Raw genomic sequence first — 54893 nt, 5'->3', positions numbered from 1 at the left:
GACGCCACCCTGCTTGTCACCAGCATTCGCGGCGCGCCACGCCGTCGCCATGCGAGCGGCTGCCTCTGCTTTGAGTGCGCCCTTCACGCTTACGATTCCGGAGGGTTTACAAGAGTTGCGGAAAAGATTCGACGCGCTACGCTCCAGAAGGATCGCCAAACCGATAGCGTTCCTGCCAGCGTGGAGCAGGCCAAGGCCGCGCTGCTGCAACGGATCGTTAGGGTAGGGCGTCCACACGATGTGAATCACATCGCGCGGTCCATAGTACTGGCTGTCGATGACATAGCGCGGCTCGCCGGTCAGCGCGTACTCGACCACAACAGTTTGGCGTGGCGCGTAGATGATTTCAGCTGGTTGGCCGGCGGCACGCCGCGTCACGAGCGCGAAGCCATCGCCGAAGAGGACGGCATCCTGCGTTGCGCGGCGGCGGACCTCGCCGGAACTCATCCATTCGTTGCTGAAGCGATTCACCAGCGCAAAAGCGGGATGGTCCTTCGCTGCGCGCTCGCTGTCATTGGCATCATCGTGCAGTAGACGGCAAGGCACGCCTGCAGTGGATTCCGTGAGGATCGAAACACCCGCATTGACTGGGGGGCAGTCCATTGCGGTTGCCGCGGTTACGGTAACGCCGCTGGCGGACAGGCCGAAGGCGTCGCACAGCGCGGCCCAACTATCCGAGGTCGGATCGGTCAGCTCGGATTTGGTTTCGGACACCGACTCGGATTTGCGGGAGAAGGGCCAGGCCATCAGGCGACCTTCCGCTTGCGCGACACGCGCGGCAGCTTCGGCTTGCCGCCCATGAACGTCACGCCGCGAGCGAAGCCGGGCGGGCATCGCGTGACACGAATGCCGGGATGTGCGGCCTTGATGTCATCAAGATTTTTGCTCGCGTCCACTCCAAGCGCTACCAGCACCGCACGCTCGCGCATGCGAGGCGACACACCGGCCGCAAGATCCGCGTCAAACTCTTCCCAAGTCCTCGCCATTAATCGGCTGCCCTCCAACTACGAATGTTGCTTTCCTCCGCCGCCGCTGCACCCCAATTGCTTTGCGTGCGTGTCGCTTCCTCGAAGCTCACGAGATCACCGAGCCAGACGTCGCGGGCCTGGATATCGCCGCGTTCGTTGATCCACACGATCTCCGCAGTACTGCCTTCGATGCTGGCAACTTTTACGAGCCGCCCGCGCCATGCAGCGGGGCTGTTCACTCTGATGGTCATGGGGTGCTTTCAGTAGAAGATGATGCCGCAGGGAGATGCGAGCCGTTCGCCGAGCGTTTCCGCGTTGCTCGTGTCGTGCGCTGTCGCGTCCAGAGACGACGCCCACGCCTGTTCGCCAAAAACGCGCCGACGCCCTAAGCGCCGACCTTTGGTGCGGATTTCCTGTTCGGTGATCTCGCCTTCGAGAACCGCGAGCACGATTTCACTAGCAACGTCGTCGCGGTCCTCCGGATCGAGACCGGCGGCTGCGCCGTCGGCGCTGCGATATAGATCCAGAGCCAAGCAAGCTTGGCGCAACAATCCTTCCGCGTAGACGCGCGGGGGCTGTTTCTTCAGACCAGCGCGGCGCTTCGCGCGCTCGCCGACGACTTCTACAAGCCGTGCATGAAACTCAGGGTCGCGCTTGGCCTTGTCGAGCACAAGGAAAGGCGTTGGCAGACCGTCGACTAGAACGCGGGCGAAGCCAATCTTTGGAGCGGCGCGAAGCGCTTCGATCGCGCGCTCGAAGTCGGCCTCAGAGAACCGACCGCTTGCGGCCTTGCCTCGGGCATTGTCGCCGTTCTCGCGATCTGCGGTCGCTGCGACGAAACGCTGATGCAGAGCTTGGTCGGATTTGACGACCTTGAAGAATGAAACGCCAGTGCCGCCGAAGCTCTCGACGGCACCCTCGGCAGTTGCGCCATTACGGATCGCGGTCAGGATGTCGTCGAACTTCGCGCACACCAGCGCTTGACCGGTGAGGGGCTTGGCAGCGTCGAGGCGGGCGCGGAGATCGGGGCGACGGCGCAACTGCGCGTCGAAGGTCGATTTGTTGATGCCAAGCGAGCGCAAGATGACGGTCAAGGTCTCGCCGGCAGCTACGCGCGCAAGGATCGACTCAATATGATCGGTCGCGGATTGAGGCGACAAAATGATTCCGGGTGCTGGGAACGATGGCCCGCGCGCAGACGGCGAAATGCGGCGCGCGGGCGAAAACTGAAAAGGGGAGCCCTTTGAAATGCATCCCCTCTTCCAAGAGAACTCACGGGGTGCCGTGGCCGTAAATTAGGCCGCTACCTGCAAAAATGTCAGGACCGCTCTATCTGCGTAAGTTGCTGTGGCTTTGCGGTCACGCCTGATGAACTTGCCGATTTGTTCCAGGGTGTAATCGCCGGCAGCCTTGTCGAGAAGGAGGCAACAAACCGGGCCGAGTGTTTTCCGCAGCCGTTGGCAATCGATGCGCCGATTTGCCTCGTCCTCAGCGCCATGGACGTCCGAACGCTGCACCACGCCGTTACGCCGCCACATGTACACGCGAGACGGCGGCGGCGGCTCCTCATTGCGGTGAGGTTGGTCCATCCGCTCATCGTCGGGCTTCCATTCCTTGCCGGCAGCTTGCCTAGCAAGGACGCCCTTCGCCGAGGCTGCCGCCATGAGGTTGTCGCTGTTCATGGACGCGCCTTCTGCGTACTCGTCCATATTCTCGGCCGCGATGTTATCGTTTGCCACCGTCAACTGCGGCTCGCCGTTCAGCTCGTTCCAGTCATTGAGAGCGCGAATGTATTTGAACCGACCGGCCTTCATGTAACGTGTGCCCGATGGCCAGGCCTTGACGGTCTCTGGTTCACCCTTGGGTTGGTGCTGGCGCTGCTCTGCCATGATGGCGCGGTGGGCTTCGGACGTGCGGGTATTGTCGTTTGCTGCTAACAAATCAGGTCTCCAATTTATCAATGCTGGGAAATGCCGGCCTCAAGCCGGTGCTGCTGAAGCCGCTAGGCGCGGGTAGGCGGCGGGACAGGGCTCCCGCGTAAGCCGCCTTTTCGGATTCGGACCGACAGCGGGCGCGACCGGCGGCGCGCGTTTCGACCGGTATAAGAACTAGTGGCGCTGGCGACCGAATCCACCAAAAAGAAAAACGGCCAAAAGAAAATTGGCAGCGCCTAAACACAGGGGCATGACTATATGGTGGTCGGCGCGGGAAAGCAGGGTTGGATCTTTTATAAACAAATACCGATCGGCGCGAAAAGTGGGGCGTGGTGGCCAAACAAAAAACCGGCCAGTAGCCCTACGGCAATTTTGCCAGAGGCCTCAAAGGGGGAATCAAGGGCCAAGGCGGCGTGTAGTGGTGATTGAAAGAGCCGCCAACTTAGACGGCCCTACCTGAGGCGCATTCGTTCTATGGCAATTTTCGCGATCTTGCTCGGATCGCTGGTGCCGGCTGCCCGGATGTCGATCACGTCGCGAGCTACCATCCTGCAAAGTGGGTCGTCACGATCAAGCACGCCCAACAAGTGCAGCGCCCGGTCGAAGGCCATGTTCAGAAGTTTGATTTCCTCAGGCGTGCGTTCTCTGTCTTTCAGCAACAGATTGATTGGCATTGTTCCAGCCCTCAGTAGCCGCCGGCACAACCAAAACTCGGTTCCGTCTTATAGCACCGGAACCGGAACTCGGTTCATTAACTATTGGGGCTCAGATGGGCGAAGCAGGTAATACGGTTCGCCAAGCAGGGCTACACGAGCGAAGATCGTCAAGCTGGCGAGACCTTTGCGATCGGAAGGTGTCGGCATGGTCCAGGAACATGTATTCAGAACACGGATTGGCGCGGCTCGAAAAAGTGCGACATCTCTCTAGGTTTACGGCTGTTTTTGAGGGGTAGTTTTCGGAGCGATGGTCGTCGCACCCATTGAAATTGCTATCTTCTGGTAGCCCTGCCACTCCTGCCAGCTCATCCCAGACAATCAGGATCGACAGGCAGGACAGCGGCGGGCCCAATAGCTCGGACCGTGGATCATGCGGGGCCCATAAGCCCTTGATCCGCATCGCGTCCGCGAGCCGGGCTCCCGCGCATTCCGCCTCGCCACACCTTGACCTTTGGCTCCATCCGCAGTAGATACCCGGCACTCGCAGCCGGCCCGTTAAACGCGGATCTCCGGCGCGGCTTTGAAATCCCCCGAACAATCGAGCCCGGTTTTCCGGCTCATCCTTCGAGACAGAGGGCTGGGCCACAGGCGGCTGTTCGGATCCCTGAAATCTTTAATCGCGTCTGGCGACGGACGTTGGACCTCAAACGATGGCAGTCAGCCCGTTCAAGTTCTTGCAGGAAGTGCGCTCGGAGACCAACAAGGTCACCTGGCCGACCCGCCGCGAGACCACCATCACCACCATCATGGTGTTCGTGATGGTCGCCTTGGCGTCGATCTTCTTCTTCGCCGCCGACCAGATCATCCGCTACCTCATCACCTTCCTTTTGGGCATTCACTGATGGCAACAGCAGCCGCCGCAACCCAGACCTCCGACAAGCGCTGGTACATCGTCCACGCCTATTCGAACTTCGAGAAGAAGGTTGCCGAATCGATCCGCGAGCAGGCCAAGCAGCGCGGGCTCGAGGAGCTGTTCGAACTCGTGCTGGTTCCGACCGAGAAGGTCACGGAAGTGCGCCGCGGCCGCAAGATCGACGCCGAGCGCAAGTTCTTCCCCGGCTACGTGCTGGTGAAGATGAAGCTGACCGACGAGGCGTTTCATCTGATCAAGAACACGCCGAAGGTCACGGGCTTCCTCGGCGCCGAGAACAAGCCGATGCCGATCTCGGAGAACGAGGCCATGCGCATCCTGCACCAGGTGCAGGAGGGCGTGGAACGGCCGAAGGCGTCGGTGTCGTTCGAGATCGGCGAGAACGTGCGCGTGGCCGATGGCCCGTTCGCCTCGTTCTCGGGTGTGGTCGAGGAAATCGACGAGGCGCGTTCGCGCGTGAAGGTCGCGGTGTCGATCTTCGGCCGCGCCACGCCGGTCGAACTGGAATTCGGTCAGGTCGAGAAGGTCTGATCGGGTAACGCGGGAGGCCGATGAGGCTTCGCGCAAAGAGAGGCCGTGGGAGGGAGAGGGCGGTTGCCAGCCGCATCCGACCCAGACCACGAACCTGAAACCGCCGGCTTAGGGCCGGCACAACAGGAGTGATACATGGCAAAGAAAGTGACCGGATACCTGAAGCTTCAGGTCCCGGCCGGTGCGGCGAATCCTTCGCCCCCGATCGGTCCCGCGCTCGGTCAGCGCGGTCTCAACATCATGGAATTCTGCAAGGCGTTCAACGCCCAGACCCAGAAGGAAGAGAAGAACACCCCGATTCCCGTCGTGATCACGATCTACGCCGATCGCTCGTTCACGTTCGAGATGAAGACGCCCCCGATGTCCTTCTTCCTCAAGCAGGCCGCCAAGATCCAGTCCGGTTCGAAAGCTCCGGGCCGTGACAAGGCCGGCGCGGTGACCAAAGCGCAGGTGCGCGAGATCGCCGAAAAGAAGATGAAGGATCTCAATTGCGATACCATCGAATCGGCCATGAAAATGGTCGAGGGCTCTGCCCGCTCGATGGGTCTGGAAGTGGCGGGGTAATCGGTCATGGCAATCGGAAAGCGTTTGAACAAAGCCCGCGAAGGTGTTGACCGCGAAAAGCTTTACCCGCTCGCGGACGCCATCAAGATGGTCAAGGAACGCGCGAAAGCGAAGTTCGACGAGACCATCGAGGTCGCGATCAATCTCGGCGTCGATCCGCGTCACGCCGACCAGATGGTCCGCGGCGTCGTGACCCTGCCGAACGGCACCGGCCGTACGCTCCGCGTCGGCGTGTTCGCCCGCGGCGCCAAGGCTGACGAGGCCAAGGCTGCTGGTGCCGACGTTGTCGGCGCCGAAGACCTGGTCGAGAAGGTGCAGAACGGTTCGATCGATTTCGATCGTTGTATTGCGACCCCCGACATGATGCCGCTGGTCGGCCGTCTCGGTAAGGTGCTTGGCCCGCGCGGCCTGATGCCGAACCCGAAGATCGGCACCGTGACCATGGACGTCACCGGTGCGGTGAAGGGTGCCAAGGGCGGCTCGGTCGAGTTCCGCGTCGAGAAGGCCGGCATCTTGCAGGCCGGTGTCGGCAAGGCCTCGTTCTCCGAGGAGAAGCTGGTCGAGAACATCAAGGCTCTCGCCGATGCTGTCTCGAAGGCGAAGCCGGCTGGCTCCAAGGGTACCTACATCCAGCGCGTTGCGGTGTCCTCGTCGATGGGCCCGGGCGTGAAGGTCGAGCCGGGTACCATTCTCGGCTAAGGTTTGGAAATTGCATGAGGCGAGGGGCGGAATTGGGCAACCGATTCCGCCCCTCGTCGTTTGCGTGCGGCACTCACCGGAAACAAGAACTATGGCTGACAAGGTCCTGATCTACTCGCGCTTTCCCAAGACGATGATGGCGCGCTTCGCTGAGCGGTTCGAACTGCTCGACACCGGTGGCAAGCCCGCGCGCGAGGTGTTTTCGGCCGACGAAATCGGCGGCATCCGCGCGTTGCTCACCGCCGGCGGCTCGCCGCTCGGCGGCGAGGCGATGGACGCGTTCCCAAAACTTGGTGCGATCGTCTGCTACGGCACCGGCTATGACGGCGTCGACCTGAAGGCGGCGGCCGCCCGCAACATAGCGGTCGGCCATAGCCGCGGCGCTAACGCGGCATCAGTCGCCGATATCGCGATGACCCTGATGCTGGCGACGACGCGGCGGATCCTGGTTGCCGACCAATATGTCCGCAGCGGCGACTGGGCCGCGTCAAAGCAGTCGCCGATGATGCGTCCGCAGGCCGGCATGCCCGGCCGCCGCATCGGCGTCTACGGCATGGGCGAGATCGGCCGCAAGATCGCCGCGCGATGCGCCGCATTCGAGAGCGAGGTCGGCTATTTCAGCCGCAGCAAATACGATTTGCCCTATCAATATTTCCCGACGCTGGAGGCACTCGCCGACTGGTGCAGCGTGTTGATGATCGCAGTCCGGGCCGGGGCTGAGACCCACCATGCGGTCAACTCCGATATTCTCAAGCGCCTCGGCGCCGACGGCTATATCGTCAACATCTCCCGCGGATCGGTCATCGACCAGAAGGCTCTGGTCGCGGCGCTCACCGACAAGACTATCGCCGGCGCCGGCCTCGACGTCTTCGAGAAGGAACCCCACGCCCCCGACGCGCTGACGGCGCTGCCCAACGTCGTGTTCGCCCCGCATATCGGCGGCCACACCCTCGAATCGCACGTCGCCATGCAGGACTGCGTGCTGGCAAACCTGACCGCGTTCTTCGAGGGCAAGCCGCTGCCTTACGGGATCAAATCGGCCTGAATCGGCCCTTGTCGGGCCGCCTCAAGCCCGGCGGGCAACGAATTGGAACTGGTGTGAATTTTGCTCTTGGCAAGCAGGCAGAGAGCGGTTAAAGAACCGCTTCCGGACGTGCCGGCCTTGGCTGGCGCGTCCGTGCACGCATTCCGAAAACCCGACATGCAGGAGATCATTCCTTCTTGGGACGTCCGTAAGGATTTGCCCGAAAAGGAAGGAAAATCCATCGGTTGGTGGGGTGCGGGCAGAGGTCAGGCGGTTCGCCGACTGGCCTTGTCCTGTCCAAGACTGCAGGCGCCCGCGGGAAATTTCGATTTCTCAACGGCTTAATCGCATGGCCTGCATAGACGGGTGAAGACCGGATTTCACTTCGCATCCCACCTTGAGGTGGTCGCGGAAGGAGTTTGGTTCGGACCTCGACACGCCGTGGGCTCCAACGGGCTCCCGGAGGGCAGGCTTTAAATTGTCGTCTCGCCCGGCGCGTGTCCGATGGGTTTTGACCCTGAGGTTCAGGTTTTGGGTGGGACGATGGGTGCAACCCGGCGGTCCCGCTTTTCGCGATGACCGCCAACCGGAAAGAGCTTGCTGTGGAACGAGCGGCAAAAAAGGAAGCGGTCGAACAGCTCAACGGGGTCTTCAAGGCCACGAGCGTCGCGGTCGTTGCCCAATATTCCGGCCTGACCGTTGCCCAGATGCAGAAGCTGCGCATGCAGATGAAGCAGGCTGGTGCCTCGGTGAAGGTCTCGAAGAACCGTCTCGCCAAAATTGCTCTTGAAGGCACTGACGTCGTTGCCATCGGCCCCATGCTGAAGGGACCGACCGTGATCGCCACTTCGGACGATCCGGTAGCGGCGCCAAAGGTCGCCGTCGAATTCGCCAAGGCGAACGAAAAGTTCGTCATCATTGGTGGGTCGATGGGAACGACCGTCCTGAATGTCGACGGTGTGAAGGCGCTTGCCTCGCTGCCGTCGCTTGATGAACTGCGCGCCAAGATCGTCGGCCTGCTTGTGGCCCCGGCGACCAAGCTTGCTCAGCTCGCCAACGCGCCCGCGGGCAAGCTCGCGCGCGTCATCCAGGCTTATGCCTCAAAGGGCGAAGCGGCCTGACGCCCTTCGCAAAACTCAAACCCGAACCAGACTTACATTCAAGGAAACTGAACAATGGCTGACTTGCAGAAGATCGTTGACGACCTCTCGAGCCTCACCGTGCTCGAAGCTGCCGAACTCGCGAAGCTCCTCGAAGAGAAGTGGGGCGTTTCGGCTGCCGCGGCCGTCGCCGTGGCTGGCCCGGCTGGTGGTGGCGCTGCCGCTGCTCCGGCCGAAGAGAAGACCGAGTTCACGGTCGTTCTCGCCGCCGCCGGCGACAAGAAGATCGAGGTCATCAAGGAAGTCCGCGCCATCACCGGCCTGGGCCTGAAGGAAGCAAAGGACCTCGTCGAGGGCGCGCCGAAGCCTGTCAAGGAAGGCGTGAACAAGGACGAGGCCGAGAAGCTCAAGGTCCAGCTCGAGAAGGCTGGCGCAAAGGTCGAGCTCAAGTAAGCAGCGCTTACTGGCGAGGTCCCGGGTCGAGGCCTGGGACCTTGGTCCACCCCTTGAAAGGGCGGGCCGGATGCAAAAGGCGTGCGACGGATCGTCCCGACGCAGGCTGAACACGAAAATGTGTGGGGATTTAAGGGTATACCCCTCGAATCTCCACTATTGTCGCCCCATATCGGTTCGGCAGCACGAAAGCGCGGTGGGCAGGGATGTCGAATTTCCCTGTAAGCCGTTGGGAGAGCAAGCTATTTCGGGCTTTTGCAGTCCGTGAAGATGATGGTTGTGACGGGCGGGCGTGCCTATGCGCCCCGCGCGTCGTTTTGCGTTTTGAAGGTCTGAAGAACAGATTCAGGACATTCTCACCTGAAACTGAGTCTCCGGTCCCCAAAGCGGGTTCGAAAAATTCAACCCGGGGAGCGGTGGCAGCCGCGTTCCGGACGGCGCGCCCAGAGCGGGCGACGAAAATGAGAGGCCACGATGGCGCAGCAGACATTCACCGGTCGCAAACGCGTTCGCAAGTTCTTTGGACATATCAAGGAAGTCGCCGAGATGCCGAACCTCATCGAGGTTCAGAAGGCGTCTTATGACCAGTTCCTGATGGTCGATGAACCCGTCGGCGGGCGCCTCGACGAGGGCCTGCAGGCCGTGTTCCGCTCGGTGTTCCCGATCTCGGACTTCTCGGGGACCTCGATGCTGGAATTCGTTCGCTACGAGTTCGAGCAGCCCAAGTATGACGTCGACGAGTGCCGCCAGCGCGGCATGACCTTCGCGGCTCCCCTCAAGGTGACGCTGCGCCTCATCGTGTTCGATATCGACGAGGAAACCGGTGCGAAGTCGGTCAAGGACATCAAGGAGCAGGACGTCTACATGGGCGACATTCCGCTCATGACGATGAACGGCACCTTCATCGTGAACGGCACCGAGCGCGTCATCGTCTCGCAGATGCACCGTTCGCCGGGCGTGTTCTTCGACCACGACAAGGGCAAGACCCATTCGTCGGGCAAGCTGCTGTTCGCCGCCCGCGTCATCCCGTATCGCGGCTCCTGGCTCGATATCGAGTTCGACGCCAAGGACATCGTCTATGCGCGTATCGACCGCCGCCGCAAGATTCCGGTGACGTCGCTGATGTTCGCCCTCGGCCTCGACGGCGAGGCGATCCTGTCCACCTTCTACAAGAAGATCCAATACAAGCGGATCAAGGAAGGCTGGCGCGTACCGTTCGATGCCAATCGTTTCCGCGGCTACTCGACCATCAACGACCTGATCGACGCCGACACCGGCAAGGTCGTGCTCGAAGCCGGCAAGAAGCTCACCGTGCGCGGTGCGCGTCAGATGCAGGAAAAGGGACTGAAGGCGCTGCGCCTGTCGGATGCGGAACTCGTCGGCAACTACATCGCCGAGGACCTCGTCAACCCGAAGACGGGTGAGATCCACGCCGAAGCCGGAGAGGAAATCACCGACAAGTCGATGAAGGTCCTCAACGAGCACGGCTACAAGGACCTGCCGCTGCTCGACATCGACCACGTCAATGTCGGCGCCTACATCCGCAACACCCTCTCGGCCGACAAGAACATGACGCGTGAGGACGCGCTGTTCGACATCTACCGCGTGATGCGTCCCGGCGAGCCGCCGACGCTGGATTCGGCACAGGCGATGTTCCAGTCGCTGTTCTTCGACGCCGAGCGTTACGACCTCTCCGCGGTCGGCCGCGTCAAGATGAACATGCGCCTCGACCTCGATGCGCCCGACACCCAGCGCACGCTGCGCAAGGAAGACATCCTCTGCGTCATCAAGACGCTGGTGGACCTGCGCGACGGCAAGGGCGAGATCGACGACATCGACCATCTCGGCAACCGCCGTGTGCGCTCGGTCGGCGAGCTCATGGAGAACCAGTACCGCATCGGCCTCCTGCGCATGGAGCGCGCGATCAAGGAGCGCATGTCCTCGGTCGACATCGACACGGTCATGCCGCAGGACCTGATCAACGCGAAGCCGGCGGCTGCCGCCGTGCGCGAGTTCTTCGGCTCCTCGCAGCTTTCGCAGTTCATGGACCAGACCAACCCGCTGTCGGAGATCACCCACAAGCGCCGTCTCTCGGCGCTTGGACCGGGCGGTCTGACCCGCGAGCGCGCCGGCTTCGAGGTGCGCGACGTGCATCCGACGCATTACGGCCGTATCTGTCCGATCGAGACGCCGGAAGGTCCGAACATCGGCCTGATCAACTCGCTCGCCACGTTCGCGCGCGTGAACAAGTACGGCTTCGTCGAGACGCCGTATCGCAAGGTCAAGGACGGCCGCGTCACGGACGAGGTCGTGTATCTTTCGGCGATGGAGGAAGGCCGCTATTCGGTCGCTCAGGCCAACGTGCCGATCGATGCCAAGGGGCGCTTCACCGAAGACCTGGTGGTTTGCCGCGCGAGCGGCACCCGCGACGTCGTGCCGATGACGCCGGACAAGGTCGACTACATGGACGTGTCGCCGAAGCAGCTCGTTTCGGTTGCCGCAGCGCTGATCCCGTTCCTCGAGAACGACGACGCCAACCGCGCGCTGATGGGCTCGAACATGCAGCGCCAGGCGGTGCCGCTGGTTCGCGCCGAGGCGCCGTTCGTCGGCACCGGCATGGAAGGCGTGGTTGCGCGTGACTCGGGTGCTGCGATCGCGGCGCGCCGTTCGGGCGTGATCGACCAGATCGACGCAACTCGCGTCGTCATCCGCGCCACCGAAGATCTCGATCCGACCAAGTCGGGCGTCGATATCTACCGGCTGATGAAGTACCAGCGCTCGAACCAGTCGACCTGCATCAACCAGCGTCCGCTGGTGAAGGTCGGCGACATCGTCAAGAAGGGCGACATCATCGCCGACGGTCCGTCGACCGATCTCGGCGAGCTCGCGCTCGGCCGCAACGTGCTGGTCGCGTTCATGCCGTGGAACGGCTACAACTTCGAAGATTCGATCCTGCTCTCCGAGCGGATCGTGAAGGAAGACGTTTTTACCTCAATTCATATCGAAGAATTCGAGGTGATGGCCCGTGACACCAAGCTCGGACCTGAGGAAATCACCCGCGACATTCCGAACGTCTCGGAAGAAGCGCTGAAGAACCTCGACGAAGCCGGTATCGTCTACATCGGCGCGGAAGTGCGCGCCGGCGACATCCTGGTCGGCAAGATCACGCCGAAGGGCGAAAGCCCGATGACGCCGGAAGAAAAGCTTCTGCGCGCCATCTTCGGCGAGAAGGCCTCAGACGTTCGCGACACTTCGCTGCGCGTTCCTCCGGGTGTGCAGGGCACGATCGTGGAAGTCCGTGTGTTCAACCGGCACGGCGTCGACAAGGACGAGCGTGCGCTGGCGATCGAGCGGGAAGAGATCGAGCGTCTCGCCAAGGACCGCGACGACGAGCAGGCGATCCTGGACCGCAACGTCTACAACCGTCTTGCCGAGCTCCTCGAGGGACGGCAGGGCATTGCGGGTCCGAAGGGCTTCAAGAAGGACACCAAGATCACCCGTGCGGTGCTCGAGGAGTATCCGAAGTCGCAGTGGTGGCTGTTCGCGTCGCCGAACGACAAGCTGATGGCCGAGATCGAGGCCATGCGGAAGCAGTACGACGAGTCGAAGAAGGGGCTCGAGCAGCGCTTCCTCGACAAGGTCGAGAAGCTTCAGCGCGGTGACGAATTGCCGCCCGGCGTGATGAAGATGGTCAAGGTCTTCGTCGCGGTGAAGCGCAAGATCCAGCCCGGCGACAAGATGGCCGGCCGCCATGGCAACAAGGGCGTGGTGTCGAAGATCGTGCCGATCGAGGACATGCCGTTCCTCGAAGACGGTACGCATGCCGACATCGTGCTCAATCCGCTCGGTGTGCCCTCGCGCATGAACGTCGGGCAGATCCTCGAGACCCATCTCGGCTGGGCTTGTGCCGGCCTCGGCAAGCGTATCGGCCAGACGGTCGATGCTTACCTGGCGAAGCAGGACATCAAGCCGCTGAAGGAAACCTTGAAAAAGGTCTACGGCGAGGACGAGACGATCAAGTCGCTCAACGACAACGAGTTGATCGAACTCGGCCATAATCTGAGCCGCGGCGTGCCGATTGCGACGCCGGTGTTTGATGGTGCCAAGGAAGCCGACATCGAGGAGATGCTGAAGCTTGCCGGTCTCGACGCTTCGGGTCAGTCGACCGTCTATGACGGCCGCACCGGCGATGCCTTCGATCGCAAGGTGACGGTGGGCTACATCTACATGCTCAAGCTGCACCATCTCGTCGACGACAAGATCCACGCGCGTTCGATCGGTCCGTACTCGCTCGTCACCCAGCAGCCGCTGGGCGGCAAGGCGCAGTTTGGTGGCCAGCGCTTCGGCGAAATGGAGGTGTGGGCGCTCGAAGCGTACGGCGCGGCCTACACGCTGCAGGAAATGCTGACCGTGAAGTCGGACGACGTCGCCGGCCGTACCAAGGTGTACGAGGCGATCGTGCGTGGCGACGATACCTTCGAGGCCGGTATTCCGGAATCGTTCAACGTGCTGGTCAAGGAAATGCGCTCGCTCGGCCTCAACGTCGACTTGCACAATTCCAAGGTCGGGCCGGGGACGGCGGAAGCGGCCGAGTAACGCGACCTATCATGCCCGGCCGGCTCGGCCGGGCATCGGCGCCCCTCCCAAGACCTTGAGGGCAGGGCGCCCCGCATAGTGATTTTCGAATTTGCTGCCGGAGGCGACCGGCACGCGAGGAGAAGACGATGAACCAAGAAATTATGAATCTCTTTAACCCGACGACGCCGGCTCAGGTCTTCGACCAGATCCGGATTTCGATCGCGTCTCCGGAGAAGATTCTGTCCTGGTCGTACGGCGAGATCAAGAAGCCGGAAACCATCAACTACCGCACCTTCAAGCCCGAGCGCGACGGCCTGTTCTGCGCGCGCATTTTCGGGCCGATCAAGGATTACGAGTGCTTGTGCGGCAAGTACAAGCGCATGAAGTACAAGGGCATCATCTGCGAGAAGTGCTCGGTCGAGGTCACGCTGTCGCGCGTCCGGCGCGAGCGCATGGGCCACATCGAGCTCGCGGCTCCGGTTGCTCACATCTGGTTCCTGAAGTCGCTGCCGTCGCGCATCGGCCTTCTGCTCGACATGACGCTGAAGGATCTCGAGCGGATCCTCTACTTCGAATATTACGTCGTGCTTGAGCCGGGCCTCACCGCGCTCAAGGACCGTCAGCTGCTGTCGGAAGACGAGTATCTGAAGGCGCAGGACGAGTACGGCCAGGATTCCTTCACCGCCATGATCGGCGCGGAGGCGATCCGGGAGCTGCTCAAGGGAATGGACCTCGAGAAGCTCGAGCTGACCTTGCGTGCGGAGATGCAGGAGACTGACTCCGACATCAAGCACAAGAAGCTCGCCAAGCGCCTGAAGATCGTCGAGGCCTTCCGCCACTCCGGCAACAAGCCGGAATGGATGATCCTGACGGTCGTGCCGGTGATCCCGCCGGACCTGCGTCCGCTGGTGCCGCTCGACGGCGGCCGCTTCGCGACCTCCGACCTCAACGACCTCTATCGCCGCGTCATCAACCGCAACAACCGCTTGAAGCGGCTGATGGAGCTGCGCGCGCCGGACATCATCATCCGCAACGAGAAGCGCATGCTTCAGGAAGCGGTCGATGCGCTGTTTGACAACGGCCGCCGCGGTCGCGTCATCACGGGTGCCAACAAGCGCCCCCTGAAGTCGCTCGCCGACATGCTGAAGGGCAAGCAGGGTCGCTTCCGCCAGAACCTGCTCGGCAAGCGCGTCGACTATTCGGGCCGTTCGGTGATCGTGGTCGGTCCCGAACTGCGCCTGCATCAGTGCGGCCTGCCGAAGAAGATGGCGCTCGAGCTGTTCAAGCCGTTCATCTATTCGCGGCTTGACGCCAAAGGCCTGTCCACCACCGTGAAGCAGGCGAAGAAGCTCGTCGAGAAGGAGCGGCCCGAGGTCTGGGACATCCTGGACGAGGTGATCCGCGAACATCCCGTGCTGCTCAACCGCGCGCCGACGCTGCATCGCCTGGGCATCCAGGCGTTCGAGCCGGTGCTGATCGAGGGCAAGGCGATCCAGCTTCACCCGCTGGTCTGCTCCGCGTTCAACGCCGACTTCGACGGCGACCAGATGGCCGTGCACGTTCCGCTGTCGCTTGAAGCGCAGCTGGAAGCGCGCGTGCTGATGATGTCGACCAACAACATCCTGCATCCTGCGAACGGACAGCCGATCATCGTGCCGTCGCAGGACATCGTGCTGGGTCTCTATTACGTCTCGATCATGCGCGAAGGCCTGCCGGGCGAGGGCAAGCTGTTCGGCGACATGGCCGAGCTCGAGCACGCCCTGCATGCGAAGGTCATCCACCTCCACACCAAGATCAAGTACCGCTGGGAAGGCATCGACGAGACTGGCAAGATCTCCAAGCGCTGGATCGAGACCACTGCCGGCCGCGTCATGCTGGGTAATCTGCTGCCGAAGAACCAGCGGGTCCCGTACGAGATCATCAACAAGCTGATGACCAAGCGCGAGATCTCGGGCGTCATCGACCAGGTCTACCGTCACTGTGGCCAGAAGGAGACGGTGATCTTCTGCGACCGCATCATGGCGCTCGGCTTCTACAACGCGTTCAAGGCCGGCATCTCGTTCGGCAAGGACGACATGGTCGTGCCGCACGCCAAGTGGAAGATCGTCGATACCACCCGTACGCTGGCGAAGGATTTCGAGCAGCAGTACAACGACGGTCTGATCACCCATGGCGAGAAGTACAACAAGGTCGTCGACGCCTGGTCGAAGGCCACGGAAGAAATCGCCAAGGCGATGATGAAGGAAATCTCCTCGACCAAGAAGACGGCGAACGGGGCTGATGCCGACATCAACTCGATCTACATGATGGCTCACTCCGGTGCCCGCGGTTCGCCGGCCCAGATGCGCCAGCTCGCCGGCATGCGCGGCCTGATGGCCAAGCCGTCGGGCGAGATCATCGAGACGCCGATCATCTCGAACTTCAAGGAAGGCCTCTCGGTTCTCGAGTACTTCAACTCGACCCACGGCGCCCGCAAGGGCCTCGCGGACACCGCGTTGAAGACCGCGAACTCCGGCTACCTGACCCGTCGTCTGGTCGACGTCGCGCAGGACTGCATCATCACGCAGTCCGACTGCAGCACCAAGCTCGGCATCAAGATGCGCGCCATCGTCGATGCCGGCACCGTGGTCGCTTCGCTCGGTTCGCGCATCCTCGGACGCACGGCCTGCGACGACATCCGTGACAGCTCCGGCAAGGTGATCATCAAGCGCGATACGCTGATGGAGGAGAGCCATCTGGACGCCATCCAGCAGGGTGGCGTGCAGGAGGTAAAGATCCGCTCCGCACTGACCTGCGAACTCGTCAACGGCATTTGCGGCATGTGCTACGGCCGCGACCTCGCCCGCGGCACGCCGGTCAACCACGGCGAAGCGGTCGGCGTCATCGCGGCGCAGTCCATCGGTGAGCCGGGCACCCAGCTCACCATGCGCACCTTCCACATCGGCGGTGCGGCGCAGCTCAACGAGCAATCCTTCGTCGAAGCCAACTTCGACGGCAAGATCGTGATCCGGAACAAGGCCATCGCCCGCAACAGCGAAGGTCACCTGGTGGCGATGGTGCGCAACATGGTGGTGGCGATCGTCGATGCCGACGGCACCGAACGTGCGACGCACCGTATCCAGTACGGCGCGCGCCTGCACATCGACGAGGGCGACATGGTCAAGCGTGGCCAGCGCATCGTCGAGTGGGATCCCTACACGCGGCCGCTTCTCACCGAGGTCGAAGGAACCATCGGCTTCGAGGATCTGGTCGAAGGGCAGTCGATCACGGAAACGCTGGACGAGGCCACCGGTATCGCCAAGCGCGTTGTCATCGACTGGCGCTCGACCCGCGGCGGCGGAGATCTGCGTCCGGCCATCGTGGTCAAGGGCAAGGACGGCAAGGTGCTCAAGCTCGCCCGCGGCGGCGATGCCCGCTACATGCTGTCGGTCGACGGCATTCTCTCGGTCGACGTCGGAGCCAAGGTCCAGGCGGGCGACATCCTCGCCCGTGTCTCGACCGAAAGCGCCAAGACGCGTGACATCACCGGCGGTCTGCCGCGGGTGGCGGAACTGTTCGAGGCACGGCGTCCGAAGGATGCGGCGATCATCGCCGAAATCGCGGGCACCATCCGGTTCGGGCGCGACTACAAGAACAAGCGCCGCATCGCGATCGAGCCGATGGACAAGACCGAGGAGGCACGCGAGTACCTGATCCCGAAGGGCAAGCACATCCACCTTCAGGACGGTGACATCGTCGAAAAGGGCGACTTCATCGTGGAAGGCAACCCGGCACCGCACGACATTCTGGCGGTCAAGGGCATCGAGGAGCTCGCGGCCTATCTGGTCAACGAAATCCAGGAGGTCTACCGGCTCCAGGGCGTGCTCATCAACGACAAGCACATCGAGGTGATTGTCCGCCAGATGCTCCAGAAGGTGGAAGTCACCGACCAGGGCGACACCGACATGATCTCGGGCGAGCAGATCGACAAGATCGAGTTCGACCAGATCAATGAGAAGGCCAAGGAAGAGGGCAAGAAGATCGCCACGGGGACGCCGGTTCTGCTCGGCATCACCAAGGCGAGCCTGCAGACTCGCTCCTTCTTCTCGGCGGCCTCGTTCCAGGAGACCACCCGCGTTCTCACGGAAGCGGCGGTCAACGGCAAGGTCGATCCGCTCGAAGGCCTCAAGGAGAACGTCATCGTCGGCCGGTTGATCCCGGCAGGCACCGGCGCCTCCATGGCCAAGATCCGCGAAGTCGCCGTGAAGCGCGACAAGATGATCCTCGACGAGCGCGAGAAGCAGTCGGCTGTCGTGCCGCCGGCGCCCGAAGTGGAGCTTCCTGCACTCCCGCCTGCGGAATGATCGTTCATCCGTAGGAATACCGAGGACAATGAAAAGGCCGGCGAAAGCCGGCCTTTTTGCTGCTTTGTTTGGCTGTTGCGATGCGGGATCAACCTTTGTTCATCTTTCCTTCAGCCGCAAAAGCGCTTCTGCTAAGGGAACTTAGACCGGTGGTCCCGTGACGGGGGCAGGGCCGGAGACCACGGAACTGACATGCTTGACCTCGCAATCGTAGGCGGCGGCCCCGGCGGGCTGATGAGCGCCTGGTACCTGAAGCGTAAGCTCGGCGACCTCTGCCGCATCACCATCTACGAAGCCTCCGACCGGCTCGGCGGCAAGATCGCCACGCGCAAATTCGATTCGGCGCCGGCGATGTACGAGGCCGGCGTTGCGGAGATCTACGACTACTCGATGACCGGACCTGATCCGCTGCGCGAGCTGATCCAGCATTTCGGCTTGCAGACCATTCCGATGGACGCCGAGCAGGTGCAGTTCGGCGGCGAGCTCCTCAACGACGTCGCCGGCATGCGCCGCAAATACGGCGCGAAGACCGCGGCCGCGATCGAGGCGTTCCGCAAGCGCTGCGCTGAGGCAATGTCGCCGATCGAATATTACGAAGGCGTCGGCGCTCACGACAACGAGAACCCCTGGGCCTACAAGACCGCAGAACAAGTGCTCGACGAGGAGGTCGAGGACGAGACCGCAAAGCGCTTCTTCAAGGTGATGGCGCGCTCCGACCTCGCCACCGAGAGCCACAACACCAACGGCCTTAACGCGCTCAAGAACTATTTGATGGATGTCGACGGTTATATCGGCCTCTATTCGATCCAGAACGGCAACGAGCAGCTGATCGAATGCCTGCAGTCGGAGGTCAACGCCGACATCCAGCTCAATCATCGCGTGCTTACCGTCGGCAAGGCGCCGACCGGCCGCTACCAGTTGAAGATGATGAACGGCAAGGGGCCGGAGACGCGCGACTTCGATCTCGTACTGATGTGCCTGCCACACTCCTGGCTTTCCACCGTCGGCTGGGAAGGCGAGCAGCTGCGCAAGTCGATGGTCAAGCACGTGTCGTATTTCGACCGTCCCGCGCATTACTTACGCGTCTCGATCCTGTTCGACTCTCCGTTCTGGAACGACAAGATTTCCGGTGCATGGTTCATGTCGGAAGCGTTCGGCGGCTGCTGCGTCTACAACGAAGGCGCGCGTCACGATGTCGGCAAGCACGGTGTCCTGAACTGGTTGATTCCCGGCTCTGATGCGCTGGCCTTCGCCAATCTGTCGGATCAGGAGCTGATCGACGCCGCGCTGAAATCACTGCCGGCCTCGCTCGGCGCTGCGCGTTCGCATTTCGTGGAAGGAAAGATCCACCGCTGGCTGTCGTCGGTGAACGCGATTCCGGGTGGTCTGCCCGTGCGCGACGTCATGACCAATCACCGGCCCGAACCAAAGGAACATCCTGGGATCGTCGTGGTCGGCGACTATCTGTTCGACTCCACGCTGAACGGCCTGCTCGACTCCTCGGATGCGGCGACCGACATCATCCTGACCGAGATGATGCGGCTGCGCCGCGAGCGCGCACAGGAGGATGGTGAGCCGATCTCCGACAAGATCGACCGCGACTATTTCGAAAATTATCGCGGCCTCGGCCCCTATGGCGGGGCCTGGAGCCACTTCACCGATCCCGACTATCTGACCAAGCTGATTGGCATCGTCTGGGGCAAGGCGAAGGGCGCCAAGCTCCTGGTCGCAGGCTCCGCCAGCGGCGAGCTGGTCGGTGCGCTACGCGATCGCGGCATCGATGCCTGGGGCATCGAGAACAACCGCGCGATCCAAGCCAAAACGCCGAAGGCGCTGAGGAAGTACAACAAGCTCGGCTCGATCACCGACATGCCGTTCAAGGATGGTGCGTTCGATTACGTGTTCGAGACCAGCCTTTGCCACGTTGCCCCGAAGCAGGTGGTCCGCGCGATCCGGGAGTTGAACCGCGTGGTCAAGACCGGCCTCGTGTTCGGCTCGATCACCTCGGACATGGCATCAGTCGTGATCGACCGCTACGACCTGCTGCGCGGGGTCAAGAAGCTCGGCACCTGGTGGGAATGGTCCGAACTGTTCTTCGGCAACGGCTTCGATCTGTCGATGCACCGCAAGGATTGCACCGACGCGCTCTGGACTGCGACGCTGGCCGCCAACAAGGGGCCGGGTCAGTGGTACGCAGACGCCGACAGCCTGCGTTATTCCTTCTTCGACAAGGTCGAGGACGAAGACGACTAGCGTCACAGGGCAGATGAATTCGCCAATTGTTTTGCCGAATTCATCCTGATCGCATAGAATCGGTGGAAGTAGCGGCGTTTCGCTGTTTCCCTGCTTTCTCCGCGGTCATGCCGGCCGTCAGCATCGGTTGGTTTCATGGCGTCCAAACCTCTCTCTCCCGACAAACAGAAGCTCGCGGCACAAGAGGTGGCCCAGCTCGATGACAAGCTCGCCGCGGGTAACGAGCACGAGCTGGAAGACGACGACGAGGACGACGAAGACGAGGATGACGACGAGCTTGAGCTCGACGACGATGATGACGAGGACCTCGTCGTCTTTACCGCCCGCGAAGCCGCCGGCGCGCTCGCGACCATCTGGGGGTTCGTCAAGCCCCATCTGTCCGCCTACAAGCGCATCCTGGGCTACGTGGCGTTTGGCGTTCTGGTCGAAACGCTGTTCAACGTCATCATGCCGCTCAGCCTGAAGTACCTGATCGACGACGCGCTCGGCGAGGAGGATTTCCATGCGCTGTACAAGATCCTCGGCGTGCTCGCGGTTGCCGGCATCTTCACCTCGATCGTCGCGGTCTGGTACGAGCGCTGGGACGCGCGGTTAGCTGCCTGCGTCATTTCCGACGTTCGCAAGCGCTTGTTCGAGCATGTCCAGGACCTGCCGGCGGCCTATTTCGGCCGCACCAAGCGCGGCGAAATCCTGTCGCGCTTCTCGGTTGACCTCTCGGCCTTCGAAGGCTCGGTCAAGACCTTCGCCAACAGTGCCGCGCTGCCGTTCCTGGAGTTGATCGCCGGCATCATCCTGATGCTGTTTCTGAACTGGCAGCTCGCGGTAGTCGCGCTCCTGGTATTTCCGATCACACTGATCGGCCCGCGCATTCTGACGCCGAAGGCGGTGCAGGCCAATTACGAGCAGAAGCTCAACGAAAGCGCGCTGCTCGGCATGGTGCAGGAGAACGTGGCGGCGCAGGCCGTGATCAAGGCGTTCAGCCTGCAACGCAGGATGTTCGGCTTCTTCGCCTTCCGCAACGACGAGACCCGCAACAGGATCGCTGCGGCTGCGTTCCTGTCGACCATGGTGGAGCGGACGGTCACAATCTCCGTGCTGCTGTTGCACCTCGTCGTGCTCGCGATCGGCGCCTATCTCGCAACCAAGGGCCAGATCACCATCGGCACCTTCGTCACCTTCGAGAGCGCGTTCTGGGAGGTCTCCTACAACATCGCCCATGTGATGCACTTCATCCCGGTATCGATCTCGTCGGCCGCCGCGGTCCGCCACATCCAGGAGTTGCTGGACGAGCCCACCCGCGGCGCCGATCGGCCCGGCGCGCCCGAGCTGCCGCGCATCACCCACGACATCACCTTCGACCACGTCACGTTCCAGTATGAGGGTGGCCAGACGCCGGTACTGGACAATCTCAGCCTCAAGCTCAATGTCGGCAAGAGCATCGCCATCGTCGGCCCTTCGGGCTCCGGCAAGAGCACGCTGCTCAATCTGATCCTGCGGCTCTACGTGCCGGACGAAGGGCGCGTCACGATCGACGGTGTGGACGTCCGCAAGGTCACGCTGGATTCGCTGCGCCGGAGCATGGCGGTGGTGTTCCAGGAGAACATGCTGTTCAACATGTCGATCCGCGAAAACATCCGGCTCGGCAAGGAGGGCGCCACCGACGAGGAGGTAGAGGACGCCGCCAAGAAGGCCGAGATCCATCGCTACATCATGAGCCTGCGGCAGCGCTACGACACGCCGGTCGGCGAGCGTGGCGATACCCTGTCGGGCGGCCAGCGCCAGCGCATCGCGATCGCGCGCGCGATCATCCGCAATCCGTCCGTGCTGCTGCTGGATGAGGCCACCTCGGCGCTCGACCAGACCACGGAGGCGGCGATCAACCGCACGTTGCTGAAGGTCGCCAAGGGGCGCACCATGATCTGGTCGACCCACCGCCTGACCTCGGTGGTCGAGATGGACGAGATCATCGTGATTTCAGGGGGCAGGGCGATCGAGCGCGGCTCGCATGCCGAGCTGCTCGCCAAAAACGGCACCTATCGCAAGCTGTGGAATGACCAGATCCATCAGCCGCACGGCGCAGCCGCTCAGGCCGACGACGATAGCGATGATGACGAAGACGACGAGGACGATCTCGACGAGGAGGACGAGGACGACGACGAAGAGTGACCGAGGAAGTTCGGCTCCAGATGGAACGCGCCTCCCAGTCGCCGCAATAATCCCTGGCTCGACCACGCCATGAAACGCGCCCAGCGCAGCGCGGTCCAGTAGGGGCCCGTCGCAATCGAGACCGAGCGGAAGTCGAATGCTTTCGTCGCCGACCACTGATCGCAGGCCCGCTTGATCGGATCGGCGTAGAAGGCGGCGATCTTGTCCGCATCCATCCCGTCGGACGCCAGCCATTGCGGGATGTAGATGTTGCAGAGCCGGTCGACGTCGGCGAACACCTTGTCGCAACCGGTGCCGGCGACCGGGCAGGAGGTGGCGAAGGCATCGCCCGCCAGCACCACGCCGGGCTGGTGGCTGGCATCGTTCACATAAAGATCGACCGGGCGGATCTTCAGTTCGCCGGCGACGTCGAAGCCGCCGGTGATGCGCTTGAGCCGCGGCAGGGCGGCGTCCAAGGTCGCGGCTGGCGCGCGGCGCAGTTCGCGCAGCCAGGGATCGTCGAAGCTGCGGTAGACGAACAGGTTGGCGCGCATCCGTGTGCCGATCGGAAACAGCGTGATGTAGGGGATGCGATCTCTCGGCCGCTCCGAGAAATAGGTCAGCGCCGGGAAGTCGAACGCATTCCGCCCGGCCGGCACCACGTCGAACCCGATCGAGATCGAATGGCAGGCGCTGATGACGTTTCGCGTGATGCCGAGCTGATGGCGCAGACCGACATTCAGGCCGTTGGCGAGCACGACCAGGCGGGCCGAAATCGTCTCGTCATTGGCGAGCGCGATTCTCTGCCGCTCCGGGCTAGTCTCGACCGATACTGCCTTGCTCCAGATTCGCTCGACGGTTTCGGGAATCTCGTCGCGGATCGCGTTGACCAGGGAATCGTAAAGGATATTGAACTGCCGGCTCGGCGCCTTGTCGAGGAGATGCCCGAAGCGTGCGATCCAGTTCTCACCGGAGAAGGTCGCTCGGCGCAGCGCTGAGTCGGCGATTCCCGTCCGCTGGAATCGCTCGACCTGTTCGTGGCCGCTGAGTTTTTCGACGCGAAAATCGGCCGGATAGGTTTCGTGCGGGTCGATCAGCACTACCGAAATGCCGGCACGCCCGAGCATCGCGGCGGCGGTCGAGCCGGCAAGTCCCCCGCCGATGATGGCAATATCAGTGTACCGCATGGCGTTTGTCTCTGCCGAAGGGGGCAGATTGACGCATCAAGAGGAAAAAAAGCCTTAGCGTTGGTTATAAAAGTATATTTCTTCCGGGTATAAATGGGTTTGGGACTGGCGAACCGAGGCTTCATTCCCATATTCGGGAGGCGCGGTGAGGGCGCCGAGGGGGCCATTTCCGAAGGTGCGAGAAGCGCTTCTAACTGTCGTTTCGCCTTGACTTGAGCGATTCTCACTTATAGAAACCCCCTCACTTAACGACAGGCGGTGAGCATCGCCAACGTCGGAACGGGCCACCCGTTTGATCCCCAGGGGTCGTAAAAACGGGCACCAACCTCGACGAATGCCGCTCAAACGCTGTCGATAGTAGCTAGGCAATGCCAGTGCGATTTTAGGTCTCTCGAGCACGTTCTCTTGAGATCGAATTCGGATGCATGACCTCAGTGCGCGGGCCGCGGCTTTACGCTGATCGGCCCCAATACTGCGGTCCTCTGTGGCGTCGAAGCGCTTTCCGCTCAGTGATGAGTGGTTGGCGCGATTTCGCTTTGTGCGGATGTTCCGCGCGAGGCGGGCCCGTCGGTTGGCTAGCGCGACAAGAATTTGCGGCTCCGGCAACGGGCTGCGGCAAGACAGCGGACCCGAAAGGGCTCGCGACAGAACAAAGGGTAAGGCCAGGATGCCGACGATCAACCAGCTGATCGCTCAACCGCGTGAAGTGCAGAAGTCGCGCAAGAAGGTGCCGGCGCTGCAGCAGTCGCCACAGAAGCGTGGCGTTTGCACCCGCGTCTACACCACGACCCCGAAGAAGCCGAACTCCGCGCTTCGTAAGGTCGCCAAGGTGCGCCTGACCAACGGCTTCGAGGTGATCGGCTACATCCCCGGTGAAGGCCATAACCTCCAGGAGCACTCGGTGGTCATGATCCGCGGCGGTCGCGTCAAGGACTTGCCCGGCGTGCGCTACCACATCCTCCGCGGCGTTCTGGATACCCAGGGCGTCAAGAACCGTAAGCAGCGTCGTTCGAAGTACGGCGCGAAGCGTCCGAAGTAAGCGGGAACCAGCTCAATGTCTCGTCGCCACTCAGCGGAAAAGCGCGAAGTTCTTCCCGATCCGAAGTTCGGGAACATCATCGTCACGAAGTTCATGAACTCGGTGATGTACGCCGGCAAGAAGTCGGTCGCCGAAGGCATCGTCTATGGTGCGTTTGGTCTCATCGAAAGCAAGACCAAGCAGAGCCCGCTCGGCGTGTTCGAGCAGGCACTCGAGAACGTCATGCCGACGATCGAAGTGCGCTCCCGCCGCGTTGGTGGTGCGACCTACCAGGTTCCGGTCGAGGTTCGCACGGTGCGCCGTCAGGCGCTGGGCATTCGCTGGCTGATCTCGGCTGCGCGCGATCGCAACGAGAAGACGATGACCGAGCGGCTCTCGGCTGAACTCCTGGACGCGTCGAACAACCGCGGGAACGCCGTCAAGAAGCGCGAAGACGTGCACCGGATGGCGGAAGCCAACCGCGCCTTCTCGCACTATCGCTGGTAACGGCGAAACACGGAATCTAAGGAACACTCCATGCCCCGCGTTCATGCCATAGAGAATTACCGCAACTTCGGTATCATGGCGCATATTGATGCCGGCAAGACCACGACCACCGAGCGCATCCTCTATTACACCGGCAAGAGCCACAAGATCGGCGAAGTGCACGAAGGTGCCGCGACGATGGACTGGATGGAGCAGGAGCAGGAGCGCGGCATTACGATTACGTCGGCCGCGACCACCGCCTTCTGGGAAGGCAAGCGTCTCAACATCATCGACACCCCCGGCCACGTCGACTTCACCATCGAAGTCGAGCGCAGCTTGCGCGTGCTCGACGGCGCCGTGTGCGTGCTCGACTCCAACCAGGGCGTCGAGCCCCAGACCGAGACCGTCTGGCGCCAGGGCGACAAGTACAAGGTTCCGCGCATCGTCTTCGCCAACAAGATGGATAAGACCGGCGCCGACTTCTACAAGTGCATGCAGGATATTATCGATCGCCTCGGCGCGAAGCCGATCGCGATCCAGCTTCCGATCGGCTCCGAGAACAACTTCAAGGGTCTGGTCGATCTCGTCCGTATGAAGGGCGTGGTTTGGGAAGAAGAGAAGCTCGACGCCAAGTTCGTAGACATCGATATTCCCGAGGACATGGTCGAGAAGGCCAAGGAATATCGCGAGAAGCTGTTGGAAGCCGCCGTCGAACTCGACGACGAAGTTCTTGCCGCTTACCTCGACGGCAAGGAGCCTGATGAGGCGACGTTGAAGCGCTTGATCCGCAAGGCCGTGCTGACTGGCGCGTTCTTCCCGGTATTGTGCGGCTCGGCGTTCAAGAACAAGGGCGTGCAGCCTTTGCTCGACGCGGTCGTGGATTATCTGCCGTCGCCGGTCGACGTGCCGGCCATCAAGGGAGTCGATGAAGACGGCAACGAGATCGTTCGTCTGCCGGACGACAAGGAGCCGCTGGCTCTGTTGGCGTTCAAGATCATGGACGACCCGTTCGTCGGCACCATCACCTTCTGCCGTATCTATTCCGGCACGCTGCTGTCGGGTACCGGCGTCATCAATTCGACGCGCGACCGCAAGGAGCGCATCGGCCGCATGTTGCTGATGCATGCGAACAACCGCGAAGACATCAAGGAAGCCTATGCCGGCGACATCGTCGCGCTGGCAGGCCTGAAGGAAGCGCGCACCGGTGACACGCTGTGCGATCCTGACAAGGCGGTGATCCTCGAAAAGATGGAATTCCCCGAGCCGGTCATCGAGATCGCGATCGAGCCGAAGTCCAAGGCTGACCAGGAAAAGCTGGGCGTGGCGCTGGCCAAGCTCGCTGCGGAGGATCCGTCCTTCCGCGTGTCGACCGATCAGGAGTCCGGCCAGACCATCCTCAAGGGCATGGGCGAACTTCATCTCGACATCAAGGTCGACATCCTCCGCCGTACCTACAAGGTCGACGCCAACATCGGCGCGCCGCAGGTTGCGTTCCGTGAGCGCGTCACCAAGAAGGCCGAGGTCAAGTACACCCACAAGAAGCAGACCGGTGGTACCGGTCAGTTCGCCGAAGTGTCGATCGTCGTCGAGCCGAACGAACCCGGCAAGGGCTACGAGTTCGAGTCGAAGATCGTCGGCGGTGCGGTGCCGAAGGAATACATCCCCGGCGTCGAAAAGGGCCTCAACAGCGTCATGGGCGCCGGCGTCGTCGCGGGCTTCCCCGTGGTCGACGTCAAGGTTTCGCTGGTCGACGGCAAGTATCACGACGTCGACTCGTCGGCGCTCGCCTTCGAAATCGCTTCGCGTGCTGCATTCCGCGAAGCACTGCAGAAGGGCAAGTCCGTCCTGCTCGAGCCGATCATGAAGGTCGAAGTTGTGACCCCGGAAGACTACACCGGCTCGGTCATCGGCGACCTGAATTCCCGGCGCGGTCAGATCCAGGGTCAAGACATGCGCGGCAATGCCAACGTCATCAACGCGATGGTGCCGCTCATGAACATGTTCGGTTACGTGAATAACCTGCGCTCGATGAGCCAGGGTCGCGCAACCTTCACCATGCAGTTCGACCACTACGCAGAAGCGCCGGCCAACGTGTCGGCAGAAGTCCAGAAGAAGTTTGCCTGATTGTCGTCGGTCACGAACTGACGATTGAACGGAGAGTCAAATGGCCAAAGCTAAGTTTGAACGTAACAAGCCGCACTGCAACATCGGCACCATCGGTCACGTCGACCACGGCAAGACGTCGCTGACCGCGGCGATCACCAAGGTTCTCGCCGAAGCCGGCGGTGCGACGTTCACCGCGTACGATCAGATCGACAAGGCGCCGGAAGAGAAGGCGCGCGGCATCACCATCTCGACCGCACACGTCGAGTATGAGACCAAGAACCGCCACTACGCCCACGTCGATTGCCCCGGCCACGCTGACTACGTGAAGAACATGATCACCGGCGCCGCCCAGATGGACGGTGCGATCCTGGTCGTGTCGGCCGCTGACGGCCCGATGCCGCAGACCCGCGAGCACATCCTGCTCGCCCGCCAGGTCGGCGTGCCCGCGCTGGTCGTGTTCCTCAACAAGTGCGACATGGTCGACGATCCGGAACTGCTCGAGCTCGTCGAGCTCGAAGTCCGCGAACTGCTCTCGAAGTATGACTTCCCGGGCGACAAGATCCCGATCGTCAAGGGTTCGGCGCTCGCCGCTCTTGAAGATTCCGACAAGAAGCTCGGCCACGACGCCATCCTCGAGCTGATGAAGAACGTCGACGAATACATTCCGCAGCCGGAGCGTCCGGTCGATCTGCCGTTCCTGATGCCGGTTGAAGACGTGTTCTCGATCTCTGGCCGCGGCACCGTCGTGACCGGCCGTGTCGAGCGCGGCATCGTCAAGGTCGGCGAGGAAATCGAGATTGTCGGTCTCCGTGCGACCCAGAAGACCACCGTCACCGGCGTCGAAATGTTCCGCAAGCTGCTCGATCAGGGCCAGGCCGGCGACAACATCGGTGCGCTGCTTCGCGGCACCAAGCGCGAAGACGTCGAGCGCGGCCAGGTGCTGTGCAAGCCGGGTTCGGTCAAGCCGCACACCAAGTTCAAGGCTGAGGCGTACATCCTCACCAAGGAAGAGGGCGGTCGCCACACCCCGTTCTTCACCAACTACCGTCCGCAGTTCTACTTCCGCACCACCGACGTGACCGGTGTCGTGCACCTGCCGGAAGGCACCGAGATGGTGATGCCGGGCGACAACATCGCGATGGAAGTGCACCTGATCGTGCCGATCGCGATGGAAGAGAAGCTCCGCTTCGCGATCCGCGAAGGTGGTCGCACCGTCGGCGCCGGCGTCGTCGCTTCGATCATCGAGTAATTACGCGAACAGGGATTGGCGAGTAGCGAACGGTGACATTCGCTATTCGCTATTCGCCACCCCCCACTAAAGAGAGACCACGGCAATGAACGGCCAAAACATTCGTATCCGTCTCAAGGCGTTCGACCATCGTATCCTCGATACGTCGACCCGCGAGATCGTGAACACGGCGAAGCGCACCGGTGCGCAGGTCCGCGGACCCATTCCGCTGCCTACCCGCATCGAGAAGTTCACCGTCAACCGTTCGCCCCACGTCGACAAGAAGAGCCGCGAGCAGTTCGAGATGCGCACTCACAAGCGCCTGCTCGACATCGTCGATCCGACCCCGCAGACCGTCGATGCTTTGATGAAGCTCGACCTGGCCGCCGGTGTCGACGTCGAGATCAAGCTCTAAGATTTTTGGATCACGTTCGCCACTAGCGGACAGAAAGAACAGGAAGCACGCCGATGCGCTCCGGAGTGATCGCACAAAAGGTCGGGATGACGCGGGTCTTTACAGAGGCCGGCGAACATATCCCCGTGACCGTGCTGAAGCTCGGCAATTGCCAGGTCGTAGCCCACCGCACTGAAGAGAAGAACGGCTATGTCGCGCTGCAGCTCGGCTCCGGCACCCGCAAGACCGTGTATCTGCCCAAGGCAGAGCGCGGCCAGTTCGCGGTTGCCAAGGTCGAGCCGAAGCGGCAGGTCGAGGAATTCCGCGTCTCCGCGGATGCCATGATCCCCGTCGGTGCCGAGATTCTCGCCGACCACTTCGTCGTCGGCCAGTTCGTCGACGTTACCGGCACCTCGGTCGGTAAGGGCTTTGCCGGCGGTATGAAGCGCTGGAACTTCGGCGGTCTGCGCGCCACTCACGGCGTGTCGGTTTCGCATCGTTCGATCGGTTCGACCGGTGGTCGTCAGGACCCCGGCAAGACCTGGAAGAACAAGAAGATGCCCGGCCACATGGGTGTCGATCGCATCACGACGCTTAACCTCCGGGTCGTTCAGCTCGATGTCGAGCGTGGTCTGATCCTCGTCGAAGGCGCCGTTCCCGGCTCCAAGGGCGGCTGGATTCGCGTGCGCGACGCCGTCAAGAAGCCGCTGCCGAAGGACGCTCCGAAGCCCGGCAAGTTCAAGGTTGCGGGCGGCGAAGCCGAGGCTGCGGCCCAGCAAGAGGGTGCGTGAGATGGAATTGAAGGTCACCACCCTCGAGGGCAAGGAAGCCGGCTCGGTCCAGCTTTCCGACGCCATTTTCGGCCTTGAGCCGCGCCAGGACATCATTGCGCGTTGCATCCAGTGGCAGCTTAACAAGCGCCAGGCTGGTACGCATAAGGCCAAGGGCCGCGCGGAGATCTGGCGCACCGGCAAGAAGATGTACAAGCAGAAGGGCACCGGCGGTGCTCGTCACGGCTCGGCCCGCGTGCCGCAGTTCCGCGGCGGCGGTCGTGCCTTCGGTCCGGTGGTGCGTTCGCACGCTACCGACCTGCCGAAGAAGGTCCGTGCGATGGCGCTCAAGCATGCGCTGTCGGCCAAGGCCAAGGACGGCGATCTGCTGGTGATCGACAAGGCAGCACTTGAGGCCGCGAAGACGAAGGCGCTGCTCGGCCACTTCTCGGGCCTCGGGCTCACCAATGCGCTGATCATCGATGGCGCGGAGCTCAACAACGGCTTTGCTGCCGCGGCCCGCAACATCCCGAACATGGACGTGCTGCCGATCCAGGGCATCAACGTCTATGACATCCTGCGCCGTCGGAAGCTTGTTCTGACCAAGGCCGCCATCGATGCGCTGGAGGCGCGCTTCAAATGACGAAGAATATCGAGGCTCGCCATTACGACGTGATCGTCGCCCCGGTCGTCACCGAAAAGGCGACGCTGGCGTCCGAGCACAACAAGGTCATGTTCAAGGTGGCCGCCAAGGCGACCAAGCCGCAGATCAAGGAAGCGATCGAGAAGCTGTTTGACGTCAAGGTCAAGAGCGTCAACACGCTGGTCCGCAAGGGCAAGACCAAGATCTTCCGCGGCAATCTCGGCTCGCAGTCGAACACCAAGCGCGCGATCGTGACCCTCGAAGAGGGTCATCGGATCGACGTGACCACCGGTCTGTAAGGTCGCACGACGATGGCACTGAAGAAATTCAATCCCACGACACCGGGCCAGCGCCAGCTGGTCATGGTCGATCGTTCAGCCCTCTACAAGGGCAAGCCGGTCAAGGCGCTCACCGAAGGCAAGCACTCCTCGGGCGGTCGCAACAACACCGGTCGCATCACTGTGCGCTTCCGTGGCGGCGGTCACAAGCGGACCCTGCGCATCGTCGACTTCAAGCGCGACAAGGTCGATGCGCCCGCGACCGTCGAGCGGCTGGAATACGATCCGAACCGCACCGCGTTCATCGCGCTGGTCAAGTACGAAGACGGCACCCAGGCCTATATCCTGGCGCCGCAGCGCCTGGCGGTCGGCGATTCCGTGGTGGCCGGCAACTACGTCGACGTGAAGCCGGGCAATGTCATGCCGCTCGGCAACATGCCGGTCGGCACGATCATCCACAACATCGAGGTCAAGATCGGGAAGGGCGGCCAGCTCGCTCGTTCCGCCGGCACCTACGCCCAGCTCGTCGGCCGCGATCAGGACTACGTGATCATCCGCCTGAACTCGGGCGAGCAGCGTCTCGTGCACGGCCGTTGCCGTGGCACGATCGGTGCTGTGTCGAACCCGGATCACATGAACACTTCGATCGGCAAGGCCGGCCGGAACCGTTGGCTGGGCCGCAAGCCGCACAACCGCGGTGTCACGATGAACCCGATCGACCATCCGCACGGCGGTGGTGAAGGTCGTACCTCGGGCGGTCGCCACCCGGTCACTCCGTGGGGCAAGCCGACCAAGGGCAAGAAGACCCGCTCCAACAAGTCGACCAACAAATTCATTCTCCTAAGCCGCCACAAGCGGAAGAAGTAAGGAACGACGGACATGGTTCGTTCAGTCTGGAAAGGCCCGTTCGTCGAGGGTTCTCTGCTCAAGAAGGCAGATGCCGCGCGCGCGTCCGGCCGTCACGACGTCATCAAGATCTGGAGCCGTCGCTCGACGATCCTGCCGCAGTTCGTGGGCCTGACCTTCGGCGTCTACAATGGTCAGAAGCACGTGCCGGTGGCCGTCAACGAGGAGATGGTCGGTCACAAGTTCGGCGAGTTCTCGCCGACCCGGACCTTCCATGGTCACTCCGGCGACAAGAAAGCCAAGAGGGCTTAAACGATGAGCAAACCTAAGCGCGAACGGAGCCTCGCCGACACCGAGGCCAAGGCGGTCGCCCGGATGCTGCGGGTGAGCCCGCAGAAGCTCAACCTGGTCGCCCAGCTCATTCGCGGCCGGAAGGCTTCCGCTGCGCTCGCCGACCTGCAGTTCTCGCGCAAGCGGATCGCGGTTGACGTGAAGAAGTGCCTGGAATCGGCTATCGCCAATGCCGAGAACAACCACGACCTCGACGTCGACGATCTCGTCGTGACGCAGGCCTTTGTCGGCAACGGCCTCGTGATGAAGCGCTTTGCCCCCCGCGGCCGTGGCCGCTCGGGCCGTGTCTACAAACCATTTTCGCAGCTGACGATCATCGTTCGTCAGGTCGAAGCCGAAGCAGCGGCTTAAGGGCGCAGGAGAACACGATGGGTCAGAAGATCAATCCGATCGGTCTGCGTCTTGGCATCAACCGGACCTGGGATTCCCGCTGGTTCGCCGGCAAGCAGGAATACGGCAAGCTGTTGCACGAGGACGTCAAGATCCGTGAGATCCTGCACAAGGAGCTCAAGCAGGCGGCCGTCGCCCGTATCGTGATCGAGCGTCCGCACAAGAAGTGCCGCGTCACCATCCACTCGGCTCGTCCGGGCGTGGTGATCGGCAAGAAGGGCGCCGACATCGACAAGCTTCGCAAGAAGGTCGCGGACATCACCTCGTCCGACGTCGTCATCAACATCGTCGAAATCCGCAAGCCGGAGCTCGATGCGACGCTGGTGGCCGAGTCGATCGCACAGCAGCTCGAGCGTCGCGTGGCGTTCCGCCGCGCCATGAAGCGCGCCGTGCAGTCGGCGATGCGTCTCGGCGCGGAAGGCATCCGCATCAACTGCTCGGGTCGTCTGGGCGGTGCGGAAATCGCACGCATGGAGTGGTACCGCGAAGGCCGCGTGCCGCTGCACACGCTGCGCGCCGACATCGACTACGGCGTTGCGACCGCGTTCACGACCTTCGGCACCTGCGGCGTCAAGGTTTGGATCTTCAAGGGCGAGATCCTCGAGCACGATCCGATGGCCCAGGACAAGAGAATGGCCGAAGGCGAGACCGGCGGCGGTGGTGATCGCGGCGGCCGTCCGCGCCGTGACCACGCTGCTGCCTGACGCCAGCACAGAGAATTTGAGGGCTTGAAGCCATGATGCAACCTAAGAAAACGAAGTTCCGGAAGGCGCATAAGGGCCGCATTCACGGCGTTGCGACTTCGGGCGCGACGTTGGCGTTCGGCCAGTTTGGTCTGAAGGCGACCGAGCCTGAGCGCGTTACCGCGCGCCAGATCGAAGCCGCCCGCCGCGCGCTGACCCGCCACATGAAGCGCGCCGGCCGCGTCTGGATCCGCGTGTTCCCCGACGTTCCGGTGTCAAAGAAGCCTGCCGAAGTCCGCATGGGCTCCGGCAAGGGCGCGCCGGAATTGTGGGTCGCCCGCGTCAAGCCGGGCCGGGTGCTGTTCGAGATCGACGGCGTCAACACCCAGACGGCGCGTGAGGCGCTGACGCTGGCGGCAGCCAAGCTGCCGATCAAGACGCGCTTCGTCGAGCGCATTGCGGAGTAATGGCCATGGCCCAGATGAAGATCGAAGACGTCCGCGCGATGAGCCCCGACCAGCAGGATGACGCCGTCCTGAATCTGAAGAAGGAGCGCTTCAACCTGCGCTTCCAGCGTGCCACCGGGCAGCTCGAGAACACCTCGCGCCTGCGCGAGGCCCGTCGTGACATCGCCCGGATCAAGACCGTCGCCGCGCAAGCGCGCGCGAAGAAGAAGTAAGGGGCTAACGGATATGCCGAAACGTACTTTGCAAGGCGTGGTCGTCAGCGACAAGACTGCCAAGACCGTCGTGGTGCGCGTCGATCGCCGCTTCACGCACCCGATCTACAAGAAGACGATCCGCCGTTCGAAGAACTATCACGCGCACGACGAGAACAACGAGTTCAAGCCGGGCGACATGGTGTGGATCGAAGAATCGAAGCCGATTTCGAAGTTGAAGTCCTGGATCGTGATCCGGGGCGAGCACAAGAAAAGCGCCTGATCAGCTGGCCTTGGCCGACTGACTTCAGGGAAATGTTGAGCGCCGGCTAGGCTGGCGCAAAGAGAAGAGGACGAGGTGCATCAATGATTCAGATGCAGACCAACCTCGACGTGGCCGATAATTCTGGCGCACGCCGTGTCATGTGTATCAAGGTGCTCGGGGGCTCCAAGCGCCGCTACGCCACGATCGGCGACGTCATTGTCGTCTCGATCAAGGAAGCCATTCCGCGTGGCAAGGTGAAGAAGGGCGACGTGATGAAGGCCGTCGTGGTGCGTGTCCGCAAGGACATCCGCCGCGCCGACGGTTCGGTCATCCGCTTCGACCGCAACGCCGCCGTGCTGATCAACAACCAGTCGGAGCCGGTCGGTACCCGTATCTTCGGGCCCGTGCCGCGCGAGCTGCGTGCCAAGAATCACATGAAGATCATCTCGCTTGCGCCGGAGGTGCTGTAATGGCTGCCAAGATCCGCAAGGGCGACAAGGTCGTTGTGCTGACCGGTCGCGACAAGGGCCGCAGCGGCGAAGTGTTCGAGGTTCGCCCCGACGCCGGCACGGCGCTGGTGCGCGGCATCAATATGGTCAAGCGTCACCAGAAGCAGACGCAGGCCCAGGAGGGCGGCATCATCTCGAAAGAGGCGCCGATCCAACTGTCCAACATCGCGTATGTCGGCAAGGACGGAAAGCCGACCCGCGTCGGATTCAAGATTCTGGCGGACGGCAAGAAGGTTCGCGTCGCCAAGAGCTCGGGAGCTGAGATCGATGGCTGAGGCCGCTTACACGCCGCGCCTGCGCGCGGAATACGACGCGAAGATCCGGACGGAAATGACCGAGAAGTTCGGTTATGAGAACGTCATGCAGGTTCCGCGTCTGGACAAGGTCGTGCTGAACATGGGCGTGGGCGACAGCGTCAACGACCGCAAGAAGGCCGAGAACGCAGCCGCCGAGTTGACGCTGATCGCCGGCCAGAAGGCGATCGTGACCTATTCCCGTATCGCGATCGCGACCTTCAAGCTTCGTGAGAACCAGCCGATCGGCTGCAAGGTCACGTTGCGCAAGGCCCGCATGTACGAGTTCATCGATCGCCTGGTGACGGTCGCGCTGCCGCGCGTCCGCGACTTCCGCGGCCTGAACCCGAAGAGCTTCGACGGCCGCGGCAACTACTCGCTCGGCCTCAAGGAACACATCATTTTCCCGGAGATCGACTTCGACAAGGTCACCGAAGCCCGCGGTATGGACATCACGGTCTGCACCACGGCCAAGTCCGACGACGAGGCGAGGGCCTTGTTGACCGCTTTCAATTTCCCGTTCCGGCAGTGAGACGCTGACCTAAAGCCTCTCAAACGCGGATACCCAGGAGCCAAGCATGGCAAAGAAGAGTTCAGTCGAGAAGAACAACCGGCGCAAGCGGATGGCGAAGAACGCCGCTCCCAAGCGCGCGCGGTTAAAGGCGATCATCGCCGACAAGACGCTGCCGATGGAGGAGCGGTTTGCCGCGACCCTGAAGCTTGCGGAAATGCCGCGCAATTCGTCCACGACCCGCATCCGTCTGCGTTGCGAGCTGTCGGGCCGTTCGCGCTCGAACTATCGCTTGACCAAACTGTCCCGTATCGCGATGCGGGACCTTGGCTCCAAGGGCATGGTCCCGGGCCTCGTGAAGTCCAGCTGGTAAGGAGGGTCGTTTAGATGTCTACGCACGATCCAATCAGCGATCTGATCACCCGTATTCGCAACGCGCAGATGCGCTCAAAGAACAAGGTCTCCACGCCCGGTTCGAAGATGCGCGAGAACGTGCTCGAAGTGCTGAAGAGCGAGGGCTACATCCGCGGCTTCGCCACGGTCGAGCACGCCTCGGGCCGCAGCGAGATCGAGATCGAGCTGAAGTATTTCGACGGCGAGCCCGTCATCCGCGAGATCGAACGAGTCTCCAAGCCCGGGCGTCGTGTCTACGCCTCGGTGAAGGCTCTGCCGCGGGTCAATAACGGACTCGGTATTTCGGTGTTGTCGACGCCGAAGGGGATCATGGCCGACCACAGTGCGCGCGAAGCGAACGTGGGCGGTGAAGTCCTCTTCACGGTGTTCTGAGAAGGATTTTTGATCCATGTCACGTGTTGGCAAAAGGCCGGTAGCGGTGCCGTCGGGAGTTACCGCGACCGTTGACGGGCAGACCGTCAAAATGAAGGGGCCGAAAGGCCAGCTTCAATTCGTCGTCCATAGCGACGTCGAGGTGAAGCTCGAGAGCGGCCAGGTCAAGGTGAACCCTCGGGTTGAGACCAACCGCGCGCGGGCGCTTTACGGTACCGCTCGTGCCCAGGTCGCGAATCTGGTCGAAGGCGTTACCAAGGGCTTCGAGAAGAAGCTCGAAATCACCGGCGTCGGTTATCGCGCTGCGCTGCAAGGCAAGAATTTGCAGCTCGCGCTCGGCTACAGCCACGACGTGGTCTATGCGATCCCGGAAGGGATCACGATCACCGTGCCGAAGCCGACCGAGATCACGGTGACGGGCAGCGATATCCAGCGTGTCGGCCAGGTGGCCGCCGAGATTCGCTCCTATCGTCCGCCGGAGCCCTACAAGGGCAAGGGCGTGAAGTATGTTGGCGAATTTATCTTCCGCAAGGAAGGCAAGAAGAAGTAACGGAGCCGGTCATGTCCAAAGCCAAGGTTACAAATGCCCGGCGCAAGCGGAGTGTGCGGCTGAAGCTGCGCCGCTCCGGTGCTGGTCGCCCGCGTCTGTCGGTGTTCCGCTCGTCGAAGCACATCTACGCCCAGGTCATCGACGACCTGAAGGGCGAGACGCTTGCCTCTGCCTCGTCGCTCGAGAAGTCGATGCGCGACGGCGGCAAGACCGGCGCCGATATCGATGCGGCGAAGGCGGTCGGCAAGCTGCTGGCAGAGCGCGCCGCCGAGAAGGGCGTCAAGGAAGTCGTGTTCGATCGCGGCAGCTATCTCTACCACGGGCGCGTCAAGGCTCTCGCCGACGCAGCGCGTGAGAGCGGGCTGAGCTTCTAACAGAATTTGAGGATTGAGGCGTAAGCCTCTGAAGGATTGGAAAAACCATGGCAGAACGCGAACAACGTGGTGGACGCGATCAGCGCGGCGGACGTGACCGTCAGCAGCGCGAGGAGCGCGACAGCGAGTTCGTCGACAAGCTCGTCCACATCAATCGCGTGGCAAAGGTCGTCAAGGGCGGCAAGCGCTTCGGTTTCGCAGCGCTGGTCGTGATTGGTGATCAGAAGGGCCGCGCCGGCTTCGGTCACGGCAAGGCGCGCGAAGTGCCTGAGGCGATCCGCAAGGCCACTGAGTCCGCCAAGCGCAACCTGACCCGCGTGTCGCTGCGCGAGGGCCGCACGTTGCATCACGACATCGCCGGCCGTCATGGCGCGGGCCGTGTCTACCTGCGTGCGGCTCCGGCCGGTACCGGCATCATCGCCGGTGGCCCGATGCGCGCCGTGTTCGAGACGCTCGGCGTCCAGGACGTGGTGGCGAAGTCGATCGGCTCGTCGAACCCCTACAACATGGTTCGCGCGACCTTCGATGCGCTGAAGCATCAGGACAGCCCGCGTTCGGTCGCGGCGCGCCGCAACATCAAGGTGTCCACCCTTCAGGGTCGTCGCGTCGGCGGCGATGCCGAGGCGGCTGCGGACTAACGAACGCTTTTCGGAGTAGACCACGATGGCCAAGGCCGCAAAGACGATCAAGCTTGAGCAGACCGGCAGCGCGATCCGCCGCCATCACTCGCAGCGTTCGACGCTGATCGGGCTCAAGCTCAACAAGATCGGCCGCGTCAGCGAACTGCCGGACACCCCGGCCGTCCGCGGCATGATCGAGAAAGTTCACCATCTCGTCCGCATCGTCGACGAGAAGTAATAAACGGCGCGTGATCCCGCAAACCGGGTACCGGTTTTCGGCCGAGATCATGCGCAGGAAACAAGGAGCAGGGCGATGAAGCTCAGCGATATCGCCGACAACGCCGGCTCGCGCAAGAAGCGTATGCGTGTCGGCCGTGGCATCGGTTCGGGCAAGGGCAAGCAGGCTGGCCGCGGTGGCAAGGGCCAGACCGCGCGTTCGGGTGTGCGCATCAAGGGCTTCGAAGGCGGCCAGATGCCGTTGCATCGCCGTCTGCCGAAGCGCGGCTTCACCAACATCTTCCGCGTTGAGTTCACCGAGATCAATCTCGATCGGCTCCAGGACGCGGTCGATGCCAAGAAGATCGACACCGGCAGCGTCGTCAATGTCGAGGTCCTGGTGAAGGCCGGCGTGCTGCGCCGCGCCAAGGCGGGCCTGCGGCTGCTCGGCCGCGGCGAGCTCAAGGCCAAGCTGAACATCGAAGTCCACGGCGCCACCAAGACCGCCATTGCGGCGGTCGAGAAGGCCGGCGGCTCGGTGAAGATCCTGGCGCCCGCCAAGGAAGAAGGCGAAGCGGCGTAACAACTGCGTCATTGGCCCGCGCCTCGCGGGCCTTTACGCGTGCGGGACGATGGACTTATCGAAGCCGAGCACCAGATAATGTCCGGCGTCCGCCCAAAATAGCCCGGCCGCGGGTATGACGGCGCAAAAGGCGGCGGGAGAAAGTCCAATATGGCCTCTGCAGCGGAACAACTGGCAGCCAACCTCAATTTCGGCGCGTTTGCCAAGGCTGACGAACTGAAGAAGCGTATCTGGTTCACCCTGGGTGCGCTGCTCGTTTATCGGCTCGGAACCTACATCCCGCTGCCTGGCATCGATCCCAATATCTGGGAGCAGGTGTTCAAGTCGCAGGCGGGCGGCATCCTCGGCATGTTCAACATGTTCGCCGGCGGCGGCATCCACCGCATGGCGATCTTCGCGCTGAACATCATGCCGTACATCTCGGCCTCGATCATCATCCAGCTCCTGACCACGGTCTCGCCGCAGCTTGAGGCGCTGAAGAAGGAAGGCGAGTCCGGCCGCAAGTTGCTGAACCAGTACACGCGCTATCTCACCGTGATCCTGGCCGCGTTCCAGTCCTATGGTATCGCGGTTGGCCTCGAAGGCGCCGGCAACGTCGTCAGCGACCCCGGGATGTTCTTCCGTCTCTCTACCGCGATCACGCTGACCGGCGGCACCATGTTCCTGATGTGGCTGGGCGAGCAGATCACCTCGCGCGGCATCGGCAACGGCATCTCGCTGATCATCCTTTCCGGCATCGTCGCCGAGCTGCCGTCGGCGCTCGCAAACATGCTCGAGCTCGGTCGTCAGGGCGCGATGTCGACCGGCCTGATCCTGGTCGTGATCGTGATGGCGGTCGCCGTGATCGCCTTCATCGTGTTCATGGAGCGCGCCCAGCGTCGGCTCCTGATCCAGTATCCCAAGCGCCAGGTTGGCAACAAGATGTTCGAGGGCCAGTCCTCACATCTGCCGCTCAAGCTCAACACCTCGGGCGTGATCCCGCCGATCTTCGCGTCTTCGCTGCTCTTGCTGCCGACGACGGTTGCGAACTTCAACGCGGGCAGGGGACCGGAATGGTTCCAGTGGATCACGACCCAGCTCGGTCACGGCCGTCCGCTGTTTCTGATCCTCTATCTCGCGCTGATCGTGTTCTTCGCCTTCTTCTACACCGCGATCGTGTTCAACCCGACCGAGACCGCGGACAATCTGAAAAAGCACGGCGGCTTCATCCCGGGCATCCGTCCGGGCGAGCGCACCGCGGAATATATCGACTACGTGCTGTCGCGCATCACTGTGCTCGGCGCGATCTATCTGGCGATCGTCTGTTTGATCCCGGAAATCCTGATCTCCTACGCCTCGGTGCCGTTCTACTTCGGCGGCACCTCGCTGCTGATCGTGGTTAGTGTCACCATGGACACGGTGGCGCAGGTGCAGGGCTATCTGCTCGCCCATCAGTATGAAGGGCTGATCCGCAAGTCGAAGCTCCGGGGCCGCCGCCGCTAAGACGCGGCGTCCTCTCGAGGCGGCGCGCTAGCGCCGCCGATTCGCTGCGCGAACAACGCGCGGCGGCCGCCCAGGCGATCAGCTGGTCATTCAGTCGCATCGGCGGAGCTGCTCTCACTGCAGCACAATCACTGATTTCAAAGCCCTTCTTGGCGTCCGGGCATTTGCTCCCCTATGATATGGGTGGCGGTGCGGCGCTGATTATGATTTGCACTGCTACTGAACTTTCAAACACGGGTGCGCGAAATATCGCTCACCAATCCGGGGGGGCGTACGCCGATGAGAATTATCCTGCTGGGACCACCAGGATCGGGCAAGGGGACCCAGGCGCAGCTGCTGGTGCAGCGCTACGGCATCGTCCAGCTCTCCACTGGCGAAATGTTGCGTGCAGCCGTCGCTGCGGGAACGCCGGTCGGGCTGAAGGCCAAGGAGATCATGGCCAGCGGGGGGCTCGTGCCCGACGAGGTCGTGGTGGGGATCATCTCCGATCGCATCGACCAGCCGGACGCGAAGAACGGTTTCATCCTCGACGGCTTCCCGCGCACCGTGCCGCAGGCTGAGGCACTGGATGATCTGCTCCGGCACAAGCACCTCAGGCTCGACGCCGTGATCGAGCTCCGCGTCAATGAGAGCGCGTTGCTCAACCGCGTCGAGACCCGCGTTGCCCAGATGCTGGAGCGCGGCGAGGAGGTTCGGGTCGACGACACCCCGGAGGTCCTGACCAAGCGGTTAGCCAGCTACCGCAGCCAGACGGAACCGCTGATTCACTACTATTCCGAGCGCCGGAAGCTCTCCACCATCGACGGCATGATGGCCATCGACGAGGTCACCCGCGCCATCCACCGCCAGCTCCTGGCGCTTGGCGCGGTCGAGCCCAAGACGCATGGTAAGACCCTTGCCCGCAGCGCGGCCAAGGCGACGTCCGCCAAAACCGGGACCAAGAAGGCTAAGGCAGCCAAGAAAGCCAAGAAAGCGGCCAAAAAGCCGACGAAAACGGCTAAAAAGGCTGCCAAATCGGCTAAATCCACCAAAAAGGCCAAAAAGGCCAAAAAGGCCAAAAAGGCCGCCAAGAAGACAGCCAAGAAAGCGGTCAAAAAGCCCGCCAAAAAGGCCGTCAAGAAAGGTTCGAAGAAGAGTCCAAAAAAGGTCACGAAAAAGCGAGCCAAACGCTAGCGGCGGTTGACGAAAGCCCCCTGAATCCCTTAATAAGCCCCGCATCCAAGTCGGATAGTTTCAAACGATGCCGGGCCCCAGGAAGACCAGGGGTGGGCGTCGTGTTCGCGTTTGTGAACACCTGCCCGAGAAACATAAGCACTTAAAGACCGGCCCCTGACGAGGGATCGGCAACAGGAGAGATAGCCGTGGCCCGTATCGCCGGCGTGAACATTCCGACCAACAAGCGCGTGCTGATCGCGCTCCAGTACATCCATGGCATCGGCGAGAAGATTGCCGGTGAGATCATCGAGAAGGTGAAGATCTCCGAGGATCGTCGCGTCAATCAGCTCAGCGACGCTGAAGTGCTTCAGATCCGCGAAGTGATCGACCGCGATTATCTCGTCGAGGGTGACCTCCGTCGTGAAGTCGGCATCAACATCAAGCGTCTGATGGACCTCGGCTGCTATCGCGGCCTGCGTCATCGTCGCGGTCTGCCGGTGCGCGGTCAGCGTACCCACACCAATGCGCGTACGCGCAAGGGTCCGGCCAAGGCCATCGCCGGCAAGAAGAAGTAATTTTGGCGAATAGGAATGACGAATAGCGAATGGGAATCATTCCATTCGCTATTCGCTACTCACCATTCGCATCCACAGGTGTAGCCGCTGGCATTACGGCGGCGTTTGAGATCTTCAGGAAAGGTAGTCTATGGGCAAGGAAGCCACCCGCGTTCGTCGTCGTGAGCGCAAGAACATCGCCTCCGGCGTCGCGCACGTGAACTCGTCGTTCAACAACACGACCATCACCATCACCGACGCGCAGGGCAACACGATTGCCTGGTCCTCCGCCGGCACGATGGGCTTCAAGGGCTCGCGCAAGTCGACCCCTTATGCCGCGCAGGTCGCAGCCGAAGACGTGTCCAAGAAGGCGCAGGAACACGGCATGCGCACGCTGGAAGTCGAAGTCGCCGGTCCCGGTTCGGGCCGTGAGTCGGCGCTTCGCGCGCTCCAGGCCGCAGGCTTCACCGTCACCTCGATCCGCGACGTGACCACGATCCCGCACAACGGCTGCCGTCCGCGCAAGCGTCGGCGCGTCTGATACGAAGTCGCGGGCGCATCGTCGCCCGCGATGCTTTTTAGAAGCCGCGGGTTTGATCTGCGGCCTTTCTCCAACGCCAGTATTTGAATTTTCAAATCGACTGGCCTGTATGGGTGAAACAGTGACGATCCAGAAAAATTGGCAAGAACTGATTCGGCCGAACAAGCTCCAGGTGCAGCCCGGCAGCGATTCGACCCGTTTTGCGACCATCGTCGCCGAGCCGCTCGAGCGCGGCTTCGGCCAGACGCTCGGCAACGCGCTGCGCCGCATCCTGCTCTCCTCGCTCCAGGGCGCGGCGGTGCAGTCGGTCCACATCGACGGCGTGCTGCACGAATTCTCTTCGATCGCTGGCGTCCGTGAGGACGTCACCGACATCGTGCTGAACATCAAGGACATCGCGATCAAGATGCAGGGCGAAGGCCCCAAGCGCATGGTTGTGAAGAAGCAGGGCCCGGGTGCCGTCACCGCCGGCGACATCCAGACCGTCGGCGACGTCGTGGTGCTCAACCCGGACCTCCAGATCTGCACGCTCGACGAGGGCGCCGAGATCCGCATGGAGTTCACGGTCGCGACCGGCAAGGGCTACGTGCCCGCCGAGCGCAACCGTCCCGAGGACGCGCCGATCGGCCTGATCCCGGTCGACAGCCTGTACTCGCCGGTCCGCAAGGTCTCCTACAAGGTCGAGAACACCCGCGAGGGCCAGATCCTCGACTACGACAAGCTGACCATGACGATCGAGACCAACGGCGCGTTGACGCCGGATGATTCGGTGGCTTACGCCGCCCGCATCCTGCAGGATCAGCTCAACGTGTTCGTCAACTTCGAAGAGCCGCGCAAGGAAGTCGCCCAGGAAATCATCCCGGACCTCGCCTTCAACCCGGCCTTCCTCAAGAAGGTGGATGAGCTCGAGCTGTCGGTGCGTTCGGCCAACTGCTTGAAGAACGACAACATCGTCTACATCGGCGACCTCGTGCAGAAGTCGGAAGCCGAAATGCTCCGCACTCCGAACTTCGGCCGCAAGTCGCTGAACGAGATCAAGGAAGTGCTCGCCCAGATGGGTCTGCATCTCGGCATGGAAGTGCCGGGCTGGCCGCCGGAGAACATCGACGAGCTCGCCAAGCGCTTCGAGGATCACTACTGAGAATTTCTACCGTCGTGGCCGGAGTCATCCGGCCACGATTTTTTTGGGCGAACGCAGGCAGCCCACCTGAGCAACATGTCCGACGAACCGTCGCGGCAGTTTTGAAGTAAGGACTACACACATGCGTCACGGCAAGGTTCATCGGAAGCTCAACCGCACGGCCGAGCATCGCCGCGCGATGTTCGCCAACATGTGCGCGGCGCTGATCAAGCACGAGCAGATCGTCACCACGCTGCCCAAGGCCAAGGAGCTTCGTCCGATCGTCGAGAAGCTCATCACCCTCGGCAAGAAGGGCGGGCTGGCCTTGCGCCGCCAGGCGATCTCCGAGATGCGCGACAAGGACCAGGTCAAGAAGCTGTTCGACACGCTGGCGCCCCGCTACAAGGATCGCCAGGGCGGCTACACCCGCATCATCAAGGCCGGCTTCCGCTACGGCGACAACGCGCCGATGGCCGTGATCGAGTTCGTCGACCGCGATGTCGATGCCAAGGGCCAGGACTCCGGTCCGGTGCAGGCGAAGGAAGCCGAGGCGGCGTAAGCCGGCCGGTAGCGAATTCGAGAAAGCGGCGCCCCCGGGCGCCGCTTTTTTGTATGCGGCGGCAATATCTCATGCCGCGCATCGTTGTGGTGAAACGCGATTCTGGCCGGGGGGCTTCCATGAGGATTGTGTTTGGGATCGTGCTGGCGCTGTTGTTGTCGCCGGCTGCCGCCGAGACGCTGGTCGAGCGTGGCGCTTATCTCGTCAACAGCGTGATGGTCTGCAACAATTGCCATACGCCGCGCGGGCCACAGGGCCTGGATATGACGCGTGCGCTCTCGGGCGGGCAGACCTTTGATGAGCCCGCTTTCGAGGTCACCGCATCCAACATTACGCCGGACAAGGAGACCGGCATCGGCAACTGGAGCGATGCCGAGCTGAAGCATTTCCTCGTCAGCGGCATCAGGCCCAACGGGTCGGCCGTTGCGCCGATCATGCCGACCGTTTTCTACACCGTGCTGTCTGCCCGCGATCTCGATGCGCTCACGACTTATCTGCGCTCCGTGCCGTCCGTGCATCACGAGACGCCGGCGCCGGAATACAAGGTCGCGCTGAAGCCGGAGATGCCGACCTATGCCGGCCAGCAGGCAACCGAGGCGGAGCTGTCCGACAAGCTCGCCCGCGGCCGCTATCTCCTGACCATCGCCCATTGCCTGGAATGCCACACGCCGGAAGGTCCGTCGGTGGTGCACGATTTCGCTGGCGCCAGCGGCAAGGGCGGCCGGACGTTCAGGGGACCGTGGGGTGAATCCGTCTCCGCCAACATCACCGCGGATCCCGTGGCGGGCCTCGGGCAGTGGAGCGACGACGAAATCAAGCGTGCGATTACGCAAGGCATCGCGCGCGACGGTCGCAAGCTCAAGCCGCCGATGGCTTATGCTGGTTACGCCACCATGACGCCGCAGGATCTCGATGCCATCGTTGCGTTTGTTAGAGCGCTGCCGCCGAAATCGTAGGGGTGGGCAAAGGCGCGCTCTTCGCGCGCAGTGCCCACCATTCCATCCGCAACCCGCGCTGACATCGTGGGCACGCTACGCTTTGCCTGCCCTACGGCTCTGCCGTTGTCGCGATAGATCCTCACGCATCGGTGAGCGGTGATTGCACCCACCCGTGCAGCGCACGATATCCGCTTCAACATCAATGGAGACGATTCATGAAGATCGACCTTTCCGGAAAGACCGCACTCGTGACCGGCTCGACCGCTGGCATCGGCCACGCCATCGCCAAGGGCCTTGCCGGTTCAGGCGCGAGCGTCGTGATCAACGGGCGCGGCCAGGACAAGGTCGATGCGGCCGTGCGCAAACTGGAAGCAACGGGGGCCAAGGTGCGCGGCATCGCCGCCGACGTCTCGACCGCTTCAGGCTGCAAGGCGCTCGTGGCGGCACTCCCTGAGGTCGACATCCTCATCAACAATGCCGGGATCTTCGAGCCGAAAGATTTTTTCGACATCCCGGACGAGGACTGGAGCCGCTTCTTCGAGGTCAACGTGATGAGCGGCGTGCGGTTGTCTCGCGCGTATATGAAGGGCATGCTGAAGCGTAACTGGGGCCGCATTGTCTTCATCTCTTCGGAATCAGGGCTGAACATTCCCGCCGAGATGATCCACTACGGCATGAGCAAGACGGCGCAGCTCGCGGTCGCGCGTGGCTTGGCGCAGCTCACCCAAGGCACCGCGGTCACGGTGAACTCGGTGCTGCCCGGCCCGACCATGTCCGAGGGCGTCGAGACCTTTGTGAAGGATCTCGCCAAGCAGAACGGTCAGTCGGTCGACGAGGCCGCCGCCAATTTCGTCAAGCAGCATCGCCCGAGCTCACTGATCCAGCGCTTCGCCAGCGTCGACGAGATCGCCAACATGGTGGTCTACGTTGCGTCGAAGGAAGCGTCCGCGACCAACGGCGCGGCGCTGCGCGCAGAAGGCGGCATCGTCAATACGATTGCATAGAGCATGATCCAGACCCTGAGGGCCGCGTTAGCGCAAAGCGGTCTTCCGACAAGATTATGCTCAAAACGGAGAGCCCGCGCGCATGACGGCTTATGTGATTTCCGAAGTCGAGATGCGCGATCTCGATGAGTTCGAAGCCTATCGCGCGCTCGCGGCGAAGACGATCGCGCAGTATGGCGGCCGCTATCTCGTCCGTGGCGGCAAGGCTGAGCTGGCGGAAGGCAACCTTCCGCCAAAGGCCATCGTGATCGTCGAATTTCCGACGATGGCGAGGCTGAAGGAATGGTACGCCTCGCCGGAATATGCCGAGGCGTTGAAAATCCGCGCTGGTGCACTGGAGCGGCGACTGCTGTTCGTCGAGGGCGCGGTTCCAGTCTAGCTGGTCTGCCCACTTACCGCTTCAATTCAAAGCACGACCAGCTAAAACGGGGCTCCATGTTCTGGCCCCTCTCGACTCGTCACAAGCGCCTGTTCAGGCTGACATCCGCGCGATGGCAGCGGCGGGCAATCTTTCTGCTTGGCGGGATCGGGGTCGGTGCTGCGGCGGTGGCGCTGGCGCAGCTGGCCGACCTCGCGCAACATGCCTTTGCGCTCCTTTTAGCCAAGTCGCGCTATGCCGTGCTGGCGGTGACGCCGCTCGGCTTCATGTTGTCAGCCTACCTGGCCATCCGCCTGTTCCCGAACTCCCAGGGCAGTGGGATCCCGCAGGCGATCGCCGCACGGCATCTGACCGATCAGAGCGCACGCGAGAGCCTGGTCTCGATCCGGATCGCGATCGGCAAGATGATTCTCACTCTTTTCGCGCTGCTGTGCGGCGGTTCCGTGGGGCGGGAAGGGCCGACCGTTCAGGTCGGCGCCTCCATCATGTTCGCGCTCGGCCGCGTCTCGCCGCGCCGCCAGCCCGGGCTGATCCTGGCTGGTGCCGCTGCGGGCGTTGCCGCGGCCTTCAACACGCCGCTTGCGGGAATCGTCTTCGGCATCGAGGAGATGAGCCGCGCTTTCGAGACCCGCACATCCAGCCTTATCATTGGCGCGGTCATCGCGGCCGGCCTGACCTCGCTCGCGCTGGCCGGCAATTACGCCTATTTCGGCAGCAGCGCGATGTCGCTGGCGCGCGGCGCCGACTGGCTAGCTGTTCCGCTTTGTGGCGTGGTCGGTGGCCTCGCGGGCGGCCTGTTCAGCCGAGTCGTCATTGCCATGGCGCGTGGCTTCAAGAATCCGCTCGGACGTGCGATCAAGGGCCATCCGCTCTGGTTCGCGTTCGCCTGCGGCCTTGCTGTCGCGATTTGCGGCCTGATGTCCGGCGATACAATCTACGGCACGGGCTACGTGCAGGTGAAAGAGGCGCTGGATCACGGTACGTCGCTGCCGCAGGACTTTGGCGTGCTCAAGCTTCTGGCGACGAGCTTTGCCGCGATCAGCGGCATACCGGGCGGCATCTTCTCGCCCTCGCTTGCCGTCGGTGCCGGCATCGGCAGCAACATCGCGGCGTTCTTCCACGGCGCACCTCTCGGTGCGATCATGCTGCTCGGCATGGTCTCGTATTTCGCTGGCGTGGTGCAGGCGCCGATCACCGCCTTCGTGATCGTGACCGAGATGACCGACAATCACGGCATGGTCGTGCCGTTGATGGCAGCCGCGCTGATCGCGCATTTCGTCTCGCGGATGATCTGCGAGGAGGGTATCTATCACGCGCTCGCAAAAGGCTTCGTCGAGCGGGCGATGCGGCCGCGCGAGCGGGAGGGAACATGAGCCGTTTCTGGAGCAGCTTGACGCATGACCTGAAACCCTACGTGCCGGGTGAACAGCCCCGCATGGCGGATTTGGTCAAGCTGAACACCAACGAGAACCCGCTCGGTCCGTCTCCGCTTGCACTGGAGGCGATCCAGGACGCGGCAGCCGATACGCTGCGTCTTTATCCGGACCCGCAGGCGACCGCGCTGCGGGCCGCCCTGGCCACCTATCACGGCGTGAGACCCGAGCAGGTGTTCGTCGGCAATGGCTCCGACGAGGTGCTGGCGCATGCCTTCGTCGCCCTGCTGAAGCATGATGCGCCGCTGCTCTTTCCCGATATCACCTACAGTTTCTATCCGGTCTATTGCCGTCTGTTCGGCATCGCCTACGAGACCGTGCCGCTCGATCGGGCCATGCAAATCCGCGTCGCTGATTACCGCCGGCCGGCCGGCGCGATCATCATCCCAAATCCGAACGCGCCGACGGGGATCGCCCTGTCTCGCGCCGAGATCAGGATGCTGCTGGAAGAGCACCCGGACGTACCCGTGGTCGTCGACGAGGCCTATGTCGACTTCGGCGCCGAGACCGCGATTCCGCTGGTTGCTTCCCATCGGAATCTCCTTGTCGTGCAGACCATGTCCAAGTCGCGCGCCTTGGCCGGGCTTCGGGTCGGGTATGCGATCGGCGACGCAGATCTGATCGATGCGCTGACCCGCGTGAAGGACAGCTTCAATTCATACCCGCTCGGCCGTCCCGCCCAGGCCGGCGCGATCGCCTCCCTGGAGGACGAAACCTATTTTCAGCAGAGCCGCGTTCGCGTGATCGAGGGCAGGGAGCGGCTGACCCGCGGACTGAAGGGAGCCGGCTTCGAGGTGCTGCCGTCCCTGGCCAACTTCGTCTTCGCGCGCCATCCCGTGCATGAAGGTGCCGCGCTTGCAGCGGCGCTGCGGGAGCAGGCGGTGATCGTCCGCCATTTTTCCGCGGCTCGTATCTCGGATTATCTGCGGATCACCGTGGGCACGGATGAGCAGATCGACCGGCTGTTGTCGGCGTTGTCGCAGATACTGAAATAACGACAGGTGTTACCCGCCGCTGTTGCTAGAGCGCAACTGCCGTAGGGTGGGCAAAGCGGAGCGTGCCCACCACCTTTTCTTGCCGTCCCGTTGGTGAGACGGTGGGCACGGCGCAAGTGCGCCTTTGCCCACCCTACGAGGCCTTCGCCTACCAACCCTCCAGCACGATCTTGCCACGCGACTTGCCGCTCTCGAGCAGTGCGTGCGCGCGCTTGAGGTTGGCCGCGTTGATCGTGCCGAAGGTCTGGTCGAGCGTGGTGCGCAGCACGCCCTTGTCGATGAGGTCGGCGACGTCGTTGAGCAGATGGTGCTGCGCGATCATGTCGGGCGTTTGAAAGGAGGAGCGCGTGAACATCGATTCCCAATGCACCGAGATCGCTTTGCCCTTGAACGTGCTCATGGTGAATTCGGGGGGGTCGTCGATCAGGCCGAAGCGGCCCTGCGGCGCCATGAATTCGGCGATGCTCTTGTAGTGCTGATCAGTGAAAGTGAGGCTCGCGACCAATGCGACCGGCGGCAGCTTCAATTTTTCGATCTGCTCCTTCATCGGCTTGCCATGGTCGATCACCGCATGCGCGCCGAGATCGAGGCACCATTTCTGCGATTCCGGCCGCGTCGCGGTCGCAACCACGGTGAGGCCGGTGAGGCGGCGCGCGAGCTGGATCAGGATCGAGCCGACACCGCCGGCGCCACCGGTGATCAAGAGCGTGCGCGGATCGACGCTCTTGCCGGGGACTGCGCCAAGACGATCGAACAGCAATTCCCAGGCGGTGATGGAAGTGAGGGGAAGGGCGGCTCCTTGCGCGAACGAGAGTGATTTCGGCTTGTTGCCGACGATGCGCTCGTCGACCAGGTGGAATTCGGAATTGGTGCCCTGGCGCAGGATCGAGCCCGCGTAAAACACCTCGTCGCCCGGCTTGAACAGCGTGACGTCGGGGCCGACTGCATCGACCACGCCGGCGGCGTCATAGCCGAGAATCTTGGTCTCGCCCTCGGGCGGGGCGGCGCGCTTGCGCACCTTGTAATCGACCGGATTGGCCGAGATCGCTTTCACGGCGACGCGAATGTCGCGTCCCTTCGGCTCGGGCTTGGCGGTCTCGAAGTCGATCAGCGAATCCTGATCCTCGATCGGAAGCGATTTCTTGTAGCCGACGGCCTTCATGGCTTGTCTCCATCAGATGGTGTATTCGCCTGCCCCTCTAACTGTCGCCCTGGCTCCCATTTGGCAAGTGCTGTAAATTTGGGGATATCGTCCCTGGTTGGATACTTTTGGGAAAACACGGATGAAACAGCGCAACTTTGCCCGTCGTCCCGGCTGCCATTTGCAGGGCGGCACCCAGCGCTTCGGCGAATAGCGCCGCATGATGCCCGGCATCACCCACCGCATGCTGCGCGTCGGCGCTTGAAGCCGGGCCCGTCAAGAAGCCGAGGCGCGCCGCTTAGCTTCCGGGAGCGGCTGTGCCGCCCCCGGAATTGATCGCGTCAGAACGCGAACTGCGTGCGCATCGCCACGGCGTCGAAGTTCGAGCCCGTATTCGCGAATGCCGCCGGCGGCAGCGTCTGTTTGGAGACGGTGCCATGCAGGTAGTCGAGCATGAAGCGGACGTTACCGTTGACGTACCAGTTGAGCGCAAGCGTGTAGATGTTCTGGCGCCCACCCGCGACGCCGTTGGCGCTCGCAAGCTGGTCGTTGAGGTCGATCGTCGAGAAGCGTCCCGCGATTTCCCAGGCACCCCAGCCGCCGCCCTCGAGTGAGAACGGATGCGCGGGCTTGACGCCGTTATAGGCCGCGTTCGCCGCGTTGTAGCTGCGGCCTTCGCCGGTCAGCACGTAGCCGGCCTGCGCATAGCCGCCCTGGAATTTCAGGCTCGGCGCGCCGACCAGCGGCACGCCGGTATTGGCGGTGCGGTCGACATTGTACCAGAAGTACTCCCCCTGGACGATGAACGAACCGTAGGTCGCAGCCGCTTCGACGCTGTAGACCTGCGCGCCCGAGACATTGGCGATCGCGCCCGTCGACACCAGCGCGGTCGGGTCGAGACGCAATTCCGGACGATCGCTGAGCGCGACCGTCTGCGTGTTGGCGATGAGATTGCGCGGCGGCTGAATCAGCCACTGCGCGTTAGCACCGATATGGACCGAGTAGTCCTTGCCGCTGATGGGATTGCCGGCAATACGCGCCACGGCGCCGTATTGCTCGCTCGTGCCCGCCGGTGCCGCGCTCGAAGCGGAGTGGATTGCGCCCGTCGCGGGTCCGGTGACATAGGCGCCGGCCCAGAGCTGATCGTTGAACCAGCGCGTGCCGGCTGCCGAACGGAAATCGCCGGCAGCGATGTTGGTCGCGATGATACCAGCCGAAGCGCGTTCCATGAACATGATGTCGTTGGAGCTCGTGGCCTCGTCCATGGTGTAGGGCAGGTCCATGACGCCCGCCTCGATCGCCATCTTTCCGCCGAACGGCTTCAGGCCGGTGTAGCTGAGATAGGCATTCTCGAGGCCGGAGACGCCGCCGCCGGGCAGCGATCCCGGAGCCGCGCCGCCAAACCCGTCCGACGAGCCGCCGAAATCGTAGACCAGCGCGAAATTCCAGTCGTTGAAGAATTTGCCGGCGAGGCCGATCCGCGCGCGGCGAACATTTTCGCCGCTGTCCAGCTTCTGCGGTACGGTGGCCGCCGTGTTGGGACGATAGTCGTAGCCGCCGACATCCCAATGCACGCGGCCGGTGATCGCGACGCAGTTCGCTCCGTCGGCGGTGCAGATGGTCGGCCGGTTGTTCGGCATCGTCACGATAACGCCGGATAACGCGGGCGCGCCCTTGACCGGATACGCCGCATTGGCGTTGGCGACGACCGCCTTCGCCTCGGAGCGTGCTTCGGCTTTCGCTTCAGCCTTTGCTTCTGCCCTGGCCTTCGCCGTGGCCGCCGTATTCGCGGCGGTCTGGTTCTGGAGCTTGTCCAGCTTCTGCTCCAGCATCTTCAACTGCTGCTTCAGGAGTGCGATCTCCTGATCGCTGTTACTTGCTGATTGTGCCTGGGCCTGCGAGGCCGCCAGCGCGCCGGCGAGACCAATCGCCGCGGCCGCAATTCTTGTTCTGCTCACGTCACCACTCCATCGGTTAGACCAACTTCCCCAAGTCGCAACGGGAGAGCCTAAGAAGGGTCGATGACTGTCCCGCGACGGCGCGCCACGGCTGCAATGGTTCCCACTGATGTAATTTCGCCGCAGCCGAATCCGCCGTTGGGCAGCATGCAAGATGACGCGCATCATGCCAATGTGCGGCACCTCCCAGATTGGCATTTTGCACGCGGTGCTTGCGTGCCGGCCACACCGGAAAGGGGGCGAATTGCCGCTGGGCGCCCTTCTATTGGGGGGCGAACGCGCCTATATTCCGGCATCTTTTCCAAGAGGTAGGAATGTTTCGATCGATCCGGACCGCCGTCGTCACGGCATTGTGCATAGCCTTTTCGGCCCACTTCAATCTGGCTGCCGCGCAGGACCGCCGCGTGCCGTCGTCGCTGGCCGAGCTACGGCTGTCCTATGCGCCGATCGTGCAGCGGGTGCAGCCGGCGGTCGTCAACGTCTATGCCGCCAAGGTGGTGCAGAACCGCAATCCTCTGCTGGACGACCCGATCTTCCGCCGTTTCTTCGGCGGCGGCCAGCAGCAGGAGCAGGTGCAGCGGTCGCTGGGGTCGGGCGTGATCGTCGATTCATCCGGGCTCGTCGTCACCAACGTCCATGTCATCGAGGGCGCCGACCAGGTGAAGGTGTCGCTGTCGGACAAGCGCGAGTTCGAGGCCGAGATCGTGCTGAAGGACTCCCGCAGCGATCTCGCGGTGCTGCGTCTGAAGGATACCAAAGAGAAATTTCCTGCGCTCGAATTCACCAACTCGGACGAACTGATGGTGGGCGACGTCGTCATGGCGATCGGCAACCCCTTCGGCGTCGGCCAGACCGTGACCCACGGCATCATCTCGGCGCTCGCGCGCACGCAGGTCGGCATCACCGACTACCAGTTCTTCATCCAGACCGACGCCGCGATCAATCCCGGCAATTCCGGCGGCGCGCTGGTCGACATGAACGGCCGGCTTGCCGGCATCAACACCGCGATCTACTCGCGTTCCGGCGGCTCGCAAGGCATCGGCTTTGCGATCCCCGCCAATATGGTGCGCGTCGTCGTCGCTTCCGCCAAGAACGGCGGCACGGCGGTGAAGCGGCCGTGGCTCGGTGCGAAGCTGCAGGCGGTGACGCCCGAGATCGCCGAGAGCCTCGGCCTGCGCTCGCCGACCGGCGCGCTGGTCGCGAGCGTCGTTCCCAACGGTCCAGCGGCAAAGGCCGGCTTGAAATCCTCCGACCTCATCACCGGGATCGACAACCAGACCGTGGACGATCCCAACGCGTTCGACTACCGCTTCGCCACCCGTCCGCTCGGCGGCACGGCGCAGATCGACGTGCAGCGCGGCGGCAAGCCGCTGAAGCTGACAATCGCGCTCGAGAGCGCGCCCGATATTGGCCGTAACGAACTCGTCGTCACCGCCCGCTCGCCGTTCCAGGGAGCCAAGTTCTCGACCATCACGCCCGCGCTTGCGGACGAGCTGCATCTGGACGCCGACACCGAAGGCGTCGTGATCACCGATCTCGGCGGCGACAGCGCGGCCGCGAATGTCGGCTTCCAGAAGGGCGACATTATTTTGGCGGTCAACAACCAGAAGATCGGCAAGACCGTCGACCTCGAGAAGGCGGCCGGCGTAAGCCAGCGACTCTGGCGCATCACGCTGGTGCGCGGCGGCCAGCAGATCAACGTCACGCTGGGCGGATGAGTCCGAAGCGACCACAGGAGACGCCAACTCTCTTCGCCGCGGCGGGGCTCGATCACGAGGCTCCGCATCCGCTGCCGGACAGGCTGCGGCCGCGTGCGCTCTCGGAGGTCGTCGGCCAGGATCACATCCTTGGCCCCGACGGTGCGCTGACGCGCATGCTGGAGACGCGCACGCTCGGCTCGCTGGTGTTCTGGGGCCCGCCCGGCACCGGCAAGACCACGGTGGCGCGGTTGTTGGCGGATGCGACGGATCTGCATTTCGAGCAGATCTCCGCGGTGTTCTCCGGCGTCGCCGACCTCAAGAAAGCGTTCGAGGCCGCGCGCGCCCGTCGCGAGATGGGCAAGGGCACACTGCTGTTCGTCGACGAGGTGCATCGCTTCAATCGCGCCCAGCAGGATTCGTTTCTGCCGGTGATGGAAGACGGCACCGTCGTCATGGTCGGCGCCACCACTGAAAACCCTTCCTTCGAGCTCAACGCGGCGTTGCTGTCCCGCGCACGCGTGCTGGTGTTTCGCTCGCTCGATGCCGCCGCGATCGAAAAGCTGTTCGCGCATGCCGAGGAGGTCGAGGGCCGCAAGCTCCCGCTCGATGAAGAGGCGCGCGCCGTGCTGGTGCGCATGGCCGATGGCGATGGCCGTGCATCGCTGACGCTAGCCGAAGAGGTCTGGCGTTCGGCAAGGGCGGACGAGACCTTCAATGCTGCGCAATTGCAGGAAATCTTACAACGCCGCGCGCCGATCTACGACAAATCCGCCGACGGCCACTACAACCTGATCTCGGCGCTGCATAAGTCGGTGCGCGGATCCGATCCGGACGCAGCACTCTATTATCTCGCGCGCATGCTCGATGCCGGCGAAGACGCGCTATTCCTGGCCCGCCGAGTCGTGCGCATGGCGGTCGAGGACATCGGGCTCGCCGATCCGCAGGCGCTGATCATCGCCAATGCGGCGAAGGACGCCTTCGACTTCCTCGGCCATCCCGAGGGCGAGCTCGCCATCGCCCAGGCCGTCGTCTATCTGGCCACCGCGCCGAAATCGAACGCGGTCTATACTGCTTTCGGCACAGCGATGCAGGTGGCAAAACAGGCCGGCTCGCTGCTGCCGCCAAAGCACATCCTGAATTCGCCGACCAAGCTGATGAAGTCGGAAGGCTACGGCGCGGCTTACGAATACGACCACGACACCCCCGATGCCTTCTCCGGCCAGGACTACTTCCCGGAAGCCCTGGGTCGCCAGACCTTCTATGACCCGCCCGAGCGCGGTTTCGAGCGGGAGATCCGCAAGCGGCTGGATTACTGGGCCAAGCTGCGCAAGGAGCGGGGAGGGAAGTAAGAGTTTTGAGCAGTTTACTATTTACGTAAGTCGTAAATCTTGCTAATATTCGGGGATGATCGTCAGCTGCCGCGACAAGCGCACCGAGCGATTTGCCGCTGGGCAGCACGTCAAGGAATTCTCGGGATTTGCCGGCCAGGCAGAGACGCGCCTTGATCGATTGGACGCGGCAACGAGCTTAGCCGACTTGGCGGCGTTGCCCGGTAATCGGCTCGAAGCCTTGAAGGGCGATCGTGCGGGACAATTTTCGATCCGGATCAACGATCAATGGCGGATCTGCTTCAGTTGGCCAGAGGGTGCGCTTGGTCCGACTGATGTAGAAATCGTCGATTATCACTGAAGGAAGCTTATGCCCCGCACGCCAATTCATCCCGGCGAACATCTGGCCGAAGAGCTGCGCGAACTCGGCATCACGGCCGCCGAGTTGTCGCGCCAGATTGACGTGCCGGTCAATCGCATCACCGGCATCATCAATGGGCAGCGCGGCATCACTGCAGATACGGCGCTGCGTCTTGGTCACTGGTTCGGCACCAGCCCGCAATTCTGGATGAACCTGCAACAGCAATATGAGCTGCGGCTGGCGGAGAAAGAGGTAGGCGCGCAGGTTGCGTCGCTGCCCCGTCGCGCCAACGCGCAGTCGACACGAAAGCTTGGAAAAACC

The 54893-nt window shown here is 62.7% G+C and carries 60 protein-coding genes (2 of these 60 cut by a window edge); 51 read left to right on the top strand and 9 right to left on the bottom strand.

Annotated elements, in window-relative coordinates; genetic code table 11:
• The 6 genes from ABIA96_RS25160 to ABIA96_RS25135 all read right to left on the bottom strand — a co-directional run.
• Positions 1-747, bottom strand: partial view of a phage portal protein gene (locus ABIA96_RS25160; protein ID WP_354139727.1) — the 5' portion only. Its footprint begins 483 nt before the window's first position; the window shows 747 of its 1230 coding nt (coding positions 1-747); its start codon is at positions 745-747; its stop codon lies beyond the left edge, outside the window.
• A complete protein-coding gene (locus ABIA96_RS25155; protein WP_354139726.1) occupies positions 747-929 on the bottom strand; it encodes a hypothetical protein in 183 nt (60 codons plus the stop codon). Before ABIA96_RS25155 ends, ABIA96_RS25160 begins: the two co-directional genes overlap by 1 nt.
• 56 nt (positions 930-985) lie before the next feature.
• Positions 986-1219 carry a hypothetical protein gene (locus ABIA96_RS25150; protein WP_354139725.1) on the bottom strand — a complete coding sequence of 78 codons (234 nt, stop codon included), beginning with the start codon at positions 1217-1219 and terminating at the stop codon, positions 986-988.
• Positions 1220-1228: 9 nt separating this feature from the next.
• A complete protein-coding gene (locus ABIA96_RS25145; RefSeq protein ID WP_354139724.1) occupies positions 1229-2062 on the bottom strand; it encodes a hypothetical protein in 834 nt (277 codons plus the stop codon).
• A 201-nt stretch (positions 2063-2263) separates the two neighbouring features.
• Positions 2264-2908: a hypothetical protein gene (locus ABIA96_RS25140; protein WP_354139723.1), complete on the bottom strand. Its 645-nt coding sequence runs from the start codon at positions 2906-2908 to the stop codon at positions 2264-2266.
• 446 nt (positions 2909-3354) lie between these two features.
• Positions 3355-3576: a hypothetical protein gene (locus tag ABIA96_RS25135; RefSeq protein WP_354139722.1), complete on the bottom strand. Its 222-nt coding sequence runs from the start codon at positions 3574-3576 to the stop codon at positions 3355-3357.
• 692 nt (positions 3577-4268) lie between these two features.
• Here ABIA96_RS25135 and secE point away from each other — a divergent pair.
• The 11 genes from secE (at position 4269) to ABIA96_RS25080 (ending at position 22200) form a co-directional block, all read left to right on the top strand.
• On the top strand, positions 4269-4460 hold the full coding sequence (gene secE, locus ABIA96_RS25130) for a preprotein translocase subunit SecE (protein ID WP_354139721.1): 192 nt from the start codon (positions 4269-4271) through the stop codon (positions 4458-4460).
• Positions 4460-5020 carry a transcription termination/antitermination protein NusG gene (gene nusG, locus ABIA96_RS25125; protein WP_354139720.1) on the top strand — a complete coding sequence of 187 codons (561 nt, stop codon included), beginning with the start codon at positions 4460-4462 and terminating at the stop codon, positions 5018-5020. Before secE ends, nusG begins: the two co-directional genes overlap by 1 nt.
• Positions 5021-5155: 135 nt before the next feature.
• A complete protein-coding gene (gene rplK, locus ABIA96_RS25120; RefSeq protein ID WP_045008228.1) occupies positions 5156-5584 on the top strand; it encodes a 50S ribosomal protein L11 in 429 nt (142 codons plus the stop codon).
• A 6-nt stretch (positions 5585-5590) separates the two neighbouring features.
• Entirely contained in the window at positions 5591-6283 is a 693-nt protein-coding gene (gene rplA / locus ABIA96_RS25115; protein ID WP_354139719.1) for a 50S ribosomal protein L1, read from the top strand.
• Between the two features lie 91 nt (positions 6284-6374).
• Complete coding sequence (locus ABIA96_RS25110; RefSeq protein WP_354139718.1) at positions 6375-7328, top strand: 2-hydroxyacid dehydrogenase; 954 nt, start codon at positions 6375-6377, stop codon at positions 7326-7328.
• Positions 7329-7909: 581 nt separating this feature from the next.
• Positions 7910-8428 carry a 50S ribosomal protein L10 gene (rplJ, locus tag ABIA96_RS25105; RefSeq protein ID WP_354139717.1) on the top strand — a complete coding sequence of 173 codons (519 nt, stop codon included), beginning with the start codon at positions 7910-7912 and terminating at the stop codon, positions 8426-8428.
• A 54-nt stretch (positions 8429-8482) separates the two neighbouring features.
• Complete coding sequence (rplL, locus tag ABIA96_RS25100) at positions 8483-8860, top strand: 50S ribosomal protein L7/L12 (RefSeq protein WP_094895389.1); 378 nt, start codon at positions 8483-8485, stop codon at positions 8858-8860.
• Positions 8861-9334: 474 nt separating this feature from the next.
• A complete protein-coding gene (rpoB, locus tag ABIA96_RS25095) occupies positions 9335-13456 on the top strand; it encodes a DNA-directed RNA polymerase subunit beta (protein WP_354139716.1) in 4122 nt (1373 codons plus the stop codon).
• Between the two features lie 128 nt (positions 13457-13584).
• Positions 13585-17781, top strand: a complete 4197-nt coding sequence (gene rpoC / locus ABIA96_RS25090; RefSeq protein WP_354139715.1) for a DNA-directed RNA polymerase subunit beta' — start codon at positions 13585-13587, stop codon at positions 17779-17781.
• A gap of 192 nt (positions 17782-17973) precedes the next feature.
• Entirely contained in the window at positions 17974-20034 is a 2061-nt protein-coding gene (locus ABIA96_RS25085; RefSeq protein ID WP_354139714.1) for an FAD-dependent oxidoreductase, read from the top strand.
• A 135-nt stretch (positions 20035-20169) separates the two neighbouring features.
• Positions 20170-22200, top strand: a complete 2031-nt coding sequence (locus ABIA96_RS25080; protein ID WP_354139713.1) for an ABC transporter ATP-binding protein — start codon at positions 20170-20172, stop codon at positions 22198-22200.
• On the opposite strand, the gene ABIA96_RS25075 is transcribed toward ABIA96_RS25080, so the two are convergent.
• Positions 22119-23366: an FAD-dependent oxidoreductase gene (locus tag ABIA96_RS25075; protein ID WP_354139712.1), complete on the bottom strand. Its 1248-nt coding sequence runs from the start codon at positions 23364-23366 to the stop codon at positions 22119-22121. The two genes, ABIA96_RS25080 and ABIA96_RS25075, sit on opposite strands and share 82 nt — an antisense overlap.
• Before the next feature lie 667 nt (positions 23367-24033).
• Here ABIA96_RS25075 and rpsL point away from each other — a divergent pair.
• From rpsL to hisC, 36 genes are all read left to right on the top strand, one after another.
• Positions 24034-24405 (top strand): 30S ribosomal protein S12, encoded by a 372-nt coding sequence (rpsL, locus tag ABIA96_RS25070; protein ID WP_007603006.1) that lies wholly within the window; start codon positions 24034-24036, stop codon positions 24403-24405.
• A 15-nt stretch (positions 24406-24420) separates the two neighbouring features.
• Entirely contained in the window at positions 24421-24891 is a 471-nt protein-coding gene (gene rpsG, locus ABIA96_RS25065) for a 30S ribosomal protein S7 (protein ID WP_354139711.1), read from the top strand.
• A gap of 30 nt (positions 24892-24921) precedes the next feature.
• Positions 24922-26994 (top strand): elongation factor G, encoded by a 2073-nt coding sequence (gene fusA, locus ABIA96_RS25060; RefSeq protein WP_354139710.1) that lies wholly within the window; start codon positions 24922-24924, stop codon positions 26992-26994.
• Between the two features lie 40 nt (positions 26995-27034).
• On the top strand, positions 27035-28225 hold the full coding sequence (tuf, locus tag ABIA96_RS25055) for an elongation factor Tu (protein WP_354139709.1): 1191 nt from the start codon (positions 27035-27037) through the stop codon (positions 28223-28225).
• Positions 28226-28310: 85 nt separating this feature from the next.
• The gene (gene rpsJ, locus ABIA96_RS25050; protein WP_002712302.1) at positions 28311-28619 is read left to right on the top strand and encodes a 30S ribosomal protein S10; all 309 of its coding nucleotides are present in this window, start codon (positions 28311-28313) and stop codon (positions 28617-28619) included.
• 53 nt (positions 28620-28672) lie between these two features.
• Complete coding sequence (rplC, locus tag ABIA96_RS25045) at positions 28673-29389, top strand: 50S ribosomal protein L3 (protein WP_354139708.1); 717 nt, start codon at positions 28673-28675, stop codon at positions 29387-29389.
• Between the two features lies 1 nt (position 29390).
• On the top strand, positions 29391-30011 hold the full coding sequence (gene rplD, locus ABIA96_RS25040; protein WP_354139707.1) for a 50S ribosomal protein L4: 621 nt from the start codon (positions 29391-29393) through the stop codon (positions 30009-30011).
• A complete protein-coding gene (locus tag ABIA96_RS25035) occupies positions 30008-30310 on the top strand; it encodes a 50S ribosomal protein L23 (protein ID WP_354139706.1) in 303 nt (100 codons plus the stop codon). The genes rplD and ABIA96_RS25035 overlap by 4 nt, the downstream gene beginning before the upstream one ends.
• A 12-nt stretch (positions 30311-30322) precedes the next feature.
• Entirely contained in the window at positions 30323-31156 is an 834-nt protein-coding gene (rplB, locus tag ABIA96_RS25030) for a 50S ribosomal protein L2 (RefSeq protein WP_354139705.1), read from the top strand.
• 12 nt (positions 31157-31168) lie between these two features.
• A complete protein-coding gene (gene rpsS, locus ABIA96_RS25025; RefSeq protein WP_074116739.1) occupies positions 31169-31447 on the top strand; it encodes a 30S ribosomal protein S19 in 279 nt (92 codons plus the stop codon).
• A 3-nt stretch (positions 31448-31450) separates the two neighbouring features.
• Positions 31451-31837, top strand: coding sequence for a 50S ribosomal protein L22 (gene rplV / locus ABIA96_RS25020; RefSeq protein ID WP_354139704.1), 387 nt, complete (start codon positions 31451-31453; stop codon positions 31835-31837).
• Positions 31838-31854: 17 nt separating this feature from the next.
• Positions 31855-32580, top strand: a complete 726-nt coding sequence (rpsC, locus tag ABIA96_RS25015) for a 30S ribosomal protein S3 (RefSeq protein ID WP_354139703.1) — start codon at positions 31855-31857, stop codon at positions 32578-32580.
• 32 nt (positions 32581-32612) lie between these two features.
• Positions 32613-33026, top strand: a complete 414-nt coding sequence (gene rplP, locus ABIA96_RS25010) for a 50S ribosomal protein L16 (protein WP_148750337.1) — start codon at positions 32613-32615, stop codon at positions 33024-33026.
• Between the two features lie 5 nt (positions 33027-33031).
• A complete protein-coding gene (rpmC, locus tag ABIA96_RS25005) occupies positions 33032-33238 on the top strand; it encodes a 50S ribosomal protein L29 (RefSeq protein WP_354139702.1) in 207 nt (68 codons plus the stop codon).
• A gap of 13 nt (positions 33239-33251) precedes the next feature.
• Complete coding sequence (gene rpsQ, locus ABIA96_RS25000) at positions 33252-33500, top strand: 30S ribosomal protein S17 (protein ID WP_027535298.1); 249 nt, start codon at positions 33252-33254, stop codon at positions 33498-33500.
• 83 nt (positions 33501-33583) lie between these two features.
• Positions 33584-33952, top strand: coding sequence for a 50S ribosomal protein L14 (gene rplN / locus ABIA96_RS24995; protein WP_063682754.1), 369 nt, complete (start codon positions 33584-33586; stop codon positions 33950-33952).
• The gene (rplX, locus tag ABIA96_RS24990; protein WP_354139701.1) at positions 33952-34266 is read left to right on the top strand and encodes a 50S ribosomal protein L24; all 315 of its coding nucleotides are present in this window, start codon (positions 33952-33954) and stop codon (positions 34264-34266) included. Before rplN ends, rplX begins: the two co-directional genes overlap by 1 nt.
• Positions 34259-34816, top strand: a complete 558-nt coding sequence (rplE, locus tag ABIA96_RS24985) for a 50S ribosomal protein L5 (RefSeq protein ID WP_354139700.1) — start codon at positions 34259-34261, stop codon at positions 34814-34816. Before rplX ends, rplE begins: the two co-directional genes overlap by 8 nt.
• A 46-nt stretch (positions 34817-34862) precedes the next feature.
• Positions 34863-35168 (top strand): 30S ribosomal protein S14, encoded by a 306-nt coding sequence (rpsN, locus tag ABIA96_RS24980; protein ID WP_129268071.1) that lies wholly within the window; start codon positions 34863-34865, stop codon positions 35166-35168.
• A 14-nt stretch (positions 35169-35182) separates the two neighbouring features.
• On the top strand, positions 35183-35581 hold the full coding sequence (rpsH, locus tag ABIA96_RS24975; protein ID WP_354139699.1) for a 30S ribosomal protein S8: 399 nt from the start codon (positions 35183-35185) through the stop codon (positions 35579-35581).
• A 16-nt stretch (positions 35582-35597) separates the two neighbouring features.
• A complete protein-coding gene (gene rplF, locus ABIA96_RS24970; protein ID WP_092034902.1) occupies positions 35598-36131 on the top strand; it encodes a 50S ribosomal protein L6 in 534 nt (177 codons plus the stop codon).
• A gap of 11 nt (positions 36132-36142) precedes the next feature.
• On the top strand, positions 36143-36505 hold the full coding sequence (rplR, locus tag ABIA96_RS24965) for a 50S ribosomal protein L18 (RefSeq protein ID WP_027535305.1): 363 nt from the start codon (positions 36143-36145) through the stop codon (positions 36503-36505).
• Positions 36506-36552: 47 nt separating this feature from the next.
• Positions 36553-37143, top strand: a complete 591-nt coding sequence (gene rpsE, locus ABIA96_RS24960) for a 30S ribosomal protein S5 (RefSeq protein ID WP_148750340.1) — start codon at positions 36553-36555, stop codon at positions 37141-37143.
• 25 nt (positions 37144-37168) lie between these two features.
• Entirely contained in the window at positions 37169-37363 is a 195-nt protein-coding gene (gene rpmD, locus ABIA96_RS24955) for a 50S ribosomal protein L30 (RefSeq protein ID WP_063682061.1), read from the top strand.
• Between the two features lie 75 nt (positions 37364-37438).
• The gene (rplO, locus tag ABIA96_RS24950; protein WP_354139698.1) at positions 37439-37924 is read left to right on the top strand and encodes a 50S ribosomal protein L15; all 486 of its coding nucleotides are present in this window, start codon (positions 37439-37441) and stop codon (positions 37922-37924) included.
• Positions 37925-38074: 150 nt separating this feature from the next.
• On the top strand, positions 38075-39406 hold the full coding sequence (gene secY, locus ABIA96_RS24945) for a preprotein translocase subunit SecY (RefSeq protein ID WP_354139697.1): 1332 nt from the start codon (positions 38075-38077) through the stop codon (positions 39404-39406).
• Positions 39407-39685: 279 nt separating this feature from the next.
• Positions 39686-40579 (top strand): adenylate kinase, encoded by an 894-nt coding sequence (locus tag ABIA96_RS24940; protein ID WP_354139696.1) that lies wholly within the window; start codon positions 39686-39688, stop codon positions 40577-40579.
• A 188-nt stretch (positions 40580-40767) separates the two neighbouring features.
• Entirely contained in the window at positions 40768-41136 is a 369-nt protein-coding gene (rpsM, locus tag ABIA96_RS24935) for a 30S ribosomal protein S13 (protein WP_354139695.1), read from the top strand.
• Positions 41137-41266: 130 nt separating this feature from the next.
• Positions 41267-41656, top strand: coding sequence for a 30S ribosomal protein S11 (gene rpsK / locus ABIA96_RS24930; protein WP_007603045.1), 390 nt, complete (start codon positions 41267-41269; stop codon positions 41654-41656).
• 109 nt (positions 41657-41765) lie between these two features.
• A complete protein-coding gene (locus ABIA96_RS24925; RefSeq protein WP_148770534.1) occupies positions 41766-42797 on the top strand; it encodes a DNA-directed RNA polymerase subunit alpha in 1032 nt (343 codons plus the stop codon).
• Between the two features lie 121 nt (positions 42798-42918).
• Complete coding sequence (rplQ, locus tag ABIA96_RS24920; RefSeq protein WP_354139694.1) at positions 42919-43335, top strand: 50S ribosomal protein L17; 417 nt, start codon at positions 42919-42921, stop codon at positions 43333-43335.
• A 119-nt stretch (positions 43336-43454) separates the two neighbouring features.
• Positions 43455-44291, top strand: coding sequence for a c-type cytochrome (locus ABIA96_RS24915; protein WP_354139693.1), 837 nt, complete (start codon positions 43455-43457; stop codon positions 44289-44291).
• 197 nt (positions 44292-44488) lie between these two features.
• A complete protein-coding gene (locus ABIA96_RS24910; protein ID WP_354139692.1) occupies positions 44489-45277 on the top strand; it encodes an SDR family NAD(P)-dependent oxidoreductase in 789 nt (262 codons plus the stop codon).
• 82 nt (positions 45278-45359) lie between these two features.
• Positions 45360-45656, top strand: coding sequence for a DUF1330 domain-containing protein (locus tag ABIA96_RS24905; RefSeq protein ID WP_354139691.1), 297 nt, complete (start codon positions 45360-45362; stop codon positions 45654-45656).
• A gap of 56 nt (positions 45657-45712) precedes the next feature.
• Positions 45713-47029: a chloride channel protein gene (locus ABIA96_RS24900; RefSeq protein WP_354139690.1), complete on the top strand. Its 1317-nt coding sequence runs from the start codon at positions 45713-45715 to the stop codon at positions 47027-47029.
• Positions 47026-48084, top strand: coding sequence for a histidinol-phosphate transaminase (hisC, locus tag ABIA96_RS24895; RefSeq protein WP_354139689.1), 1059 nt, complete (start codon positions 47026-47028; stop codon positions 48082-48084). The genes ABIA96_RS24900 and hisC overlap by 4 nt, the downstream gene beginning before the upstream one ends.
• 148 nt (positions 48085-48232) lie before the next feature.
• Here the strand turns inward: hisC and ABIA96_RS24890 are convergent, their stop codons facing one another.
• On the bottom strand, positions 48233-49246 hold the full coding sequence (locus ABIA96_RS24890) for a zinc-binding alcohol dehydrogenase family protein (RefSeq protein WP_354139688.1): 1014 nt from the start codon (positions 49244-49246) through the stop codon (positions 48233-48235).
• A gap of 320 nt (positions 49247-49566) precedes the next feature.
• On the bottom strand, positions 49567-51183 hold the full coding sequence (locus ABIA96_RS24880; RefSeq protein WP_354139687.1) for an OprO/OprP family phosphate-selective porin: 1617 nt from the start codon (positions 51181-51183) through the stop codon (positions 49567-49569).
• Positions 51184-51497: 314 nt separating this feature from the next.
• On the opposite strand from ABIA96_RS24880, the gene ABIA96_RS24875 reads away from it, so the two are divergent.
• The 4 genes in view from ABIA96_RS24875 to ABIA96_RS24860 are tightly spaced (at most 55 nt apart) and all read left to right on the top strand, a layout consistent with a single transcriptional unit that may run on beyond the window.
• Complete coding sequence (locus ABIA96_RS24875) at positions 51498-52901, top strand: DegQ family serine endoprotease (RefSeq protein ID WP_354139686.1); 1404 nt, start codon at positions 51498-51500, stop codon at positions 52899-52901.
• A complete protein-coding gene (locus ABIA96_RS24870; RefSeq protein WP_354139685.1) occupies positions 52898-54232 on the top strand; it encodes a replication-associated recombination protein A in 1335 nt (444 codons plus the stop codon). Before ABIA96_RS24875 ends, ABIA96_RS24870 begins: the two co-directional genes overlap by 4 nt.
• Positions 54233-54287: 55 nt before the next feature.
• Positions 54288-54572, top strand: a complete 285-nt coding sequence (locus tag ABIA96_RS24865; protein WP_354139684.1) for a type II toxin-antitoxin system RelE/ParE family toxin — start codon at positions 54288-54290, stop codon at positions 54570-54572.
• Positions 54573-54581: 9 nt separating this feature from the next.
• Positions 54582-54893, top strand: the 5' portion of a protein-coding gene (locus tag ABIA96_RS24860; protein ID WP_354139683.1) for a HigA family addiction module antitoxin. It continues 6 nt past the right edge of the window; 312 of the gene's 318 nt are visible here — the first part of the coding sequence; its start codon is at positions 54582-54584; its stop codon lies beyond the right edge, outside the window.

Origin of the sequence: Bradyrhizobium sp. LB11.1 (genome assembly GCF_040549385.1) — a bacterium.
Taxonomy (GTDB): Bacteria; Pseudomonadota; Alphaproteobacteria; order Rhizobiales; family Xanthobacteraceae; genus Bradyrhizobium.
The sequence above is the reverse complement of the archived record's forward strand: the minus strand, read 5'-3'. Positions and strand labels throughout refer to the sequence as shown.

What these genes read in the sequence shown, in the direction of transcription:
- ABIA96_RS25155 (WP_354139726.1), bottom strand. Translation starts at nt 929, where the DNA reads ATGCGCGAGCGTGCGGTGCTGGTAGCGCTTGGAGTGGACGCGAGCAAA.
- ABIA96_RS25150 (WP_354139725.1), bottom strand. Translation starts at nt 1,219, where the DNA reads ATGACCATCAGAGTGAACAGCCCCGCTGCATGGCGCGGGCGGCTCGTA.
- ABIA96_RS25135 (WP_354139722.1), bottom strand. Translation starts at nt 3,576, where the DNA reads ATGCCAATCAATCTGTTGCTGAAAGACAGAGAACGCACGCCTGAGGAA.
- secE (WP_354139721.1), top strand. Translation starts at nt 4,269, where the DNA reads ATGGCAGTCAGCCCGTTCAAGTTCTTGCAGGAAGTGCGCTCGGAGACC.
- nusG (WP_354139720.1), top strand. Translation starts at nt 4,460, where the DNA reads ATGGCAACAGCAGCCGCCGCAACCCAGACCTCCGACAAGCGCTGGTAC.
- rplK (WP_045008228.1), top strand. Translation starts at nt 5,156, where the DNA reads ATGGCAAAGAAAGTGACCGGATACCTGAAGCTTCAGGTCCCGGCCGGT.
- rplA (WP_354139719.1), top strand. Translation starts at nt 5,591, where the DNA reads ATGGCAATCGGAAAGCGTTTGAACAAAGCCCGCGAAGGTGTTGACCGC.
- ABIA96_RS25110 (WP_354139718.1), top strand. Translation starts at nt 6,375, where the DNA reads ATGGCTGACAAGGTCCTGATCTACTCGCGCTTTCCCAAGACGATGATG.
- rplL (WP_094895389.1), top strand. Translation starts at nt 8,483, where the DNA reads ATGGCTGACTTGCAGAAGATCGTTGACGACCTCTCGAGCCTCACCGTG.
- rpoB (WP_354139716.1), top strand. Translation starts at nt 9,335, where the DNA reads ATGGCGCAGCAGACATTCACCGGTCGCAAACGCGTTCGCAAGTTCTTT.
- rpoC (WP_354139715.1), top strand. Translation starts at nt 13,585, where the DNA reads ATGAACCAAGAAATTATGAATCTCTTTAACCCGACGACGCCGGCTCAG.
- ABIA96_RS25085 (WP_354139714.1), top strand. Translation starts at nt 17,974, where the DNA reads ATGCTTGACCTCGCAATCGTAGGCGGCGGCCCCGGCGGGCTGATGAGC.
- ABIA96_RS25080 (WP_354139713.1), top strand. Translation starts at nt 20,170, where the DNA reads ATGGCGTCCAAACCTCTCTCTCCCGACAAACAGAAGCTCGCGGCACAA.
- ABIA96_RS25075 (WP_354139712.1), bottom strand. Translation starts at nt 23,366, where the DNA reads ATGCGGTACACTGATATTGCCATCATCGGCGGGGGACTTGCCGGCTCG.
- rpsL (WP_007603006.1), top strand. Translation starts at nt 24,034, where the DNA reads ATGCCGACGATCAACCAGCTGATCGCTCAACCGCGTGAAGTGCAGAAG.
- rpsG (WP_354139711.1), top strand. Translation starts at nt 24,421, where the DNA reads ATGTCTCGTCGCCACTCAGCGGAAAAGCGCGAAGTTCTTCCCGATCCG.
- fusA (WP_354139710.1), top strand. Translation starts at nt 24,922, where the DNA reads ATGCCCCGCGTTCATGCCATAGAGAATTACCGCAACTTCGGTATCATG.
- tuf (WP_354139709.1), top strand. Translation starts at nt 27,035, where the DNA reads ATGGCCAAAGCTAAGTTTGAACGTAACAAGCCGCACTGCAACATCGGC.
- rpsJ (WP_002712302.1), top strand. Translation starts at nt 28,311, where the DNA reads ATGAACGGCCAAAACATTCGTATCCGTCTCAAGGCGTTCGACCATCGT.
- rplC (WP_354139708.1), top strand. Translation starts at nt 28,673, where the DNA reads ATGCGCTCCGGAGTGATCGCACAAAAGGTCGGGATGACGCGGGTCTTT.
- rplD (WP_354139707.1), top strand. Translation starts at nt 29,391, where the DNA reads ATGGAATTGAAGGTCACCACCCTCGAGGGCAAGGAAGCCGGCTCGGTC.
- ABIA96_RS25035 (WP_354139706.1), top strand. Translation starts at nt 30,008, where the DNA reads ATGACGAAGAATATCGAGGCTCGCCATTACGACGTGATCGTCGCCCCG.
- rplB (WP_354139705.1), top strand. Translation starts at nt 30,323, where the DNA reads ATGGCACTGAAGAAATTCAATCCCACGACACCGGGCCAGCGCCAGCTG.
- rpsS (WP_074116739.1), top strand. Translation starts at nt 31,169, where the DNA reads ATGGTTCGTTCAGTCTGGAAAGGCCCGTTCGTCGAGGGTTCTCTGCTC.
- rplV (WP_354139704.1), top strand. Translation starts at nt 31,451, where the DNA reads ATGAGCAAACCTAAGCGCGAACGGAGCCTCGCCGACACCGAGGCCAAG.
- rpsC (WP_354139703.1), top strand. Translation starts at nt 31,855, where the DNA reads ATGGGTCAGAAGATCAATCCGATCGGTCTGCGTCTTGGCATCAACCGG.
- rplP (WP_148750337.1), top strand. Translation starts at nt 32,613, where the DNA reads ATGATGCAACCTAAGAAAACGAAGTTCCGGAAGGCGCATAAGGGCCGC.
- rpmC (WP_354139702.1), top strand. Translation starts at nt 33,032, where the DNA reads ATGGCCCAGATGAAGATCGAAGACGTCCGCGCGATGAGCCCCGACCAG.
- rpsQ (WP_027535298.1), top strand. Translation starts at nt 33,252, where the DNA reads ATGCCGAAACGTACTTTGCAAGGCGTGGTCGTCAGCGACAAGACTGCC.
- rplN (WP_063682754.1), top strand. Translation starts at nt 33,584, where the DNA reads ATGATTCAGATGCAGACCAACCTCGACGTGGCCGATAATTCTGGCGCA.
- rplX (WP_354139701.1), top strand. Translation starts at nt 33,952, where the DNA reads ATGGCTGCCAAGATCCGCAAGGGCGACAAGGTCGTTGTGCTGACCGGT.
- rplE (WP_354139700.1), top strand. Translation starts at nt 34,259, where the DNA reads ATGGCTGAGGCCGCTTACACGCCGCGCCTGCGCGCGGAATACGACGCG.
- rpsN (WP_129268071.1), top strand. Translation starts at nt 34,863, where the DNA reads ATGGCAAAGAAGAGTTCAGTCGAGAAGAACAACCGGCGCAAGCGGATG.
- rpsH (WP_354139699.1), top strand. Translation starts at nt 35,183, where the DNA reads ATGTCTACGCACGATCCAATCAGCGATCTGATCACCCGTATTCGCAAC.
- rplF (WP_092034902.1), top strand. Translation starts at nt 35,598, where the DNA reads ATGTCACGTGTTGGCAAAAGGCCGGTAGCGGTGCCGTCGGGAGTTACC.
- rplR (WP_027535305.1), top strand. Translation starts at nt 36,143, where the DNA reads ATGTCCAAAGCCAAGGTTACAAATGCCCGGCGCAAGCGGAGTGTGCGG.
- rpsE (WP_148750340.1), top strand. Translation starts at nt 36,553, where the DNA reads ATGGCAGAACGCGAACAACGTGGTGGACGCGATCAGCGCGGCGGACGT.
- rpmD (WP_063682061.1), top strand. Translation starts at nt 37,169, where the DNA reads ATGGCCAAGGCCGCAAAGACGATCAAGCTTGAGCAGACCGGCAGCGCG.
- rplO (WP_354139698.1), top strand. Translation starts at nt 37,439, where the DNA reads ATGAAGCTCAGCGATATCGCCGACAACGCCGGCTCGCGCAAGAAGCGT.
- secY (WP_354139697.1), top strand. Translation starts at nt 38,075, where the DNA reads ATGGCCTCTGCAGCGGAACAACTGGCAGCCAACCTCAATTTCGGCGCG.
- ABIA96_RS24940 (WP_354139696.1), top strand. Translation starts at nt 39,686, where the DNA reads ATGAGAATTATCCTGCTGGGACCACCAGGATCGGGCAAGGGGACCCAG.
- rpsK (WP_007603045.1), top strand. Translation starts at nt 41,267, where the DNA reads ATGGGCAAGGAAGCCACCCGCGTTCGTCGTCGTGAGCGCAAGAACATC.
- ABIA96_RS24925 (WP_148770534.1), top strand. Translation starts at nt 41,766, where the DNA reads ATGGGTGAAACAGTGACGATCCAGAAAAATTGGCAAGAACTGATTCGG.
- rplQ (WP_354139694.1), top strand. Translation starts at nt 42,919, where the DNA reads ATGCGTCACGGCAAGGTTCATCGGAAGCTCAACCGCACGGCCGAGCAT.
- ABIA96_RS24915 (WP_354139693.1), top strand. Translation starts at nt 43,455, where the DNA reads ATGAGGATTGTGTTTGGGATCGTGCTGGCGCTGTTGTTGTCGCCGGCT.
- ABIA96_RS24910 (WP_354139692.1), top strand. Translation starts at nt 44,489, where the DNA reads ATGAAGATCGACCTTTCCGGAAAGACCGCACTCGTGACCGGCTCGACC.
- ABIA96_RS24905 (WP_354139691.1), top strand. Translation starts at nt 45,360, where the DNA reads ATGACGGCTTATGTGATTTCCGAAGTCGAGATGCGCGATCTCGATGAG.
- ABIA96_RS24900 (WP_354139690.1), top strand. Translation starts at nt 45,713, where the DNA reads ATGTTCTGGCCCCTCTCGACTCGTCACAAGCGCCTGTTCAGGCTGACA.
- hisC (WP_354139689.1), top strand. Translation starts at nt 47,026, where the DNA reads ATGAGCCGTTTCTGGAGCAGCTTGACGCATGACCTGAAACCCTACGTG.
- ABIA96_RS24890 (WP_354139688.1), bottom strand. Translation starts at nt 49,246, where the DNA reads ATGAAGGCCGTCGGCTACAAGAAATCGCTTCCGATCGAGGATCAGGAT.
- ABIA96_RS24875 (WP_354139686.1), top strand. Translation starts at nt 51,498, where the DNA reads ATGTTTCGATCGATCCGGACCGCCGTCGTCACGGCATTGTGCATAGCC.
- ABIA96_RS24870 (WP_354139685.1), top strand. Translation starts at nt 52,898, where the DNA reads ATGAGTCCGAAGCGACCACAGGAGACGCCAACTCTCTTCGCCGCGGCG.
- ABIA96_RS24865 (WP_354139684.1), top strand. Translation starts at nt 54,288, where the DNA reads ATGATCGTCAGCTGCCGCGACAAGCGCACCGAGCGATTTGCCGCTGGG.